The organism is Streptomyces sp. NPDC006294 (assembly GCF_042870895.1).
In the GTDB taxonomy this organism is placed as follows: Bacteria; Actinomycetota; Actinomycetes; order Streptomycetales; family Streptomycetaceae; genus Streptomyces.
This window is the reverse complement of record NZ_JBIAHV010000001.1, coordinates 1-57,671: the sequence shown is the minus strand read 5'-3', so window position 1 is coordinate 57,671 and position 57,671 is coordinate 1. Positions and strand designations below refer to the sequence as shown.

Here is a 57,671-nt window from a genome sequence, read left to right as displayed (position 1 = left end):
TTGCCGCCGCTGCTGCTGCCGCCCGAGTTGCCGTTGCCGCCCGTGGAGTCGTCACCCCCGGTGCCGCCCGAGTTGCTGTTACCCCCGGACTGCTCGCCGGAGGAACCGGTGCTCGTCTCGCCAGAGGTACCGGCGCTGGTCTCACCCGACGTACCGGCGCTGGTCTCACCCGACGTACCGGCGCTCGTCTCACCCGACGTACCGGCGCTCGTCTCACCCGACGTACCGGCGCTCGTCTCACCAGACGTACCGGCGCTCGTCTCACCCGACGTACCGGCGCTCGTCTCACCAGACGTACCGGCGCTCGTCTCACCCGACGTACCGGCGCTGGTGCCACCGGACTCGCAGAGCGTCGGAATGAGCTCACATCCGGGCTCATCGTTGGTGCTGACCTCGCCGCTGACGCCGACGCCGGCGACCTCGACGTCGCCGGTCAGGTCGAAGGCCTGCGCCGCGCCTGCGGCGGTCAGCGACGCACCCGCGGCGATCACTGCGCCGGCGGCTATACGCGCGACACGGATCCGCGTGTTCTTCGTCATGTAACTGCTACCCCCAGTAGCTCTCGTCATTGGAGCTGCGTCAGGGGCAGCGAGTCCGGGGGCCTTTGTGCCGCGCCCCCGGTTCACACGCGCCCCAGAAGTACGCATGCCGCGCGCCACCCTTCCCAGTTTTCGAAAGGGCGTCAAGTTCGTTAGCAGACGCGATGTCCGGAATAATCTCACTTGCCTGGCCTGGGGGCATGCAACTGTGACATAAAAGGGAACTGCCGCCCCCTGGAGGGCAGTTCCCTTGTCGATAAAGCGCCGAAAACATCCGCATGGCGCTTGCGGGCGCGAATCGCCCAGGGGTGCTACCCGCCCGACACCACCGCTGCCACCGCCACCCCGAGGGCGGTCACCAGGCAGACGTCACCGACCCAGGACACCGTCACCGTGCGCCGGGCGCTCTCCGCCTCGCCGTCGCGACGGCCCCTGCGCTGCCGGGCGACCTCGCGGAGACGCTCCGCCGCCCGGTCCGCCGAGCCGACGAAGTGGTCCAACAGCGAGCCGCCGAACCCCGTGGCGTAGATCTCGCCGCCCTCGGTCGTGCGCACCTTCAGGGTGCCGTCCTTGCCGGTGCCGACCTCGCTGACCAGGCGGTACGGGACTACATAGGTGAACAGCGGGTTCACCACCCGCAGCACGCCCGGGTCGAGCACGACCCGCGCGCACAGGACGCGCCGAACCAGCGCGATCGTGGCGAAACACAGGGCGACGCCCGTCAGGGGGCCTTGCGGGTCGTCGCTCCACACGGCCATGTCGGTGGCCCCCACGGCGCCGAGGCCCATAGCCAGGACGATCGTCCAGGACAGCACCGAGAAGGACTTCCGGCGCAGGACCTCGCGACGCGGGTCCTCTCGCTCGGTTCTCGACTTGGTCATCTGGCGCCCTCTTGCTCGTGTCGTGCTCGGTACGGCGCCCGGGGCGAGGGAGGAACCTGTGCGGTCCCTCCCTCCCGGCCCAGGGCCGGACGCGCGTGAGGCCCTTGCGGGGATTCCCCCCAACAGACGCCGGGGTAGGAGCCGACGCTGCAGGCGCCGAGGCTGACGCTGCCCGCGCCGCAGAACCCGACGTTGAATCCGGCGTTGAATCCGGCGTTGACGCTCATGTTGCCGTATGTCGCTCCGGCGTCGACACGGGTCTGCGGACGCATCACCGCGTGCTTCATCCCGGTCGCGGGCGCGACCTTGGTCATCACCTCGGTCTTGGAGATCGCGTTCGTCCTGTACGCCTCACGCCAGGTCTTGGCCCCGCCGAAGGCCCGGCCGAACGCCGAGGGTGACCGGGTTGTTGGTGCCGTACTGGTAGCCGTTGTGCTGCCGTTCGTCGCCCTGGAGCATGAGCGGGTCGACCGACAGGAACCGGCCGAGAGCGGGATCGTACTCGCGGGCGCCCAGGTGGGTGGTGCCGGTCGGGTCGGTGGTGCCGCCGACGAAGCCCCGGTTGCCCGGCCAGTTCGTGCCCGAGCTGGAGCGGGGGCCACCGAGGGGCAGCTGCTTGCGACCGGCCCGACGTGGGCGGCCCGTATGTCTTCCACCGCGGTACGAACGAGAACGACGGCGGGTACGACATCAGCCTGGACGCGCGTACGGGTATCGGCTCGAACTGGTCCACGTCGACGGTGCCGATGTTCGTGGCGGCGCCGGACGGCAACAACAACGGTGTGATGGACCTGTGGGCCACCACTCCCGACACCGGCAGGATCCGGTTCTTCGCCGACAACACGGCGAGCGGGCACACGGCGGTGACCATCGCCACCGAGGCCCTGTCCGGCTACCGGAGAATCGCCTGACCGGACCGGGGAACGCCGGACGGGGAACGCCGAAGCGCCGGGTCCCGGAGGGGCCCGGCGCTTCGGCGCGGCTTGTCGCGCGCTACTTCTCCTGCTGCTTGCGCCAGCGGATGCCCGCCTCGAGGAAACCGTCGATCTCGCCGTCGAGCACCGACTGCGGGTTGCCGACCTCGAACTCGGTACGCAGGTCCTTGACCATCTGGTACGGGTGCAGGACGTACGAACGCATCTGGTTGCCCCACGAGCTTCCGCCGTCGCCCTTGAGGGCGTCCATCTTGGCGCGCTCCTCCTGCCGCTGACGCTCCAGCAGGCGGGCCTGGAGAACGCGCATCGCGGACGCCTTGTTCTGGATCTGCGACTTCTCGTTCTGGCACGAGACCACGACGCCGGTCGGGATGTGCGTGATACGGACGGCGGAGTCGGTGGTGTTGACGGACTGGCCGCCGGGGCCGGAGGACCGGTACACGTCGATACGGAGATCGTTCTCCGGGATGTCGATGTGGTCGGTCTGCTCGACGACGGGCAGCACCTCGACGCCCGAGAAGGACGTCTGGCGGCGACCCTGGTTGTCGAACGGCGAGATGCGGACCAGGCGGTGCGTGCCCTGCTCGACGGAGAGGGTGCCGTACGCGTACGGGGCGTGGATGACGAAAGTGGTCGACTTGATGCCGGCCTCTTCGGCGTACGACGTCTCATAGATCTCGGTCTTGTAGTCGTGCCGCTCGGCCCAGCGCAGGTACATGCGCTGGAGTCGCTCCGCGAAGTCGGAGGCGTCGACACCGCCGGCCTCGGCACGGATGGTCACGAGGGCCTCGCGCTCGTCGTACTCGCCGGAGAGGAGGGTGCGGACCTCCATCTCGTCGAGGGCCCTGCGGACCGCCGCCAGTTCGGCCTCCGCCTCGGCGAGGGCGTCCGGGTCGTCCTCGTCCTCGGCGAGCTCGAAGAGCACCTCGAGATCGTCGATACGGGAACGGAGCGCCTCGGTCTTGCGGACCTCGGCCTGCAGATGCGAAAGCTTGCTGGTGATCTTCTGCGCCGCGTCGGGGTCGTCCCACAGGGACGGTGCCGCCGCCTGCTCCTCGAGCACGGCGATGTCTGCCCTCATCCGGTCGAGGTCCAGGACGGCCTCGATCGACCCCATGGTCGAGGAAAGGGACTTCAGCTCTTCGGATACATCGACGACTGCCACGGGTCCAGCGTAACGGCTGAGCCGGCGGACCAGTGCTGCCCCCGGTGGCCCGGGCTTCCGGGGGCCGCAGGGCCCCGCGGGCCCTACGGTTCCGCGGGCGCCGACTGCCGGTTGTCCTGCGGCGGCGCCTGGCCGTCGTCGCCGCTGGTGGCCAGCCAGCCGCCGACGCCGACCGCCGCGGCCACGGCGAGAGCGGCGACACTGAGAGTGATACGGCGCCTGCGCAGCGCGGCGGCCCGGTTCCGGGCGGAGCCGGGCCTGCGCTGGCCGGGCGTGCGGGGCGCCCGCGCCGTCCCGTGGGCGCCGCCCGCGAGCTCGTCGGGGGCGGGGACGCGCATCGAGGTGTGGGTGTCGCGGTTGGAGTCGGCGGGTGCGCCGCCCGGGACCAGCGGCACCGCGCCGCGGCGGCGCTGCTCGCCGGGGGCGGGCCGCGCGACGTCCTCGTACGGCTCCGGGGGCTGCTCCGCGTCGGGCTCGTCGACGTCCAGGGGCGGGATGCCCGCGAGCGTGGGCAGCAGGTCGTGCAGCCGGGAGGCCACCTCTGAGGCGCGCAGCCGGGAGGCGGGGGCCTTCGCCAGGCACTGGACGACGAGCTGCCAGAGCTCGTCGGGGATGCCGGGCAGCGGCACCACGGTCTCGGTGACATGGCGGCGCAGTACGGCGCCGGGGTGGCCGCCTCCGAAGGGCGTGAAGCCGGCCAGCAGCTCGTAGAGGACCGTGGCGAGCGCGTAGATGTCGACGGCCGCGCGGGGCGGCAGGCCCTCGACGATCTCGGGCGCGATGTAGTCGGGGGTGCCGATGATGCCGGACGGGTTCGGCGCGGCGCCGCCGGCGGGGCGGGGCGCCTTGGTACGGCGCGGGGTGTCGATCAGTTTGGCGACGCCGAAGTCGGTGAGGAGCGCGGGGTGCGAGCCGGCGGGCCCGAGCGGACCCTCCATGTCGAGCAGGATGTTCTCCGGCTTGACGTCCCGGTGCACGACGCCCGACGCGTGGGCGGCCGCGAGGCCGTCGGCGACGTCCGCGACGATCGCGACCGCGGCCTCGGGCGCGAGGCGGCGCTCGCGGTCGAGCCGGGTGCGCAGATCGGTGCCGCGTACGAGCTGCATGACCAGCGCGAGGTCGTTGCCGTCCACGACGAGGTCGCGGACGCCGACGACTCTGGGGTGGTCGAGTCCGAGCAGGACGGTGCGCTCCTGGACGAAGCGTCCGACCAGCTCCTGGTCGGAGGCGAGGTCCTCGCGAAGAATCTTGATGGCGACGGGCCCTTCGGGTCCTTCGCCGAGCCACACCGTGCCGGCGCTGCCCCGCCCCAGGATCTGGTGGGCCGTGTACCGGCTGCCGATATTCCGTGCCAAGACTGCTCCCTCAGCGGCTGGCGTTGTCCCACAACGTACGCGGGCATTGGGGTGCTGCGTGCCCCGGATGGCGCCAACCTCCACTTCTGCGGGATAAGTCGGCCCGCAGAAGTCGACAAAACGACAGGGTTACTGCTGGTTACCGATCTGGTCGGCGGTGTCCTTGGCCTCGCCGAGCTGCCCGATCCAGTCGGTGACCGTCGAAACGGCGTCGCCGATCGCCTCCCAGTAGCTCTTGCCCTCCGAGATCCACCCCTGGAGCGGAGTGAGTTCCCAGATCAGCCAGCCGGCCACGACCAACAGCAGCACCGTGAACAGGCAGCCCTTGAGGCAGCCGAGCCCCGGGATGCGCATCGGGTTCGCACGCTGCCTCGGCTGGCGGGGCGGGCGCTGCGCCGGCGGCTGCTGGGGCGGCGGCGCCTGCGGGGGCGCGTACTGCTGCTGGGGGGCGTACTGCTGACGCTGCGGCTGGGGGGCCGGCGCGTACGGCTGGGGGCGCTGCGGCTGCCGCTGCGGCTGCCGGTTCTGCGGCGGCTGCTGCGGGGCCTGTCGCTGGGGACGGCGGCGCATGGGGTCCTGGCTCGGATCGAGGTACTGGACCTGCGTCTGCTCGTTGCGGTCCCGCGCGGCCTGCAGCTGACTCTGCCAGGGGTGCGGCTCCTCGGGGCCCTGCCCCGGGGGTACGGGCGGCATGACGGCGGTCGGGTCGGCGTTGCCGCCCGGCTGCCCGGTCTGCGGCATGACGCTGGTCGCGGCGGCCGGATCGTACGCCGAGCTGCCGCCGCCGGTGTTCGGCAGGACCTGCGTCGCGTCGGAGGACCCCGGTGCGCCGGGGACCGGTGCCGGGGCCGGGTCGGGCGCCAGCAGCGCGCCGACGCCGAGCGCGGCGTCGACCTGGGCGGCGTTCGAGTGCACGCCGATCCCGGCGGCGACCGTACGCAGACCGCGGGCGAGGTTCTCGGCGCTGGGCCGCTCCGACGGCTCCTTGCGCAGACAGCGCTCTATGACCGTCCACAGCGGCTCGGGGACCGTGGTGGGGCGGCGGGGCTCCTCGCTGAGGTGGCGGTGCAGCACCTCGAGCGCCGTGCCGCCCGCGAACGGGGGCCGTCCGGTGACCAGTTCGTAGAGCAGGATGCCCGCGCCGTAGATGTCGACCGCCGACGTCTGCGGACGGCCCTCGGCGGACTCCGGCGCGACGTACGCGGGGGTGCCGACGAACTCGTGGGTGCGGGTCAGACCGGGGGAGTCGGCGAGACGCGCGATGCCGAAGTCGGTCAGCATCGGGTGCATCTGGCCGTCGGCGTCCGTCTTGAGCAGCACGTTCGCCGGCTTCAGGTCGCGGTGGACGACTCCGTCGGCGTGGCTGGAGGCGAGCGCGTCCGCGATCTGGGCGGTCATCAGCGACGCCGCGACCGGGCTGAGCGGGCCGCTCTCGCGCAGGTAGCGATGCAGATCCGGGCCATCGACCAGGTCCATGACCAGAGCGAGGAGATCCCCCTCGACGACGAGGTCGCGGGTGCGGACGATGTTCGGGTGGGTGAGGCGGAGGAGGACGGAGCGCTCCCGCAGGAAACGCATCACCACGTCCGCGTCGTTCGCGAGCTCCTCCTTGAGGACCTTGATCGCGACGGTCTCACCGGGCTGTCCCGCGACGGCCGCCTCGGCGCCCGCGGTCTCCCTCTGACGGGCTCGCCAGACGGTGCCCGTGGCACCGCGCCCGAGGGGCTCCTCGAGCAGGTACTTGCTGCCTACCGGCCGCACGTCATGCGCTCCCTGCTGATCGTGGTCCTCACATGGCCCGGTCCGCCGGACGAAGGTCGGTCCGCCGGGTTGTCCGCCCCACTTTAAGGGGTGTCTTTCCTGTCGCCCCTGTTCGAGAGACAGACGCGGGCATCGTACGGATGGTTGCCGGGTCCGCGTGCAGTGAACATCGCGATCCCTTCCGTCCGTAGTCCACTGGATGACCTTTACGGGATGCCACCAGGCACTTTTCCGTCCGTATTTGTCCCCCGGGCCGACCGGTCAAGATCACTTACGGGTGGGCGGGAGGCATGTTGTCGGTGGCGGATGCGAGGATGCCTCCAGCACGGAGCCGTGGGCGGGAAGAACCGGGGCGCCGTGCCGACCTGCCGGGTGGGGGCTGTCTGGGCGGCTCCCCTGCCGGGCGCCCGCGCAGAAGGGATGGCTGACGGCGATGCAGATCCGGCTGACTGTTCTCGCGCCGCGCGGCGGACAGTCCGCGCCCGCCGGGCGTCCCTGCGACGTGATCGTGACCGCGCCCGCGGGCACGGCGCTCGCCGCCGTGGCCTCCGGCCTCGCCGCAGCCGTCTCCGGCCCCGACGTCTCGGGGACCGTCGTCCTCTACGCGGGCCAGGAGCGTCTCGACCTCCAGCGCCGCACCCTGGGCGAACCGCCGCTGGTGGACGGCGCCGTGCTGGCCCTCCAGACACCGGCCGACGACGAGCCCCACGGGAGCGACGTCCCGGCCCAGCTCCATGTCGTCGCCGGACCCGACGCGGGCGGTGTCCATCTGCTGCACGGCGGCCGGGTCAGCATCGGCCGCTCCGCCGACGCCGATGTGCCGCTGGACGACCCCGACGTCTCCCGGCTGCACTGCGCCGTGACGGTCGCGGACGACGGCCGGGTCACGGTGACCGACCTCGGCTCCACGAACGGCACGACGGTCGACGGCACCTCCGTGGGCAGCCGCCCGGTCCGCCTGCCGACGGGCGCGCTGCTCCGCCTCGGCGAGTCGACCCTCCGGCTCGCCCCCGGGGCCGGGCCGCCGGCGCTCCCCACCACTCCTGACGGAGAGGGCCACCTCCGCGTCCCCGGCGCCGTGCCCGCGGACGCGGGTGACGCCCCCGTCGCGGACGGCCGCGGACCGGCGGACTCCGGCAGGTACCGGCCGGTGCCCGGCGCGAGCGGCGGCAGCGGGCCGGGACCTTCGTGGGCGGACCCCGGTCCCGACCGGCCGGCCCGGACCACGGACGCACCGGCCCCCGACGCGGCTCACCGGCCGCGCGCCGGCGGCGCGACCGGGCCGGGCGGCACCGTCCGCGTGACCACCGCCGGAGGGCCTGCGCCCGGTGCCGGGCCACAGGGCCACGGCAGCGGAGCGTACGACGCCCCGAGCCGGCCCGGCACCGGGCACGAGCCGAACCGGTCCGAGCAGACGCACCACTTCGACGCCGCGGCGGCGCGGGTGCCCGCGCAGTACGTCCCCGACGGCGGGACGCCCGTCACCGGCCCGGACGCGGACGCGCCGGGCCGGCGCAGGCGCGGCATAGGGACCTGGGCACGGCGGCTCGCGGGAGGCCGGGGCGGACCGGTGGTTGAGGAGACCGGCCCGGCCGGTCCCGTGGCCGCCGCGGCCCCGCCGACCGTGGCGAGCTGGCCCGACCCCGCGGCCGTTCTGCTGACCGCGCTCGGCCCCGGCCACCGGCTGTGGGAGCGGGGCCCGGACCACCCGGAGTCACTGGTCCTCAGGCTCGGTACGGCCGACCGCGCCGACCTGCCGTCCGTCGCCGTGACCGTGGCGCTCAAAGAGGCCGGTTCACTGGGTCTCGCCGGCCCCCGCGCGCGGCTCGCCGGCCTGGCCAGGTCCGCGGTGGCCCAGCTCGCCGCGCTGCACTCCCCCGGCGACCTGGAGATCGTGCTGATCAGCGCGGACCGCTCCCGGGGTCTCGAGGAGCGCACGGCGGAGTGGGCCTGGCTGGGCTGGCTGCCGCATCTGCGCCCGGCGCACGGCCAGGACTGCCGGCTGCTGCTCGCGTACGACCACGACCAGGCGACCGCCCGTGCCGCGGAGCTGGCGCGCCGGCTGGACGAGGGCCCGCTCGGCCCCGGCTGGCCGAGCGCCGACGGCCGGGCCGTCATGGAGGCGGCCGACCGGCACGGCGGCCCGCGCACCGTGGTGATCGTCGACGGCGACCCCGGCTCCGCCGCGCTGCGGGAGACGACGGCCCGGCTCGCCGGAGCCGGCCGCGCCGCCGGCATCCATCTGATCTGTCTGGCGGAGACGGCCGCGGCCTCCCCGCTCTCCCCCGTCGCCGTGACCTACGAGTCGGCGTGCGCGGTGTCGCTGCCGTTCCGTGAGTGCGGGGCCGCGGCCCTGCTGACCGGGGACGTGGCGACCGCGCTGCGCCTGATGCGGGTGGCCGGCGGCCGGCCCGCGGGCCACGGCACCGTCGGTGTGGTGGACGCCGTGTCCGCCGCCTGGGCCGAGCGCTTCGGACGGGCGCTGGCCCCGTTGCGCGTGGAGGGTTCGAGCGTCCACCCCGGCAGGGTGGCCGTGCTGCCGCAGTCCGCGCGTCTGCTGGACGAGCTGGAGCTCGCGCGGGCCACCCCCGCGTCGCTGATGGCGCGCTGGGCGTCGGCCTGTGACGGGACCGTGGTCCTCGGCGCCGGCCCCCGGGGGCCGCTGACCGTCGACCTGGCGGAGGAGGGCCCGCATCTGCTGATCGAGGGCCCGGCGGGCAGCGGCCGTACGGAGCTGCTCCGCTCGGTCGCCGCGTCGCTGGCGGCCGCTGGCCGCCCGGACCGGCTCGGGCTGCTGCTCGTCGACGGCGCGGGCGGGGAGCGCGGCGACGGGCTGACGGCCTGCACCGAACTGCCCCATGTGACCGAGCACCTGGTGGCGAGCGACCCGGTGCGGATGCGGTCCTTCGCCCAGGCGCTCGGCGCGGAGCTGAAGCGCCGTGCGGCCGCGCTGGACGAGGCGGGCGTCGCCGACTTCACGGAGTGGCGCACCCGGCGCGAGGTCGCGGAGCGGATGGTGGGCCAGCGCCCGCCGAGCGCCGCCGAGCAGCGCGGCGATCTCGACTCGCCCTCCTCGGGGACGCTCAGGCTGCGCCCCGGCGGGCGTACGAGGAGCCGGGAGCCCGATCCGCTGCCGCGCCTGGTGGTGCTGGTGGACGACTTCGACGCGCTGGTGGCCCCTGCGCTGGGCAGCCCGGGCCGGCCGGCGGCCGGTTCCGTCGTACGGGCGCTGGAAGCGGTGGCCAGGGACGGCGGGCGGCTCGGCATCCATCTGGTGGCCACCTCGTCGCGGCCCGACCGCACCGCGGACACGCAGCTCGCCGAGGGTGCGCGGCTGCGGGTCGTCCTGGAGGCGCCGCCGGTCGCGCCCGGTCCCGACGACCCGGCGCCCGGCCGGGGCAGGCTGGGGCATCCGGACGGGCGGGTGACCGCGTTCCAGAGCGGCCGGGTCACCGGACGCATACCGCGTACGGCGACGTCACGGCCGACCGTGGTCCCGCTGGAGTGGGAACGTATGGGCGATCCGCCCACCCGCCGGCCACTGCGCGAGCTGGGCAACGGTCCGACCGACCTGGCCCTGCTGGCCAGCGCGCTGGAGCGGGCGGCACGGTCGGTGGACGCGTCCCCCGTCCCTCCGCTGGCCCCGGCACATCCCTGACCGGCCGGGGGCACCCTGGCCGGCCCCCGCCGCCATTTGACCTGACATCGCGTCACGAGGGCATCACGAAAGAGTGATACTCCCCCGGGGCGCTATTGCGGCACCCGTAGCGCGGGCGTAGACCTGTCGGAAGGCGCGACAGGTCAGGTAAAGCAGCGCACAGGAGAGACGGGGCAGTAATGCGCAGAACTCTTCGTACGGGCAGGGCCGCAGTGGTGTTCGCCGCGATCGGCGCCCTCGCCCTCACCGGATGCGGCGGCGACGGCGGCGAGCCGGGTGACGCGGGTCCGACGAACGGCAGCGAGTCGCCGTCCACGGTGCGGTTGCCCAAGCTGAACGGCGAGAAGGTCGAGGTCGCCGCGGTGTGGAGCGGCCCCGAGCAGGAGAACTTCACCAAGGTCCTGGACGAGTTCGAGAAGCGTACCGGCGCGACGGTCACCTTCGTCCCGGCACAGGACCCGATCGTCAACTTCCTCGGCACGAAGATCGCCGGCGGCAGCCCACCGGACGTGGCGATGCTGCCCCAGGTCGGCGCGATCCAGCAGGCGGTGGCCCGCAAGTGGGCCAAGCCGGTCGGGCCGGAGGCCAAGGAGCAGTTGGAGAAGAACTACTCGAAGGGCTGGCGGGACCTCGGTGCCGTCGACGGCGAGCAGTACGGCGTGTACTACAAGGCCGCCAACAAGTCCCTGGTCTGGTACAACAACGCCGTCTTCGAGAACGCGGGGGCGACGGAGCCGAAGACCTGGGACGAGTTCATGTCGACGGCGGAGACGATCTCCGCGTCGGGCGTCACCCCGGTCTCCGTCGCGGGCGCCGACGGCTGGGTCCTCACCGACTGGTTCGAGAACGTCTACCTCTCCCAGGCGGGCCCCGAGAAGTACGACCAGCTCGCCAAGCACGAGATCAAGTGGACCGACGCGTCCGTGAAGGACGCCCTCACCACGCTCGGCGAGCTGTTCGGCAAGCCGAACCTGATCGCGGGCGGTACGGACGGCGCGCTCCAGACCGAGTTCCCCGCGTCCGTCACCCAGACGTTCACCGGCGGTGACGCCCCCAAGAGCGCGATGGTCTTCGAGGGCGACTTCGTGACCGTCAACATCGCGCAGACCGACGCCGAGATCGGTACGGACGCGAAGGTCTTCCCGTTCCCGGCCGTCGGCGCAGAGCCGCCGGTGGTGACCGGCGGGGACGCGGCGGTGGCGCTCACGGACAGCAAGGGCGCCCAGGCGCTGCTGACCTTCCTGGCGTCCCCCGACGCCGCGGCCATCCAGGCGGGCGCCGGCGGCTTCCTCTCGCCGAACAAGTCGCTGGACCTGGCGGCGTACCCGAACGACGTGCAGCGGGACATCGCCAAGGCGCTGATCGAGGCGGGCGACGACTTCCGCTTCGACATGTCGGACCAGATGCCGCAGTCGTTCGGCGGGACGCCCGGCAAGGGCGAGTGGAAGATCCTCCAGGACTTCCTGAAGAACCCGAAGGATGTCGCGGGCACCCAGCAGAAGCTGGAGGCCGAGGCGGCCAAGGCGTTCAAGAGCTGACGCCGTGACGCCCGTCACCGCGGGGGGCCCGGCCCGGCCGGTGCCCCCCGCCGACAAGCGCAAGAGCGTGACAGGCACACGTAAAATAGTCGCGGTCGGCTTTCTGCTGCCCGCGCTGGTGCTGCTGGGCGCGCTCGTGGTCTACCCGATCGGGTTCTCCCTCTACCGGTCCTTCTTCGATCAGTCGGGCAACGGCTTCGCCGGGCTCGGCAACTATGTGGAGATCTTCACCGACGACACGATCTTCACCGCGGTCAAGAACAACGCGGTCTGGGTGGTCGTCGCGCCGACCGTGTCCACTGCGCTCGGTCTGATCTTCGCGGTGCTCACCGAACGGGTCCGCTGGGGCACCGCGTTCAAACTGATCGTGTTCATGCCGATGGCGATCTCGATGCTCGCGGCGGGCATCATCTTCCGGCTCGTGTACGAGCAGGACCCGGAGCGCGGGGTGGCCAACGCGGTCTGGGTGGGCGTACACGACACGTTCGCCGAGTCGGCCGGCTTCCCCAAGGCCCGCCCGCTGCCCGTCCATCCCCTCGAGGCCGCGGGGGGCGGTGCGTTCGTCACCAAGGAGCCGGTCTCCGCCGGCACTCCCGTACAACTGCCCCTGGTCGGGGTGGCGCCCGCGAAGATGCCGTCCGACGCGGAGCCGGCGAAGGCGCCGGAGACCGGCGACGGGGAGATCCACGGCACCGCGTGGCTGGACTTCACCCGCGGCGGCAGCGGCAAGCCGAACACCATCGACGCCGAGGAGGTCGGCCTCAAGGGCATCAAGGTCGAGGCGGTCAAGGACGGCAAGGTGGTCGCCGAGACACGCGCCGGCGCCGACGGCACGTTCACCCTGCCGGCCGCGGCGGACGGCGCGCTGCTGCGGCTCCCGGCCGACAACTTCCGCGAGCCGTACAACGGCGTCAACTGGCTCGGGCCGAACCTCGTCACGCCCGCGATCATCGGCAGTTACGTGTGGATGTGGGCGGGCTTCGCGATGGTGCTGATCGCGGCCGGACTGGCGAGCGTGCCCCGCGAACTCCTGGAGGCCGCGCGCGTCGACGGCGCGAACGAGTGGCAGGTCTTCCGGCGGATCACGGTGCCGCTGCTGGCGCCGGTGCTCGCGGTGGTGCTGGTCACGCTGATGATCAATGTGCTGAAGATCTTCGACCTGGTCTTCATCATCGCGCCGGGCTCCTCCCAGGACGACGCGAACGTCCTCGCGCTCCAGCTGTACCGCTCGTCGTTCGGCACGGACGCGGACCTCGGTCTCGGCAGCGCGATCGCGGTGCTGCTGCTTCTGCTGGTGCTGCCGGTGATGTTCTTCAACATCCGGCGGATGCGAAGGGAGACCCGGCGATGAGCTCCCGGCACCGCACAGCCGCCCCCGCCCGGGGGTCCGGGGGTCGCCCCCCGGGCAGGCACAGCAACATCCGGCGGATGCGAAGGGAGACCCGGCGATGAGCGACACCACGAAGGGGGCCGGCGTCAGGGCGAAGCACTCCCTCGCCACCCGGATCGCGGCCCGCACCGGCGGAGGCGTGCTGCGGGTCTTCCTCGTCCTCGCCGCCCTGTTCTGGCTGATGCCCACCATCGGCCTGCTGCTCTCGTCGCTGCGCGACAGCGGTGACATCGCGGCGAGCGGCTGGTGGACGGTGTTCACGGCCCCGGCCCAGATCACCACGGAGAACTACTCGCGGCTGCTGGAGAACGACGCGATCACCGACTCCCTCTTCTCCACGGTGATGATCACCGTCCCGGCGACCGTGCTGGTCGTGGTCATCGGCGCGCTGGCCGGATACGCCTTCGCCTGGATGGAGTTCCCCGGCCGCGACTGGTGGTTCATGGTCGTCGTCGGCCTGCTGGTGGTCCCCGTGCAGGTCGCGCTGGTGCCCGTCTCCGAACTCTTCGGCGTCGTCGGCATCTTCGAGACGACGCTCGGCGTGGTCCTCTTCCACGTCGCCTTCGGTCTGCCCTTCGCGATCTTCCTGCTGCGGAACTTCTTCGCGGAGATCCCCCGCGAACTGCTGGAGGCGGCACGGCTCGACGGCGCGGGCGAGATCCGGCTCTTCACCAGGGTCGTCATGCCGCTGGGCGCCCCGGCGATCGCCTCACTGGGCATCTTCCAGTTCCTGTGGGTGTGGAACGACATGCTGGTCGCGCTGATCTTCGCCGACTCCGACAGCGCGCCGATCACCGTCGCGCTCCAGCGGCAGGTACGGCAGTTCGGCAACAACATCGACGTGCTCGCGCCGGGCGCGTTCGTGTCGATGATCATTCCGCTGGCGGTGTTCTTCGCCTTCCAGCGGCAGTTCGTCTCCGGTGTGATGGCGGGCGCGGTCAAGTGACCGGCTGACGGGCGCACGCACGCGCGGGCGCCCGGAAGAGCGTACGGAACGGCGGCTCTGGTTACCCCCGTGACCGGGCCGCCATTCGCCGTTGGTCCCCCGTATGCCACGTGCGGCGTAACCAAGTCACCCCTTTGGCCGTTCTCGGGCCATCCTGCCCGCGCGACCCATGGATGTGCCGTGCCCCGGTTCAGCGTCATCGTGCCCGCGTTCAAGGTCCAGGCCTACCTCCATGAATGCCTGGAGTCGGTGCTGACACAGACCTTCACGGACCTCGAGCTCATCGCGGTCGACGACTGCTCGCCCGACGCCTGCGGTGCGATCATCGACGAGTTCGCCGCACGCGATCCACGCGTACAGGCCGTCCACCTCCCGATGAACGTGGGCCTCGGCCAGGCGCGCAACGCCGGGCTGGCGCGGGCGAGCGGCGACTACATCCTCTTCCTGGACAGCGACGACAGTTTCGTCCCCGGCGCGCTCCGGGCCATCGCCGAACGGCTCGCGACGACCGGAGACCCGGACGTCCTCGTCTACGACTACGCCCGCACGTACTGGACCGGGGAGAGCGCCCGCAACAAGTTCGCCGCGCTGCTGACCGAGCAGGGCCCGGCGCCGTTCACCCTGAAGGACCGGCCGGAGCTGCTGAAACTGCTCATGGTGGTCTGGAACAAGGCATACAGGCGGGAGTTCGTCGAGCGGGAGGGTTTCACCTTCCCTCCCGGCTACTACGAGGACACCCCCTGGACCTATCCGGCGCTGCTGGCGGCGAACCGCCTCGCCACGCTCGACCGGGTGTGCGTGCACTACCGCCAGCGCCGTCAGGGCGGCAACATCCTCGCCACCACCAGCCGCAAGCACTTCGACATCTTCGAGCAGTACGACCGGGTGTTCGCCTTCCTCGACGCCCGGCCGGCCCTCGCGCACTGGCGGCCGGTCCTGTACCGGCGGATGGCTGACCACTTCTCGACGCTGGCCACGGCACGGGGCCGGCTGCCGCGCGGCAGCCGCGCCGAGTTCTTCCGCCGGGCCCGTGCGCACTGCCGCCGCTACCGCGCCCCCGGCGCGACGCCCGCCCTGCGCGGCCGGCTGCGCCACGCGCTGATCCGCACCGGCGGCCACCGGGTCTACCGCGTGCTGTGGGCGGGCGACCGGCTGCGCTCGCGCACCCGCGGCATCGCGGGGAGCGCCCGGCGTGCGCTGCGCGCCGCGGCCGTGCGCCTGCACTACCGCATCCAGCTGCGGCTGCCGGTCCGCTCCGACCTGGCGGTCTTCTCCGCGTACTGGAACCGCGGCTACTCCTGCAATCCGGCGGCCATCGAGGAGAAGGTGCGCGAGCTCGCGCCGCACATCCGCACGGCGTGGATCGCGGACGAGGAGTACCACCACACGGTCCCGGCCGGCACCCGGCGGCTGCGGCCCGGCTCGTTCGGCCACTGGTCGGCCCTCGCCCGCGCCAAGTACCTGGTCAACAACGTCAACTTCGACCGGCGGTGGGTCAAGCGGCCCGGCCAGGTCATGGTCCAGACACACCACGGCACGCCGCTGAAGACGATGGGCATCGACCTGCAGGAACACCCGGCCGCCGCCCGTTCCATGGACTTCGGGCAGCTCCTCGCCAATGCCGACAAGTGGGACTACGCGCTCTCCGCCAACCGCCACTCCACCCTGGTGTGGGAGCGGGCGTACCCGTCGGCGTGCACGGTGCTCGAGTACGGCCACCCCCGCAACGACGTCTATCAGCACGCGGACGCCGAGGACGTGGCCCGGCTGCGGGCCTCGCTCGGCATCCCGGAGGGCCGGGTCGCGGTCCTCTACGCGCCGACCCACCGCGACTACCGCCGCAGCCAACCGCCGCCGGTCGACATCGAACGGTTCGCCGCCGCCCTCGGCCCCCGGTTCGTCCTGCTCACCCGCGCCCACTACTTCAGCGGCACTCCGCTGAGCGGCCCCGCGGCGCACCGGGTCATCGATGTCTCCGGCCACCCGTCGGTCGAGTCCCTGTGCCTCGCCTCCGACGCGCTCGTCACCGACTACTCGTCCCTGATGTTCGACTACGCGGTCCTGGACCGGCCGATCGTCCTGCACACCGGTGACTGGGAGGCGTACCGGGCGGCCCGCGGCACGTACTTCGACGTACGCGAGTTCCCGCCGGGAGCGGTCGCCCGCACCGAGGAAGAGCTGATCGACATCTTCGCGACGGACCACTGGTGCGGCTCGCGCGCCGCTCGGCTGCGGGCCGCGTTCCGCGAGCGCTTCTGCCCGTACGACGACGGGTTCGCCGCCGAGCGCGTCGTGCGCCGTGTCTTCCTGGGCGAGGGAGCGGGCCTGCCGGTCGTCGTCCCGCTGGATCAGCGCGCTCCGGCGCCCGCGCCCGCCGCCCTGTCCCCCGCGCCGGTGCTGCAGCCTGCGGGCCGGCTGCCCGCGCAGCAGAGCCCCGGCAGCCTCGCCGGCCGCCGGCGTACCTGAGCCACACCCGAAACCCTCCCGCCGAGTCACCGAAGAACGCGAGAAAGAGTGTCCATGCCCCGTCTGAGCGTCGTCGTCCCCGTCCGTCGTGTGCGCGGAAGCCTGCGCGAGTGCCTGGAGTCGGTGCTCTGCCAGTCGTTCACCGACTTCGAGATCATCGGGGTCGCCGACGGCTGCCCCGACGGCTCCGGCCGACTGCTCGACGAGATCGCGGACGCCGATCCGAGGGTGCGTGCCGTCCACCTCGCGGAGCCGGCGGGCCCGGACGGACGGCGCACGGCGGGGGCGGAGCACGCGAAGGGCGACTATCTGCTGTTCCTCGAAGCCACGCATGTGCTGCTGCCCGGCGCCCTGCGGCGCATCGCCGACCGGCTCACGGAGGCGGCCGACCCCGACCTGCTGCTGTTCGGCCATGTCCGTACGCCGTTCCGCGGCATCCCGCAGGCCAGCCGCTCCCTGTCGCTGCTGAAGGGCATGGGCGGCACGGCGGTCTGTACGCTCGCGGACCGCCCGGAACTGCTCGGGGTGGCCGCGGTGTCCTGGAACCGCGCGGTGCGCCGCGAGTTCCACGCGTCGGGGCAGGCGTCGTTCGCGCCGGGCCCGCACGGGGACCTGCCGTACGCGCTGGGCACGCTCGCCGCCGCCGACACGGTCGCCGCCCTGCCGGTGCCGTGCGTCGAGCACCGCCGGCAGCGTCATGTGCCGGGGCTCGCCGAGTCGGACGCCGACGCGCCCGGCGAGCGGGCCGGGCAGCTGGAGCTCGTCGAGCAGTTCAGCGACCTGTTCTGCGCGCTGCGGGGCACGCCCCGGTTCGAGGCCGTGCGCGGACCGCTGTTCGACCTGGCCTCGCGGGAGCTGCTGGAGACGTACGGGTCGCTCCGGCGGCGCCGCCGGGCCTACGTCCGGGCGGTCGCGGCGTTCCACCGGGACCATCTGCCGCCCGGGCACCGCGTGGACGGCGGTCTCAGGGCGCTGCGCCTGCGGCTGCTGACCGGCGGCCGGGCCGGGCGGCTCCGGGCCCTCGACACGGCGCTCGCCGTCCGCCGCGGGCTGCTCGCCGTCGCCTCCACGGCCCGCGGACGGCTGGCGCGACGGCTCACGCCGCTGTACTACCGGCTTCAGCGGCTGCTGCCACTGGACCGCGACCTCGCCGTCTACAGCGCGTACTGGAACCGCGGGGTGAGCTGCAACCCGGCGGCGGTGCACCGCAAGGCGGCGGAGCTGGCCCCCCGGGTGCGCGGGGTGTGGGTGGTGTCGCAGAAGGCCGCCGCCGAGCTGCCGCCCGGCATCGACCACGTCGTGCCGGGATCGCGGCGCTACTGGGCGGTGATGGCCCGTGCCACGTACTTCTTCAGCAACGTCAACTTCCCCAACCACATGGTCAAACGGCGCGGCCAGGTGCATGTGATGACCCACCACGGCACACCGCTGAAGGTGATGGGCGTGGGCCAGGCCCGCTACCCGGCGGCGGCGCAGGGCATGAACTTCAACGACCTGCTGCGCCGGGTGGACCGCTGGGACTTCAGCCTGTCGTCCAATCCGCACTCGACGGAGAGCTGGGCGGCCGCCTACCCGAGCGCCGTGGAGCACCTGGAGACCGGCTACCCCCGCAACGACGTCCTCGTCGACGCGGGCCCGGACCGCATCCGCGCCGTCCGGGAGTCGCTCGGCGTCCGCCCGGGGCAGCGGGCCGTGCTGTACGCGCCGACGTTCCGCGACTACGAGCGGACCTTCACCTGCCGGCTGGATCTGGAGCGGGTGGCCCGGGCCCTGGGCGAGGACACCGTGCTGCTGGTCCGTGCCCACTACTTCCACGACGAGAGCGGTCTCGCCGAGCACCCCGGCATCATCGACGTCTCCGGTCACCCGAGCGCCGAGGAGCTGTACCTGGCGGCGGACGCGCTCGTCACCGACTACTCGTCCGCGATGTTCGACTACGCCAACCTCGACCGGCCGATCGTGATCCACGCACCGGACTGGGAGACGTACCGGGCGGTGCGCGGCGTCTGCTTCGACCTGCTCTCCGGTGCGCCCGGTGACACTCCGGGGGCGGTGACCCGTACGACGGAGGAGCTGATCCGGGTCTTCTCCGACGGCACCTGGGACGGCGAGGCGGCGCGCGAGCTGCGCGCCGCCTTCCGGACGCGGTTCTGCGCCTTCGACGACGGGCGGGCCGCGGAGCGCGTCGTCCGCCGGGTGCTGCTGGGCGAGCCCGGTCTGCTGCCGGTGACACCGCCCGCGGAGCGCCGCCCGGTGGCGGTGCCGCGCCAGGCGCACGCCCCCGAGGGGGAGGCGCTCAGCGCTGCTGGCCGGCCATCACGGTGATCAGGCCGGCGATCACCATCAGCGAGCCGGCCCAGGTCCACATCGAGGTCCGCTCGTGCAGCACCGTGGAACTGGCCAGCACGATCAGCAGATAGCCCAGCGCGTTGAACGGGTAGGCGATGTTCAGCGGCACCTGGGCCAGGGTCGACATCCAGGCCACCGCGGAGACGCCGAAGACGACGAGGCCGACGACGACCCACGGGCTCGTCGCGGCCCGCATCATCAGGGAGCCTCCGCCGTGCTCGGCGACGGCGGCCGCCGAGCGCATCCCGTGTTTGAGCATGATCTGCCCGGCCGCCGACGAGAAGACCGCGAAGAGCAGCAGCAACAGGCTGGGCAGGGCCAAGGTGGGCCTCCTGGTGGGCGGTCGGTGCCGTGGGTCAGGTGCCGGCGCCCACTCGGCCGGCGAGCTCGGCCGGGACGTACTGACGGCTGATGATGTCCTGTACATCGACGTGCTCCCCCGCGATGATCGTCTGCGCCGCGTGCGGAGTGAGCACGGCGACGTACTGGTAGCCGAAGAGTGTCGGCCGCACACGGGTGAGGAACCGGGAGACGCCGGTCAGCGCCCCGGCGGTGACGCCGCTGCCCAGGACGGACCAGAAGGGCGCGCCGGTCGAGGTGAGGCGCAGCTGGTCGAAGCCGGCGGCCCGCACGGTGCGGCGCAGGCTGCCGCGGGTGAAGAAACGCAGATGGGTCTCGTCGAGGATGCCGCGCCGGTCGTAGCCGAAGATGCCGAGGGCGACGCGCAGACGCGAGTACCAGTGGCCGAAGTTGGGCACGGACAGCAGCATCCGGCCGCCGGGGCGCAGCACGTCCCGCAGTTCCCGCAGCACGTGCTCGGGGCGGGACAGGTGCTCGATGACGTCTCCGGCGACCACATAGTCGTAGTCGGCTCCGGTCTCCGGCGGAAGGCCCTCTTCCAGGTCGGCCAGCAGGAACCGTGAGCAGCGTTCCTGTACGCCGGGGACCTCGACGAAGTCGAGGCCGGTCACGGTGAAGCCGAGCGCTTCGAGGCGCTCGGCGAACCGGCCGCCGGAGCAGCCGACGTCGAGCACCCGGCCCGGGGGCAGGGTGCGCATGATGCCGAGGATCGCGGAGTGCGAGGATCCGTCGCCCTCCTTGAAGGCGTACTCGACGGGCTTGGGGATCCAGGGGCAGGTGCCGAAGCCCTTGAGCGCGAGCCGGTACTCGAGGACGTCCTTGACGACGTCCCTGGCGTAGCGCAGGCCGTTGACGTAGCAGATCTCGTCGCCGTAGTAGGTCGGGACGGGGATCTCCTTGATCCGCATCCCGGCGTCGAGCAGCTGGACGATGATCTGGGTGTCGAAGTCGAAGGCGTCGGTGTTCCGGTCGATGGGCAGCCTGCGCAGCGCGGCGACGCTGTAGGCGCGGTAGCCGGAGTGGAACTCGGTGAGGTGCGAGCCGAGCAGCGCGTTCTCGAAGCGGGTGAGGACGCGGTTGCCCAGCCATTTGTAGAACGGCATGCCGCCCCCGAGCGCGCTGCCGGGGCGCATCATCCGGGAGCCGAACACCGCTTCGCACTCGCCCCGTTCGATGGGCGCGACCATCTCGGGCAGCAGCTCGGGCGCGTACTGGCCGTCGCCGTGCAGCAGCACCACGATGTCCAGGCCCCGCTCCGCGGCGAGCGCGTAGCCCGCCTTCTGGTTGCCGCCGTAGCCGAGGTTCTTGGTGTGCCGCATGACGACGGTCGGCGGCATGCCCTCGAGCTGCGACCAGCGGCAGCCCGCGCTGAACGTCTCGTCGCTGCTCGCGTCGTCGAGGATGAGGATCTCGGCGACGCGGGACCGGAAGTCCTCGGGGATGCGGTGGAGGGTCTTCTCCAGTGTGGCCTCGGCGTTGTAGGCCACGACGAGGATGCCGATCCGCGGGCTGGGGCTTTCCTTCACTGGGTCTTCTCTACTCTCCGTCGGTGGGGTCATCGGTGCGGTCGGTTGACGGTTCGTGCGGCAGCGGCCGGCTTGCCGGTGCGCTGGGCCACGACGGGGAGGGGCACGCCCGGGACGGGGACCGGCGGGTCAGCGAGCGATCTGCGTACGCCGGTCACGGTCGCGGCGGCGAGCAGCAGCCAGCCCGCCTCCGCGAGGTGCAGCGCCCAGTCGTTCCAGCGGACGGCGCTGGGGCCCGAGTAGACGATGACGGTGACGGCGCCGACGACGACTCCGTAACCGACGGCCCCCCGGACGCCCAGGAGGCAGAGGGCGACGACCGGCCAGGCCAGGTACTGGACGGCGGAGCCGGTGCTGAGCAGCAGCAGCAGCGTCAGGGAGAGCGCGACGGCGCCGGCCGGGGCGGTGGGCCGCAGCCAGGCGAGCCAGGCGCCCGCGGCCATGCACAGCAGCACGAACACGAAGTGGAAGTCGCCCTGGAGGCCCGCGACGAACGCGTCGGACGCGCCGGCCAGGTCGGCGAACCGCACAAGCCCCCACAACCGCCACCGCCCGCCCTCGTACTCGAGGACGTTCTCCCGCAGCGGCCCCGGCGCGGCCGCCAGCACCGGACCCCACAGCGTCAGCAGTACGAGGCCGAGGCCGGCGCAGAACCTGACGGCGGCCGGCCGGCCGGCCCGTACCGCGACCACCAGCAGGGCGGGGACGGCGACGACGGGGACGAGCTTGACGCTCACCGCGAGCGCCGCCGCGACGCCGGCGGCGAGCGGCGCACGGCGATCGGCCAGCAGATACGCGGCCAGGACGACGAGCACGATCGCCGCCGAGTCCGTGTTCCCGTGATACGCCGAGGTGCTGAAGAGGACCGGGTTGAATGCGCAGACGAGCGCGCACACCGTGGCGGTGCGGAGGGAACGGCGGCGGCGGACGATTCCGAAGACCAGCAGGGCGGCGACGAAATCGGCGACGCAGGCCGGCATCCGGATGAGGACCTCGAACGGAATTCCCAGCTCGGCCAGTTCATGGAATCCGGAGAGCAGCCGGCTCGCGAGCGGCGGATGGTTGTAGACGGGCAGTCCGGGCATCGGATGCCCGTAGACGCGGACCGGTCCGACCTGGGCGACGGCGGCGGCGAAGGCCTCGAAGAAGCGCACGTCCGCCGGTCCGCGCGTCAGGGCGGCGAATACCGTCTTGGCGACGAGAGCGAGCGCGGCGGCCCCGATGACGAGAGTCCTGGCTCGTCGCACATCGGGCGTCGCCGCCGCGGTTCGCATTCGCAGGTCCATGGCGGGCGAACGTAGCAATCCGAAACGTCAATATCCCGCACCCGATAAACACACTTAGGCCGGTCTGCCGCACTGTGCTGCGGTCTTCGCCGCCTTTCGGGCGCGGGAATCACCCGTACGGCCGGATCAGCCGATGGCCTCCAGCATCCGGTCGGCGACCGCGGCCGCCGCGCCCGCGTCGTCGAGATCGCAGAACGCCTCGCGGAAGGCCTCGTACGCGCCGGCGTACGGGGCCGTGGCGCCGGCCGGGTCGCGCAGCGCCTCGACGAGGCGCGCGCCGTCCGGGATCAGGGGCCCGGGGGCACGGGTCTCGAAGTCGAAGTAGAAGCCGCGCAGCACGTCGCGGTAGTGCTCCAGGTCGTACGTGTGGAACAGCATCGGGCGGCCGGTCTGGGCGAAGTCGAACATCAGCGAGGAGTAGTCGGTGACGAGCGCGTCGGCGACGAGCAGCAGATCGGCCACGTCCGGGTAGCGCGACACGTCGAGCGCGAAGCCGCCGGTGTCCGGGAGCCGGTCGCTGACCAGGTAGTGCCTGCGGACCAGCAGCACGTGGCTGTCCGCGAGCCGGGCTCGGGCGGCCTCGAGGTCGAGCCGCAGATCCAGGGCGTAGCGCCCGCCGCCGGCGGGGCGGTCCTCGCGCCAGGTCGGCGCGTACAGCACCACTCGACGGCCGTCGGGGATGCCGAGGCGTTCACGGACGGAGACGGCGACCTTGGCCCGGTCCGGCGCGTGCAGCAGGGCGTTGCGCGGATAGCCCGACTCGATCACCTCGCCCTCGTAGCCGAAGGCGCGGCGCAGGATCGGCGTGGAGAACCGGTTGGGCGAGACCAGCAGGCTCCACTGGGCGGCGCGCATCGGCAGCGACTCGATGTACGGGCGGTTGGCCCGGTCGGTGCCGAGCAGATCGCGGCCGATGCGCTTGAGGGGCGTGCCGTGCCAGGTCTGCACCACGAACTGGTCCGTACCGCGCCGGAACCAGTCGGGCAGCTGGGTGTTGGTCACCACGGCCCGGCTGGTCGCCAGCGCCTCGTGCCATTCCGCGCCGCCGTACGGGACGGGCCGCACCCCGGCGGGCAGCCGCGCCTGCTGGTCGCGGACCACCCACAGCGTCTCGAACGGGGCGTCGCGGCGGAGAAGTTCCTCGTGGACGGCGCGCGGCGAGTCGGAGAACTGCCGGCCGTCGAAGCTGCTGAACAGCACGGTGTCCCGGCGTGGTCCGGTGCGCAGGGCCGCGGCCCGCTCGCGCATCAGCCGTTCGTTGAAGCCGCCGCGTTCGCCGGGCGGCAGCACGGGGCCGGACTCGAGGACGAGCTGGTCGTGGTAGCGCCGGTCGAGTGTGAAGTCCCTGCCGCCGACGCGCCGCACGGCGGGTACGGCGGCGTGCTCGGCGAACGCCAGACGGACGGGCGCGTACCGCTCGGGGTCGCTGTCGCCGAGTTCGCGGAAGAACGGGTACCACCGGCCCTCGGCGAGCGGCAGCTCGCCACCGGGCCCTTCGACGGCGGCGGGCGTGAGGACGGCCCGGAAACGGCCGTCGCCGCGGATCTCGTGGGCGACGACGGTCTCCTCCCGCGTGGCGCTGTGCCGCAGCACCAGCTCGGCCCGGCGGAACGCGGCCTCCTGGAGCCGCCCCTCGACCGCGAGCTCGCCGGAGTCCGCCCAGGCGAACGCGTCGGCCAGGGGCTGCACGGGCTGGTCGACGAGCACGAGAGCGCCGGACGCGTCGGCGGTCACGGCGATCTCACGTGCTTCACCGCCGTCGAGGGGACGCGGTCGCGGATGCCGTCCGGTGGGCGTCGCACCGCGTACGGCGAGGGCCGCACGACTGCCGTCGGCGCGCAGCAGCCGCACCCGCCACGAGCCGCCGCCGAGCAGGGCCGGGTCCAGGTCGGCGGTGAAGGCGCTGCCCTGTGCCGTGACCGGGAGCAGGTGTTCCTCCTTGGTACGCCGGTTCTCCAGCGCGAGGGCCTCGGGCGCGGGCCCGTCGGGGCCGCCCAGCACGGCTCCCTCGATGCTCAGCAGCCCGTCGGCCGTGGCCGTGTGTCCGGTGAACAGCGCGGCGACGCGGTCCATCCGGATGCGCAGCCTGTTGCCCGAGAGCACCGGCACGGCGCGCAGGTCCTCGCGGACGTCGTACACGGTGGGGGCGGCGCGGTTGCCGAGCATGCGCAGCGGACCGCGGCGCAGCGCCCCGCCGCCGACGACGCCGACCTCCACGTTCCAGGTGGCGCCCGGCCCGCCGAGCCGCGCCGGGTCGATCACGGTCTCGAACCCGGCCCGGTCGTAACTGTGCAGTCCCTGCCGCGAGTCGGCAGTCGCCTCCGGCACGTCCGCGGCCCGCAGCCGCAGCGGCACCACCCGCCGCCGGCCGGCCCGCAGCCAGCCGAGGGTGACCGGCCGCCGCTCGCCCGCAGGACGGTTGCGGATGTACGCGTACCCCCGCAGATGCAGTCTGCCGTCGCGCCACACCGCCTCGGTGACGTCGGACATCACCGGCAGTTCGGCGGGCGCGGGACGGTCGACACGGCGCGGCAGCGGTGCGGTGAGCACGGGGTACTCGGCGCGGCGTCCCCGCAGGCCGCGCAGCCGGAACGCGTCACGGCCGTGCTTCTTCTCGAAGGCGAGCAGATCGAGGAGCTCGGTCAGCCGGCGCTCCCTGACCAGCTGCCACTTGACACGGAAGTGCAGCGGTAGCTTCTCGAGGACGTCCGGCCCGACGGAGTCCGCGAACGCGCCGGCGTGCTCCAGGAAGGCCGCCTGATAGGCGTCGTCACCGTCCGGCAGCGCCTCCATGAACAGCCACAGATCACTGCTGAGCACGCTCCGCTCGTAACGCCGCCTGCCCTCGGCCCACTTGTCCTCCCCGGCGAGGAAGTCCCGGGCCCCGGCCACGGAACCGGTACGGTCGCGCACCGCCTTCGGCCGCGCCCTGCGCGTGGTGATCGACCCGTCGCGGTCGCGCCACAGATAGACCGTGTCGTGCAGGACGTCCACGGAACCGGCGAGGAAGTGCGCGGGCAGGATCACCGGAATGTCCTCGAACAGGACCCCTTCGGGAAACGCGAGGGCGTGCCGGTCCCAGAACGTCCTGCGGAACACCTTGTTGCACGCGATCCGGTCGTACAGCAACGGCCAGTGCCGGGTGACGTGCGTGGCCGTACGGGACTTCGCCATCGGCTCACGGAACATCGGCGACTGCTCGACCTTGCCGCTCGCCCGCAGCCTGCTCACGTTCCCGCTGACGAAGTCCGACCCGGACGCGTCGAGCGACGCCACCATCTTCTCGTACGCCTCGGGCGGCACGACGTCGTCACTGTCGACGAACGCGAGGAACTCACCGCGCGCTTCCCGCGTCCCGGCGTTACGGGCGGCGCCGAGCCCGGCGTTGACCTGCGTGACAAGCCTGAACCGCGCGTCCTCCTCGACGAACCGCCGTGCGATGGCGGCGCTTTCGTCCGTCGACCCGTCGTCCACCATGACGACCTCGATGTCCGCGAGACTCTGCCCGGCGAGCGAGCGCAGACACTCGTCGAGGAAGTCCTCCACGTTGTACACGGGAACGACGATGCTGAGCCGCAGCGGCATGGTGGGCACGTCCATTCTTGAAGCAGGTTCGCTGCGCAGAACAACCGACCCACCCTCCCGGGGTCACCCCCTTTCCCCCATCCGGGTGACACGAGCAACCCCAGCCCCGCCGGCGCTTGCGGCGCGGGGCTCGGGGCGGGGCAACCTCAGCCCCGCCGGCGTTTGAGGCGCGGGGCTTGGGGCGGAGCCCCAACGGGACCGGCAAGTCACATCCCGGCCGGCGCTTGAGGCCACCGCGCGCAGCGCGGTACGGGGCTGCGGGGCCGCGAGGGCAGAGCACGCGTCACGGGCCCGGGGCGGAGCCCCGGTTTCGGGAAGGGGCGGGGTGGGGGAACGTCACGCCCGCAACGCCGCCACCGCCCCCCTCGCCACCTCGTCCAAGTACCCCCCGTCCACCCCGCCCCGCACCACCACCAGCCGCCAGTACAGCGGCCCCACGATCACATCCAGCGCCCGGTCCGGATCCGTCCCCTCCGCAAGCTCGCCCCGCCCCACCGCGTCCCGGACGATCACCGCCGCCACCCCCCGCTGCTCGTCCAGCAGCGCCGCCTTGATCGCGTCCGAGATCTCGGGGTTGCGCGCCGACTCGACCAGCAGGTCGGGGATGACCCGCGAGGCCACCGGGTGCCGCAGCGCATGCGCGGCGACCTCCAGCAGCGCCCGCACGTCCCCGTACAGCGACCCCGTCGCCGGCGCCGGCAGCCCCTGCGCCGCGAAGGCGGAGACCAGATCCAGCACGAGCGACAGCTTGGACTTCCAGCGCCGGTAGACCGCCGTCTTCCCGACGCCCGCCCGCCGCGCGATGCCCTCGATGGACATCCGGGCGAAGCCGACGGCCGCGAGTTCCTCGAAGACGGCGCTCCGGATGGCGTCGGTCACGTCCTCCCGGAGCACGGCGGCTCCTGCGGGGGCGCGGCGTGGGCTGCTGGGGTCCGTCGTCATGCACACGAGCATACGCGGCGACGACGGAACGGTTGCGTCCCGACGTAACTCCGTCCTACCCTCCCCGTAGCGACGAAACGGTACCGTCCCAGCGTGCGCGGAAGGCGAGCCCCATGACCACAGCCACCCCCACCGCCCCAGCGGCCCCGCCACCCCTGCCACCACCGCCCACCGACCTCGCCGCGCTCGCCGCCCGGCACGGCCTGACCGTCAGCGGCGCGCGGCCCACCCTCCCCGCGTACGTCCGCAGCCTCTGGTCCCGCCGAGACTTCATCACCGCGTTCGCGACCGCCAAGCTCACCGCCCAGTACAGCCAGGCCCGCCTCGGCCAGCTGTGGCAACTGATGACCCCGCTGCTCAACGCCGCGGTCTACTTCCTGGTCTTCGGCGTGCTGCTCGGCACCGCCGACCACGTCCCCGACTTCGTGCCGTTCCTCGTCACGGGCGTGTTCATCTGGACCTTCACGGCCAACTCGATCATGTCGGGCACCCGTGCGATCTCCGGCAACCTCGGCCTGATCAGGGCCCTGCACTTCCCGCGCGCCGCGCTGCCCGTCGCGCTCGCCCTGCAACAGGTCCAGCAACTGCTGTTCTCGCTCGGCGCGCTGATCGTGATCCTGGCGGCTTTCGGCCAGCTCCCCACCGCGTCGTGGCTGGTCGCGGTGCCCGCGCTCGCGCTGCAGGCCGTCTTCAACACCGGCCTGTCGATGGCGATGGCCCGTGTCGCCGCCCGTACGCCCGACGTCTCGCAACTGATGCCGTTCCTGCTGCGCACCTGGATGTACGGGTCCGGGGTGATGTGGTCCGTCGACAAGGTGATCGGCGACCGGGACCTTCCCCGACTGGCGGCGCTCGCCCTGCAGTACAACCCGGCCGCGATCTACATCGACCTGGTGCGCTTCGCGTTCATCGACTCGTTCACCGCGGACCGGCTGCCGCCGCACGCCTGGGCCGCGGCCCTGGTGTGGGCCGTGCTCTGCGGAGCCGGCGGATTCCTGTACTTCTGGCAGGCGGAGGAGCGGTACGGCCGTGGCTGAGAACCGACCCCATGAGCAGACCGAGCGGGCCGAGCGGACTCCCACCGTCGTCGCCGACGGCGTCCACATCACCTACCGGGTCAACGGCGCGCGCACCGGCCGGGGCGGCGCCACCTCCGCCCTCAGCCGGATCCTCTCCCGCCGGGCCTCCCCCGGCGTACGCGAGGTGCACGCCGTCAAGGGCGTCAGCTTCGCCGCGTACCGGGGTGAGGCGATCGGCCTGATCGGCTCCAACGGCTCCGGTAAGTCGACCCTGCTCAAGGCCGTCGCCGGCCTGCTCCCGACCGCGCGAGGCCGGATCTACACCCAGGGGCAGCCCTCCCTCCTCGGCGTCAACGCGGCCCTGATGTCCGAACTGACCGGCGAGCGCAACGTCGTCCTCGGCGGCCTCGCGATGGGCATGACCCGCGCGGAGATCCACGACCGCTACGACGGCATCGTCGACTTCTCCGGCATCAACGAGAAGGGCGACTTCATCTCCCTGCCGATGCGCACGTACTCCTCCGGCATGGGGGCGCGGCTGCGCTTCTCCATCGCCGCCGCCAAGAACCACGAGGTGCTGCTCATCGACGAGGCGCTGTCCACCGGCGACGCCCGTTTCCGCCGTCGCAGCCGCGAACGCATCGACGAACTGCGGCGGGAGGCCGGCACCGTCTTCCTGGTCAGTCACAGCAACTCCACCATCACGGAGACCTGTGATCGCGCACTCTGGCTGGAGGCGGGCACACTACGGATGGACGGGCCGGCGAAGGACGTCGTCGCGGCGTACGAGGACTTCACCAAGGGCGGAGCCGGGTCCGGCGGGCGGACCGCGCGGTAGGCTCCGGCTGCCGGGCGGCCAAGGGGGTGGTGGTCGGGATGAACGGTCGGAGACCGGAACCGCTGCGGGACGACGATCCACGCGAGATCGCCGGATACGCGCTGCGGGCGCGCATCGGCGAGGGCGGCATGGGAACCGTCTTCCTGACCCGCAGCCACGACGGCGCGCTGCCCGTCGCGCTGAAACTGATCCGTCGCGAGCACGCGCGGAGCGAGGACTTCCGCCGGCGGTTCGCCCGCGAGGTCGAGGCCGCGCGGCGGGTCCGCGGCGCCCACCTGGTGCAGGTCGTCGACCACGACGCGGACGCCGAACTGCCGTGGCTCGCCACCCGTTACGTACCGGGGCTGCCGCTCGGCGACGTGCTGAGCGGCCACGGGCCGCTGCCCCTGTCGTGCGTCCTGCGGCTGACGGCCGGCGCGGCCCGCGCGCTGGACGCCGTGCACACCGCCGGCCTCATCCACCGGGACGTGAAGCCGGGAAACCTGCTGCTGACCGCCGAGGGACCGTGGCTGCTCGACTTCGGCATCGCCCGCGCGGCGGACGGCACCTCCGTGCTGACCACCGTCGGGCGCATGGTCGGCACCCCGAAGTACATGTCGCCCGAGCACGCGCTGGGCCGCGAACTGACGCCCGCCTCCGACGTGTTCACGCTGGGCCTGGTGGCGGCGGAGGCTGCCGCCGGACGCCATCCGTACGGTGAGGGCGGCGGCCTCGTCGTCGCGACCCGCATCGCCGGCACCGACCGCGACCCCCCGGACCTGTCGGCCCATCCGCCGGTCCTCCGCCGGCTCCTGACCGCCACCCTGGCGGCCCGCCCGCAGGACCGCCCGTCCGCGGCGCAGCTCGCGGAACTGTGCGGCCCGCCCGACTTCACCTCCTGGCTCCCGAAACGCGTCGCATCGGCCGTCACGGAAACCGCCCGCGCGTCCACCAGACTCTCCACCCCCCAGGATCCCCGGTCCACCTCATGGCTCCCGCACTTCCGCCGCTCCCCCTGACCCCACGGGTGCCAGCACACCCGGGCCCTTACTGCCGGGTAGGGGGCGCAGCCCAAGGCCGCGCCCGCCCCGCCGAGGCAGGACCGAGGGGTCCGGGGGCGGAGCCCCCGGTTTCGGGGAAGGGCGGGGTGGGGGAAAGCCACGGGCCCGGCCGCGCACATGCGCAACCGGGCCCGACGACTACCGCCGCCCTCCGGGCGGCCCCGTCAGCTGTGCGTACGCAGCAGCTGCCGCATCGTCCGCATCGCGACCGACAGGTTCGCCAGATCGAACGTGTCCGAGCTCTGGATCTCGTCCAGCGTCGTCCGCGCCCGCCCCAGGATCGCCGCGTTCTTCCGCTCCCACTCCTGGAACCGCTCCTCCGGCGTCGAGGTCCCGTTGCCCACGGACAGCACGTCCGCCGTGAGCATGGCGTGCGCCGCGTACAGGTCCTCGCGGATGGAGGCGCGGGCCATGGACTGCCAGCGGTCGGCCCGCGGCAGTTCGATGATCCGGTCCATCAGCTGCGTGATGGAGAGCCGGTCCGCCAGGTCGTAGTACACGTCCGCGACGGCCAGCGCGTCCTGCCCGTTGCGGTCCGAGATCGCGACGATGTCGAGCGTCGGGAACGCGGACGAGAAGCCGGCCACCCGCAGCGCGAGCGCCTCCGGGACGCCCGCCCCGGTGAGCTCGTCCAGGATGCCCTGGTACCACTCCAGGTCCGCGCCGCGCAGCATCTTCGGCAGCGCCGCCCACACCTGCTCGACCCGCTCGGAGAAGAACTCGATGGTCTCCGCGAGCTCCAGCGGCTGCGGCCGGTTGCCCAGCAGCCAGCGCGTGCCGCGCTCGACGAGCCGGCGCGAGTGCAGCCGGACCCGGGTCTGGACGTCCGCGGGGACCTCGTTGTCGAGCGCCTCGACCGCGTCCCACACCGCGCTGAGACCGAAGATCTCGCGCGCCGCGGTCTGCGCCCGGACGATCTCCTCCATGGTCGCGCCGGTCTCCTCGCGCAGCCGGTGCAGGAAGGTCGAACCACCGGTGTTGACCGTGTCGTTGACGAGAACCGTCGTCACGATCTCGCGGCGCAGCGGGTGCGCGTCGATCGCGTCGCCGAACTTCTCGCGCAGCGGCTTGGGGAAGTAGGCGTGCAGCAGCCTGCGCAGGTACGGGTCGTCCGGCAGGCCCGTCTTGATCAGGTCCTCCGCCACCGTGATCTTCGTGTAGGCGAGGAGCACGGCCAGCTCGGGCTGGCTCAGGCCCTTGCCTGTGTTGAGCAGTTCACGGATCTGGCGGTCGGTGGGCAGGAACTCGAGCGCCCGGTCCAGGTGCCCGTCCCGTCCGAGGCGCCGCATGAAGCGCTGGTGGGCGTGGAGCAGGGAGGGCGACTGGGCGACGGCGTTGGCGAGGGCCGTGTTCTGCGCGTAGTTGTTGCGCAGCACCAGCACGCCGACCTCCTCCGTCATCTTCGCGAGGAGCTGGTTGCGCTGCTTGACGGTCATGTCGCCTTCCACGACGAGACCGTTGAGCAGGATCTTGATGTTGACCTCGTGGTCGGAGGTGTCGACGCCGGCGCTGTTGTCGATCGCGTCGGTGTTGATCTTCCCGCCGTTGCGGTCGAACTCGATCCGGCCGAGCTGCGTGCAGCCCAGGTTGCCGCCCTCGCCGACGACGCGGACCCGCAGATCGGCGCCGTTGACGCGGATGGCGTCGTTGGCCTTGTCGCCGACATCGGCGTTCGACTCGGTGGCCGCCTTGACGTAGGTGCCGATGCCGCCGTTCCACAGCAGGTCGACGGGCGCCTTGAGGATGGCCTGCATCAGCTCGGCGGGGGTCATCTTGGTGACGCCGGCCTCGATGCCGAGGGCCTCGCGCATCGCCGCGTTGACCGGGATCGACTTGGCGCTGCGCGGGTGGATGCCGCCGCCCTGGGACAGCAGCGTCTTGTTGTAGTCGGCCCAGGAGGAGCGGGGCAGCTCGAAGAGCCTGCGGCGCTCGGCGTACGAGAGGGCCGCAGCCGGGTCCGGGTCGATGAAGATGTGGCGGTGGTCGAAGGCGGCGACGAGCCGGATGTGCTCGCTGAGCAGCATGCCGTTGCCGAACACGTCACCGGACATGTCGCCGACGCCGACGACGGTGAAGTCCTCGGTCTGGGTGTCGTGTCCGAGCTCGCGGAAGTGCCGCTTGACCGACTCCCAGGCACCGCGGGCGGTGATGCCCATGCCCTTGTGGTCGTATCCGGCGGACCCGCCGGACGCGAAGGCGTCGCCGAGCCAGAAGTCGTAGGCGACCGCGACCTCGTTGGCGATGTCGGAGAACGACGCGGTGCCCTTGTCGGCGGCGACGACGAGGTACGTGTCGTCCTCGTCGTGGCGGACCACCTGGGCCGGCGGGACGACCTCTCCCGCGACCAGGTTGTCCGTGATGTCGAGCAGCGCCGAGATGAAGGTCTTGTAGCAGGCGATGCCCTCGGCCAGCCAGGCGTCGCGGTCCACGGACGGGTCCGGGAGCTGCTTGGCGACGAACCCGCCCTTCGCGCCGACGGGCACGATCACGGTGTTCTTGACCATCTGGGCCTTGACCAGGCCGAGGATCTCCGTACGGAAGTCCTCACGCCGGTCGGACCAGCGCAGACCGCCTCGGGCGACCTTGCCGAAGCGCAGGTGGACGCCCTCGACGCGCGGCGAGTACACCCAGATCTCGAACGCGGGGCGCGGTGCCGGCAGGTCCGGGATGGCCTGCGGGTCGAACTTCATCGACACATAGCCGTGCCGCTCGCCGCCCGTCGCCTCCTGGCCCCTCTTTTCGCTTCCCTCGCCGGCGTTCTGGAAGAAGTTCGTGCGCAGCGTGGCCTTGATGACGGTGAGGAAGGCGCGCAGGATGCGGTCCTCGTCGAGGCTGGCGACCTGGTCGAGGGCGCCGTCGAGCTCTTCGAGGAGCCCGTCGATCAGCTCGGTGCCCGCGCGCTGGCGGTCCGGCGACATCCGGGCCTCGAAGAGGGAGACCAGCAGCCGGGTGGTGTGGACGTTGTTGCGGAGGGTGTCCTCCATGTAGTCCTGGCTGAAGGTCGAACCGGCCTGGCGCAGGTACTTCGCGTACGCGCGCAGCACCATTGCCTCCCGCCAGTTGAGCCCGGCGCCCAGCACCAGCGCGTTGAAGCCGTCGTTCTCGGCCTCGCCGGTCCACACGGCGGCGAACGCGTCCTGGAAGCGTTCGCGGGCGTCGTCGGCGAGGTAGTCGCCGCCGTTGCCGGCCTTCGGCATCCGCAGGCCGAAGTCGTAGATCCAGGCGGGCGTACGGTCCGCGCAGCGCAGTTCGTACGGCCGCTCGTCGACGACCTCGCAGCCGAGGCGCTGCAGCACGGGCAGCACGGCGGACAGGGAGACCTGCTCGCCGGTCCGGTAGATCTTGAAGCGCCGCTCGCCCGGGCCGGCGCCGACCGGCTCGTACAGCGAGAGGGCGAAGTCCTTCTCGGTGTGGGTGAGCTCTTCGAGGCGCACCAGGTCGGCCACGGCGGACCGCGGCGAGTGGTCGGCCTTGTAGCCCTCGGGGAAGGCGCCCGCGTAGCTGCGGAGCAGTTCGGCGGCGCGCTCCTCGCCGAACTCGGCGTTCAGCGCCTCGCCGAAGCCGTCGGCCCAGGAGCGGGCGGCCTCCACCAGCCGGGCCTCGATCCGCTCGGTGTCGGCGTCGGTGAGGTGCGGCAGCTCCGTGCCGGGCGGGACGCGCACCACGAAGTGGATGCGGGAGAGGATCGACTCGGTGTTCCAGGCGGTGAAGTCGACGCTGGTGCCGCCGAGCTCCTCCTTGAGGATGTCGATCAGCCGCAGCCGCACCCCGGTGGTGTAGCGGTCACGCGGCAGGTAGACGAGCGCGGAGTAGTAGCGCCCGTACTCGTCCTGGCGCAGGTACAGCCGCAGCCGGCGGCGTTCCTGCAGGTACAGGACGCTGGTGACGATCGCCCGCAGCTGGTCGGTGGGCGTCTGGAACAGCTCGTCACGCGGGTACGTCTCGAGGATCTGCAGCAGGTCGCGGCCGTCGTGGCTGTTGGGCGAGAAGCCCGCGCCCTGGAGGACCTCGGCGACCTTGCGGCGCACGACGGGCACGCGGCGCACCGACTCGGTGTACGCGGCGGACGAGAACAGGCCGAGGAAGCGGCGCTCGCCGATGACGTTGCCCTCGACGTCGAACTTCTTGACGCCGACGTAGTCCAGGTAGCTGGGGCGGTGCACGGTCGCGCGGCTGTTGGCCTTCGTCAGGACGAGCAGCTTGTGCTCGCGGGCCTTGGCGCGGGCATCGGCGGGCAGCCGGCTGAACGACGGGCTGACCGGGTGCGCCTCGTCCTCGTCGTGCTGCGGGTCGGCGCGCAGGATGCCGAGGCCGGTGCCGGGCACGGCGGCCAGGGCGTCGGACCCGGTCAGCTCGTACTCGCGGTAGCCGAGGAAGGTGAAGTGGTCGGCGGCGAGCCAGCGCAGCAGCTCGCGGGCCTCTTCGACCTCCTGCTCGGGCAGGTCGTCGGTGGGCTCGCGCGGAAGGCCGTCCGCGATGCGCAGCGCGGCGTCGCGCATCTTCTCCCAGTCCTCGACGGTCTCGCGGACGTCGGACAGGACGCGCAGCAGATCGGCGGTGATCTGCTTGAGGTCGGCGCGGTCGGTCTCGCGGTCGATCTCGACGTGGATCCAGGACTCGACGAGGGCGTCGTGCGGCAGGTCCTTGGCGTTGGCCCGGGACGGCAGCACCTCGATGAGCCTGCCGGTCACGTCGCGGCGGGCGACGACCTGCGGGTGGATCACGACATGGATGCCGCGGCCCTGGCGGGAGAGCTCGTTGGTGACCGAGTCGACGAGGAAGGGCATGTCGTCGGTGACGACTTCCACGACGGAGTGGCTGCAGGTCCAGCCGTTCTCCTCGACGGTCGGCGTGTGGACCCGGACGTTCGCCGTGCCCTGCGGACGGTTCTCCGCGAGCCGGTAGTGGGAGAGTGCCGCGCCGAAGACGTCGACCGGGTCGCGGTCGGCGAGGTCCTCCGGAGCTGTGTGCAGGTAGTAGCGCTGGAGGTACGTGAGCAGGGTGCCCTGGTCGGGGCGCTTTCCCTGCTCGGTCCCAGTCGGAAGGTGCCCCCCGGCCGGGCTGTTCTCAGCAACCCGGGCCGCTCGTGCGAGCAGCTCGGCCTTGGCTTCGTCCAGCTTGGTCTGCATGTCCTCTGGCTCCTGTCGCGCGCCGTTGCGTGACGTAGGTGAAGGGTGCGACGGATCGCCGCGGCCCGGGGTGTCCGGTCGCAGTCGACGTTATGCCGCGATGAGAGTCGTCCGAGCCGTAATCGGCCAATTCTGTCTGGCGGAGACAGTCCGGACGGGAGGGGTCAGCGATCGCCCGGACGCTGTGGCACTCCGGGCGCAGGCCGGGGGCTTCGCTGCCCCCACGGCGTATCGCGCTGATCACGCCCCCAGGCTATCCCGCCGCACCCCCGAACCGTCATGAGCCGTATGTGTACAAAAGCGGGGCCCGAAGTTTGACACTCTGGACAGCGACACAGGGCCCTTCTGCAACCAAGCAACCGGGAGCAGCCATGACCACGAAGATTCTCATCGTCACCGGGGACGCCGCGGAGTCCCTGGAGGTCCTCTACCCCTACCAGCGGCTGCTGGAGGAAGGGTACGAGGTGCACATCGCGGCCCCTGTACGCAAGAAGCTGCAGTTCGTCGTCCACGACTTCGAGCCGGGCTTCGACACGTACACGGAGAAGCCGGGCTACACCTGGCAGGCGGACCTGGCCTTCTCCGAGGTGGATCCCGGGGCGTACGCCGCCATCGTGATCCCCGGCGGGCGGGCGCCCGAGTATCTGCGCAACGATCTGGAGCTCCGCAAGATCCTCAAGGCGTTCTTCGACTCCGACAAGCCCGTGGCCCAGATCTGCCACGGCCCGCTGCTGACGGCGGCGATCGGCGGCCTCGCGGGACGCCGTGTCACGTCCTACCCGGCGCTGGAACTGGACATGCAGGCGGCCGGTGCGTCGTTCCAGGACCTGGAGGCGGTCGTCGACGGGCTGCTGGTCTCCTCACGCGCCTGGCCGGACCATCCGGCGTGGATGCGGGAGTTCCTCAAGGTGCTGCGGGCGACGGCGCCGGCCACCTAGGCGGAGCGGTGTCGGGCCGGACGGCTCCGCGGGCCGGCACCGCTGCTCAGGAGGCGAGGCGCAACGCCTCCTCCACCGCCTCTGCGAGGGTGTCGACCACGGGCACGCCCACGGACTCCAGGCTGGACCTGCTGTGCGAGCCGCCCGTGAACAGCACCGCCCGGGCGCCGACGTGCGCGGCCGCCAGCGCGTCGTCCACCGCGTCGCCGATGACCACCGTGCGCTCGGGCACGACCGTCGTGGCCAGCGCCCCGAGGTGGCGCTCCATGTGCAGCGCCTTGGTGCCCCCGGACGGCCCGGTCCGCCCGTCGACGCGTATGAAACGGCTCTCGATGCCGTAGTCACGGACCACGGGGACCAGCTGGTCGTGTCCGTACATGCTCAGCAGGGACTGGCTCCGGCCGGCGAGCTGCCACTCGTGGAGCAGCTCCTCCACGCCTTCGGTGAGCCCGCAGCCGATCCGGTGCTCGACGTAGTGCCGGTGGAACGTCTCGTCCATGACGGTCCACTCGGCGTCCGACGGGAGGCGGCCCATCAGCCGCTCGTAGAAACGCGGGATCGGGACGCAGTACAGCTCCCGGTAGCGCTCGAGCGTGATCGGCTCCAGGCCTATCTCCGCGAAGGCCGCGTTCGTCGCCTCGATGACCGCGCTGATGTCGTCGAGCAGTGTGCCGTTCCAGTCCCAGACAAGGTGTGCCTGCGTCCCCTTCATCCCCATGCCGAGAACCGTACAGGCCGGGTACGACACCGAGGCCTGGAGCCGGGGGCGCCGGTCAGCCGACGATGCCGGGGATCTCCTGCACGCCGAACCAGAGCAGTTCGTGGTCCTCCGCGCCGTCGACGGTGAACTGCGCGTCGTCGTCGCCGTGGTCGGCCGCGCCGAGCGCCGCCACCGCGGCGGAGACGTCGGCCTCCGCGTCGTCGGAGTCGACGTGGACGGCCGCCGCCTTGGCGATCGGAACGGCGGCGGCGATCCGCACCTCACCGAGCGCACCCGCGTCCAGCGCCCGGTCGGGATCGGCGACGGCGTCCTGGTCCGGTACGTCGAGGGCGACCACGACGCGGCGCCGGGCCGCGTCCGGCATACCGGCCAGCAGACGCAGGGACGCGGCGGCGGCTCGGCTCAGCGCGGCGTACTCCAGCTCCTCGATGTCGTCGGAGACGTACCACTCGCGCAGACCGGGCGTGACGGCGTAGGCGGTGAGCGGGCCGGGACCGAGTTCGCCGGCCTTGTGCGCCGCTGCGAGACCAGGAAGGGTCAGAGGGACGTAGACACGCATGCCAGGCCGCTTTCGTAGTCGGAGAACGCCATCAGGATACGTGCGGCGTCCCCCTTCGGAGTGCCCTCCCGAGCCTGCTCGGCGTCCACCCCGTACACCCTCGACGCCGTCCCCGCCCGGTGCGGGCGGGCCCTCGTCACCCTGATAGGTGACTTTCGCGGGACGGTCCGCCGGGGCTCCGGTCCCTTTGCGGCGCGGGTCCGCACGCCATAGAAGTTCCCCGTCGAAGCTACTTCCCGGTACCGAGCCCGGGACCAGCACATCGGGGGCTCTCCGTATGGACAGGACCAGGCCCGCAGGCCGCCACGACCAGCGCAGGCCCGCCGCACACGCGGCGGCGGCGCTGACCCGCGCCCGCGGCAGGCAGCACAAACCGCACTACTGGTTCGCCGACCGCCTGCTCGCGGTACTGAGCGGCCGGCGACCCGTGCACTGGATGCTCGGGCACACGATCGGCGAGGCGTACGAACAACTCGTCCGCCTCGCCCCGGACACCCCACTGCTCCCCGCGGACCGGGTGACCCCGGTCGTCCGCCACTGCGGCGAGTTCCACCCGGGACCGGGCGTCATCGAGGCCTTCGCCCGCATCGGCTCCGGCGAACGCGTCACCGCCATGGCATTCCGCCTGGAACAGGGCCCGGACCTCCGCTGGCGCTGCGCAGCAGTAGAACTGGGCGGCGAACGCACGGGCCCGGACGCACGATGAGCCGCCTTTGCTCGGCCGGACCTGCCGTTGCAGTCGGGGCCCGGCAGGACCGCGGGAGCCGGTCCCGCACACCGCAGGCGGCCACGACAGCCGCACACCGCCGGGCCGTGCCTCCCCTGGGCCGCGGGCTGCCCAGGTCCCCCACCCCTGTGGGCAAGCCCTCACCGCCGCGCCCCGCCCTTGGCGCCCGGCTGTGCGGCCCGCAGGGAGGCCAGGGCGGGCCGATGCGGCCGGGGAACGTGTGCGAGGCCGCCCGAGGGGCGCAATGCCCCCGCATGGGGCCGAGCGGGCACCAGCGAAGCGGGCGCCGGCAGTGCCAACTCGCCGGCTGCCCCTGTGGCGTCCCCCTGGCCCGTCTGCGGGCAAACGGGGCCCCCAAGACCCCGGGCGGCCCCGAGCCGGACGCCCAGGGCCCACGTTTCGGGTTCGGAGCGGTACGGGAGTGGAGCCCCGTGGACGGGCCCGGGAAGGGGCGGGCTGCGGAATCACCCGCCCCGCAGCACCCGCACCCGCACCCGCACCCGCACCCGCACCCGCACCCGCACCCAAACGCCGCCGGGCCGGACACCTCACGGTGTCCGGCCCGGCGGCCCCGGATACGACGCCCGTACCCGCGTTACTTCTTGCGACGGCGCCCCGCCGTCTTCTGCGCCTTACGGCGCTCCGCCCGCGTCATCCCGTCGGACTGCGACCGCGCCGCCCCGTCGCCGTTCTCGAAGTCGCCTTCGACGACACCGCCTTCACCGTCCACCGTGGGAGCGGAGAAGTGCAGCCGGTCGGGCCGCTGCGGCGCCTCGAGCCCCTTCGCGCGGATCTCGGGACGGGCCGCGCCCGTGGCCACGGCCTCCTCCTTGGTCAGCGACGTCTTGTCCGCCGCCTCGACCGGGACCTCCTCGACCTGCTGCTCGACCTGGACCTCCAGGTTGAACAGGTAGCCGACGGACTCCTCCTTGATGCCCTCCATCATGGCGGTGAACATGTCGAAGCCCTCGCGCTGGTACTCGACGAGCGGGTCCTTCTGGGCCATCGCCCGCAGGCCGATGCCCTCCTGGAGGTAGTCCATCTCGTAGAGGTGCTCGCGCCACTTGCGGTCAAGGACGGACAGCACCACACGCCGCTCGAGCTCGCGCATGATGTCCGAGCCGAGCTGCTTCTCGCGCGCGTCGTACTGCTCGTGGATGTCGTCCTTGATCGAGTCGGCGATGAACTCGGCGGTGATCCCGGCACGGTCGCCGGCCGCCTCCTCCAGCTCGTCGACCGTGATCTTCACCGGGTAGAGCTGCTTGAACGCGCCCCACAGGCGGTCCAGGTCCCACTCCTCGGCGAAGCCCTCGACGGTCTCCGCCTGGATGTAGGCGTCGATCGTGTCGTCCATGAAGTGGCGCACCTGCTCGTGCAGGTCCTCGCCCTCGAGGACGCGGCGGCGCTCGGCGTAGATGACCTCGCGCTGCCGGTTGAGCACCTCGTCGTACTTGAGGACGTTCTTACGGGTCTCGAAGTTCTGCTGCTCGACCTGGGACTGCGCCGAGGCGATCGCGCGCGTCACCATCTTGTTCTCGATCGGGACGTCGTCGGGCACGTTGGCCATCGACATCACGCGCTCGACCATCTGCGCCTTGAACAGACGCATCAGGTCGTCACCGAGCGACAGGTAGAACCGGGACTCCCCCGGGTCGCCCTGTCGGCCGGAACGGCCGCGCAGCTGGTTGTCGATACGGCGGGACTCGTGCCGCTCGGTGCCCAGCACGTACAGACCACCGAGCTGCTTGACCTCGTCGTGCTCGGCCTCCACCGCCGCCTCCGCGCGCTCGAGCGCGGCGGGCAGGGCCGCGGCCCACTCCTCGACGTGCTCGACGGGGTCGAGACCGCGCTGGCGCAGCTCCGCCTCCGCGAGGTCGTCCGGGTTGCCGCCGAGCTTGATGTCCGTACCGCGGCCGGCCATGTTCGTCGCGACGGTGACAGCGCCCTTGCGGCCGGCCTGGGCGACGATCGTCGCCTCACGGTCGTGCTGCTTGGCGTTGAGGACCTCGTGCTGGATGCCGCGCTTGTTCAGCTGCTGCGAGAGGTACTCGGACTTCTCGACCGAGGTGGTGCCGACGAGGATCGGCTGGCCCTTCTCGTGCTTCTCCGCGATGTCGTCGACGACGGCGGCGAACTTGGCGACCTCGGTCCGGTAGATCAGGTCCGACTGGTCGAGCCGGACCATGGGCCGGTTCGTCGGGATGGGCACGACGCCGAGCTTGTAGATCTGCTGGAACTCGGCGGCCTCGGTCATCGCCGTACCGGTCATGCCGGAGAGCTTGTCGTAGAGACGGAAGAAGTTCTGCAGGGTGATCGTGGCGAGCGTCTGGTTCTCGTCCTTGATGTCCACCCCTTCCTTCGCCTCGATCGCCTGGTGCATGCCCTCGTTGTAGCGGCGGCCGGCGAGGATACGGCCGGTGTGCTCGTCGACGATCATGACTTCGCCGTCGATGACGACGTAGTCCTTGTCCTTCTTGAAGAGTTCCTTGGCCTTGATGGCGTTGTTCAGATAACCGACGAGCGGGGTGTTCACCGACTCGTAGAGGTTGTCGATGCCCAGCCAGTCCTCGACCTTGGCGACGCCGGCCTCGTGGATCGCGACGGTGCGCTTCTTCTCGTCGACCTCGTAGTCGCCGGTCTCCTCGATGCCCTTGAGCTGGTTTCCCGCCTCGCCCCTGGTCAGACGGGTGACCAGCTTGGCGAAGTCGCCGTACCACTTGGTGGCCTGGTCGGCCGGGCCGGAGATGATCAGCGGCGTACGCGCCTCGTCGACGAGGATCGAGTCGACCTCGTCGACACAGGCGTAGTTGTGGCCGCGCTGGACGAGCTCGTCCTGGGACCACGCCATGTTGTCGCGCAGGTAGTCGAAGCCGAACTCGTTGTTCGTGCCGTACGTGATGTCGCAGTTGTACATCTCGCGGCGCTGGGAGGGCGACATGTTGGCCAGGATGCAGCCGACCTCGAGGCCCAGGAACTTGTGGACCCGGCCCATCATCTCGGAGTCGCGCTCGGCCAGGTAGTCGTTGACCGTGATGATGTGGACGCCCTTGCCGGACAGGGCGTTCAGATAGGCGGGCAGCGTGCCGACGAGGGTCTTGCCCTCACCGGTCTTCATCTCGGCGACGTAGCCGAGGTGCAGCGCGGCGCCGCCCATCAGCTGGACGTCGTAGTGGCGCTGGCCGAGCACGCGCTTGGCCGCCTCGCGGACGGTCGCGAACGCCTCGGGCATCAGGTCGTCCAGGCTCTCACCGTCTTGGTACCGCTGCTTGTACTCGTCGGTGAGCGCCCGCAACTCGGCGTCGGAGAGGTTGACGAAGTCCTCTTCGATGGAGTTGACCTGGTCCGCAATGCGGTGCAGTTTGCGCAGGATCTTGCCTTCGCCTGCACGCATGAGCTTGTTGAAGACGGACACTGAGGTTGGTCTCCTTGCCGGTCGGGCCTGGCACTGGGTCTGTGGTGGACACTGGCGCGGGCACGGCAGGTGGGCCCCACCGCATCGGCCATCGTAAGCGAGGACCCCGCCGCGTCGGGAGGTCCATGGCCACTGAGACCGGCTGTCCGCCATCAGATGAACGCGCGGGGGGCGCGGAAGGTGCCGGGATCACGGCAAAAGTGCTCGCATCGGGCTGCCGGGCTGACCAGAATCCTTGTATGGAGCCGACCACACTCACCACCGAACGCCTGCTGCTGCGGACCTTCACTCCCGAGGACACGGAGGCGGTCCACCAGGCCTGCCAGGATCCGGACATCCAGCGGTGGACCACGGTTCCCTCCCCTTACGAGTGGCAGCACGCGGCCGAGTTCACGGAGCGCATCGTCCCGGACGGCTGGCGCAACGGCACCATCTGCACCTTCGCCGTGCTGCCGCGCGCGGGCGGCCCGCTGATGGCGTCGGTCGCTGTGACCATGCGCACCTTCTCGGGCACCTGGGAGATCGGCTTCTGGACGGGCAAGGAGCACCGGGGCCGGGGCGTGATGGCGGAGAGCGTCACGGCCGTGTCCCACTGGGCCTTCACCAGGCTGGGCGCCACCCGCGTCGAGTGGCGGGCCGAGGTCGGCAACACCGCTTCCCGGGCGGTCGCGGAGAAGGCCGGTTTCCGGATGGAGGGGGAGCTGCGGGCGGCGCTGCTCAACAAGGACACGCTGCGGGACGTGTGGATCGGCGGGCTGCTCCCGTCCGATCTGGGCCTGCCCTGCGACGTCGCCCATCTCCCGGCCCGCTCCTGATCGTCCGCCGGCGGGGTTGTCAGTGACGCCCTCTATCGTGCGGGGCATGACGACGCCGCCGCCCACGCTCGAACTCTCCGCCGACGAGGCCCGCCGCATCGCCCTGCGCGCCCAGGGATTCCTGGGCGCGCCCGACCGGCGCGGCGGAGTGCGGGGCGTGCTGCGCCATCTCGGCGCCGTACAGCTCGACACGATCTCGGTGCTGGCGCGTTCGCACGAGCTGATTCCGTACGCGCGGCTCGGCGCCGTCGGCCGCCGGGCGGTCGAGGACGCGTACTGGACGGAGGGGCACAGCTTCGAGTACTGGTCGCACGCGGCGTGCATCCTGCCCGTCGAGGAATGGCCGCACTTCGCCTTCCGGCGCCGCGCCTACCGCGCCCGCCCGCACTGGTACCACGACCTGCCGGACGGCGCGTACGACGCGGTGATCAAGCAGCTGCGTGCGGAGGGCCCGCTGACCGCGACCGGTCTGGGCGGCGCGAACAACGGCGGCGAGTGGTGGGACTGGTCCGCCTCCAAGGTCGCCGTCGAGCGCGCGCTGATGTACGGCGAGGTGGTGTGCACCGAGCGGCGCAGCTGGAAGCGGGTGTACGACCTGGCGGAGCGGGCGATCCCGGACGCGCTCCTGCACGACGACCTGGACGACACCGAGTGCCTTCGCCGTCTCGTCCGGCTGGCGGGTGAGTCGCTGGGCGTGGGGACCCGCGCCGACCTCGCGGACTACCACCGGCTCAAGGGCGAGCAGTTCGACGCGGTGGTCGCGGATTCGGGGCTGGTGCCGGTGTCGGTCCAGGGCTGGGCCAAGCCCGCCTGGGCCGATCCGGCGGCGCTGGCCTCGCCGCCCCGCGGCCGCCACCGGACGACTCTGCTCTCGCCGTTCGACTCGCTCATCTGGGAGCGTGCGCGCACCGAGCGGATCTTCGGCTTCACCCACCGGCTGGAGGCCTACGTGCCCAAGCCGAAGCGGGTGTACGGCTATTTCGCGATGCCGCTGCTCGCGGGCGGGAAGCTGCTGGGCCGCGTCGATCCGGCGCGCGAGGGGACGACCCTGGTGGCCCGGCAGGTGTCGCTGGACACGCCCAAGGCCGTGGCGCCGATGGCTCAGGCGCTGCGCGAGGCGGCCGAGTGGGTGGGCTGCGACGCGGTCCGCGTCGAACGGGTCGACCGGCCCGAGCTCACCGCGGACCTGGTCAGGGCGCTGGGCTGAGCACGGCGCCGGGCCGAGCGCCCGGCTACCGGATCTCGAGGATCTTCTCCCGCATCGCGTAGACCACGGCCTCCATCCTGGAGTGCAGCTGCAGTTTCTCCAGGATGTTGCGCACATGGTTCTTGACCGTGTTCTCCGAGATGAACAATTCCTTGGCAATGTCGCGGTTGTTCATGCCGGTGGCCACGAGCTTGAGCACCTCCAGCTCCCGTTCGGTGAGCCGGGGCGCCGGCACGAGCCTGCGCTCGTCGGTGCGCTGGATCATCGACTTGAACTCGGTGAGCAGCTTGGACGCCATGGACGGGCTGATCTGCGACTGCCCGTCCGCCACCGCGCGAATGGCCGTCGCGACCTCGTCCGTGGAGATCTCCTTGAGGAGATAGCCGGTGGCCCCGGCCTTGATCGCGTCGTAGAGATCGGCCTCCTCGTCGCTGATCGTCAGCATGATGATCTTCGCGCTGGGGGCCACCTCCTTGATGCTGGTGCACGCCTCGATGCCGCCTCGCTTCGGCATCCGGACATCCATCAGCACGATGTCCGGCAGCAGATCGGCAGCCTTGTCCACGGCCTCCGCGCCGTCCCCGGCCTCGCCGACGACCTCGATGCCCTCCTCGTGCGCGAGGACGATCTCGAGTCCTCGCCGGAACAGCGCGTGGTCGTCCACGACGAGAACCCGGATCGGCTCCTTTCCGGAGCCTCCGGTCACCTCGTCGCAGGGCGCTTCGGTTTCTGCGTGCGTGTCACCGGGGTGGTTCGCGCCGCCATGCACCGGACCGAATCCGTCCGCCATCGTTCCTCCCCCTGAAGGCCGTGGCCCGAAGATCATGTGCGGTTCGCCAACGTCTTTACGGGGCGCACCGGTTGCTTGCGACGTCATGCTTTCATGCCCGGGCGTCGGGGTGCTGTTCCCGCGGTCGCACGAGGGTGCCCCTGGGGGCGCTCAACGCGCTCCAGGGGCACCGGATTCGTCACCGACGGACCGTGCGGAATGCGGCGTCAGCCGCCGAGCGCACCTCCGGCGCCGCCGGCCTCCGACCCGGCCAGGGGGTCGGTCTCCAGGTGGATGACGCCGTAGTCATAGGCGTGCCGCCGGTAGACGACACTGGGCTGCTTCGTCTCGGAGTCGACGAAGAGATAGAAGTCGTGCCCGACCAGCTCCATCTCGTAGAGCGCCTGGTCGAGCGTCATCGGTGCCGCGATGTGCAGCTTCTCCCGCACCACCAGTGGCCCTTCGCCCTGCACCTCGATCGACCCGATCCTGGTGGTGGGGACGGTCTCTGCCACTTCTTCGGTGAGCGGCTTGCCGTTGGTGGCGCTCAACTCGGCCACGCCAGGGACGGAATCGGCCACATCGGCTGCGGACAGACGGCCGCTGCCACGTCGGTTGTGGCGCTTGTCGTGCTGCTTGCGAAGCCGTGCCTCCAGCTTGTCCGTCGCGAGGTCCAGCGCCGCGTACGGATCGGAGGCCGCAGCCTCTGCCCGGATCACCGGGCCGCGCGAGCGGAGAGTGATCTCCACACGGTCGGAACGGTCGGCCTGCCGCGGGTTGGGCTCCTTGGACACCTCGACGTCCAGGCTGATCACCTTGCCGTCGAGCTTCTGGATCTTCTCCAGCTTCAGCTTCTCGGCCACGTGCTTGCGGAACCGCTCGGGCACCTCGGTCTTGCGGCCCTTGACGACGATGTCCACGCAGAACTCCGTTCCCGGATTCGCCCCGCCCGCTCAGCGGCTGCGGAGCATCTCCCTCTTGCACCAGGCTCCGGCGTTCTCCGGAGCCTCGGACTTGGCGACTTTCACCTCCTCCTCCCCAGTCGACAAGATCTCCACCCACCCAATTTCGGAGGGACCGCCGCCACTCGTTTCCCTGCCGGGAAAAACGGCAGCCCATTCGGTGAGTCAGGCTCTCGCCTTTCCTCACACCCGAACATAGCTCTCTCGGACGGGTGTCGGCACCCGCTACCCGGAGGTACCTCCGATCAGGCGTTTTTGCCCTCTTATCACCTGCAACGATGCAGGTTCCCAGTCAGTTCCGGTTTAATTCGAGGGACAGGGGTGGAACGGCGACGACTGCGGCGCTCTGCCGCACCGCCGGAACGGAATCCCGCCCTGTCCCGGGCCTTGTGACGGCACTCAGTGCCCGAGCCGCCTCGACCAGCGTCGCCCCCGTCGTCATGAGGTCGTCCACCAGGACCGTCCTGCCGCCCGCGAGAAGGCGCGCGCCACCGGCTCGCACCTCCAGCGCCCCTGCCACGTTGGCGAGCCTCTGGCGTGCCGTGAGCCCCGCCTGGTCGGCCATCCGGCGCCGCTGCCGCAGCACCGGCAGCACTTTCACGGCCCTGCCCGTGCGCCTCAGTTCACCGGCCGCCGCGAGCGCGATCCGCCGTGCGGCGTCCTGGCCCCGCGCCCTGACCGCGCCGGGCGCCGACGGCACGGGCACCAGGAGCAGCGGGCCGCCGGACACCGCCGTGTCCGCCACCGCCGCACGTACCGCTCCGGCCAGCGCCAGGCCCAGCGGGCCGGCCAGCCCCAGCGCGCCCCGCTCCTTGTGCGCGAGGAGCACGGCGCGGACCGAGTCCGTGTAGGGCGCGGCCGCGTGCACCATGGGCAGCCCGGCCGGCTCGGGCACCGGCCTGGCCCGGCGCGCGGTGCGTCCGTGCAGGAGGCGCGCGCACTCCGCGCACAGCTGCGTACGAGGCGCACCGCAGCCGCCGCAGGCGGCCGGGAGCACCAGGCCGGAGATCTCACGCCACCACGCCCTCATGGAGACCACTGTGGCCGCGGCGGCGAGCCGCCCGCCACCCCTGTGGACAACCGCGGCAGGACGCCCGGCAGGAGGGCGGGAGCTACCCCGGGTAGACCGGCGAGGTCCCCTTCTTGACCAGCGTCTGCCAGTTGGCTCCGGCGGGCAGCCGCACGATGCCGTCCTCCAGCGAGTACGCCACCAGCGGCTGGCTCTCGTCGTCCGACGCGGCGACCGCCTTCACCTGGTTGAGGCCGGGCAGGATCCCCTTGGGGACGGTCGAGCCGTCCGTCTGGATGTAGCGCACCTGCTGTACGCCGCCGGCCTCCCTGCCGACGACCACGAGCCGGCTCGGACCCGCCCAGGAGGCGGCCGTCACGGTCTCCATCTGCGGCGCGGCACGACGGAGTTCGGTGACGGTCACCACGGTGTCGTCGCCGCCTCCGTGCCGTTCCACCCGCCCGATCCTCAGCGTCGTACTGCCGTCCTTCGTCAGCAGCAGCGCGATGCGCACTCCGTCCGCCGACACCCGCACGGCCTCGATCCGCGCCCCGTCCAGGCCCGGAACGATCTTGACCGGCACCGGGGTGTCCGCGCCTCGCGCGAGCCGCTTCAGCTCCGGCTGGGCCGGATTCCGGTCGGCCACCCACAGATCACCGCGGCCGTCCCAGCTGGGTGCGGACAGCCGGTTGTCGATCCCCTTGCCCGAACTGGTGAGCACGGGCGCGTCCAGCTCGCTGTTGGAGACGATCGAGGCCACGTACAGACTGCTGGCGTCCGCGGAGACGGCTGCGGCCCTGTGCTCGTCCCTGGCCACACCGACCGTGCCCAGCTTGAGGCGGCCGTCGCCGAACGGCCCCACCACGTTCTGCGGTTCCTCCACCTCCGAGGCGCCGGCCGCGATCAGCGCCAGCCGCTGCTTGCTGTCCACGAAGTACTGGTGGTCGGGCCGGCCCGAGGTGCGGTCCGGCGCGTACCCCTCGGCCTGCCCCGCGTTCATCACGCACAGCTGCGAGCCGTTCGAACGCAGCAGCTCCACGTGCTCGAGCCTGGCCGACGAGAGGTCCTTGATCGTGAACAGGATCTGCGCGGCCATCTTCAGGCACTGGGTGCGTCCCACATTGGACGCTTTGTCGTCGAGGGGGACCTTCAGGCCGTTGCGGTCGTCGAAGGACAGTGACGTGGTGCCGTCCTTGAGCGTCATCGCCGTGCCGCTGGGGAACCGCGACTCGACGACCGGCTTCAGCCAGTCCGTCGGCCCCTCCAGCAGCGCCTTGACCGCCTGCGTCACCGGGTCCATCCGGGTCACCGGATCCTGCCGCTGCCGGATGTAGACCGGGTCGGCGACCATGACGTCCCGCCCGGAGGCGAAGTAGTACTTGTTGACCGTCCGGTAGTTGCGCTCGAAGTCGGACGCGCCCAGCAGCAGCCCCGCGGGCAGGCTGTCGATACGCCACTGCTTTCCGTCGGGTCCGGCCTTCTGCGACAGATGGATCGTCCTGCGGTACTCGCTCGGCGTGACCGGCTGATAGGCGTGCTGAGCGTCGACCGTGGCGATGTGCCGGCCGAGCAGCGGATAGCTCATGCCGGGAGTGTCCCGCCCTCCGGGTATGGGCGCGCCCGGGTCGGGGGCCGCCGCCAGCACCGTCGTGCTCTCCTCCGGCCGCCACTTCTTCGACGCCTCGGCCGTCAGATATGAGCGTGCCGTGTCGAAGTTGGTGTCGTCACTGGTCATGGCCTCCAGGAAGCCCGTGACGATCTCGTCGGGGGAGGCGTCCTTCCGCGGCGGCACCGCGTAGACCCGCACCTGCGAGTCGGCCCGCTGGGACGCCTTCACCGGGTGGACGTCACCGGAATCCGGCATCGAGGCGCACCCGGCCAGCAGCACACCGCTGCAGCCGAGCAGTGCCGTTGCCCGCCGCAGTCCCGGCCCGTTACGACGGCGGTCAACGCCCACGAGTCGTGTCCTCCCGCTCCGATGAACTCCTTGCGGCGGGGGTGGTGCCCCGCTCTCCTGACGGTCGTGCGACCACGCGGGACCCGTTGCCCGGCAGCGCCGTCGGGTCCACCTCGGGGGGCGCCGTGCGCGGCGGCAGCGGGGAGCGGTCCGACGCCGTCTGAACGGGCACGGACGTCAGCCGGTGCCCGTTCACCTCGGGACCCGCCGGCGCACCGGCACGTTCCCGGTTCTGCCGCGAGTCCTGCGGCTCCAGCGGTATCGGGGAGCCGCGCAGCGGCTCGTCCGCGGTGCGCGGCAGGGTCAGACGGAACTGCGAGCCGCCGCCCGGCTCGCCCCACGCCTGCAGCCAGCCGCCGTGGAGCCGCGCGTCCTCGACGGCGATGGACAGTCCGAGGCCGGTGCCGCCCGTGGTCCGCGCCCGCGCCGGGTCGGCCCGCCAGAAGCGGTTGAAGACGCGGGTCGCCTCGCCCGGCTTGAGTCCCACGCCGTAGTCCCGCACGGCCACGGCGACCGCGCCGCCGGCCACCGCCATGCGGACCACGACGTCCTTGCCGTCGCCGTGCTCGACGGCGTTGACCACCAGATTGCGCAGCACCCGCTCGACGCGGCGGGCGTCGGCCTCTGCCACGACCGGCTGCTCGTCGCCGACCACCCGTATCCGGCTGCCCTTGCGCTCCGCCAGCGGCTCGGCACCGCCGATGACCCGCCGTACGACCTCACGCAGGTCTATCGGCTCGGCCTCGAGGGCCGCCGCTCCGGCGTCGAAACGGCTGATCTCCAGCAGGTCGGCGAGAAGGGACTCGAAGCGGTCGAGCTGGTCGCCGAGCAGCTCCGCGGAGCGCGCCGTCACCGGGTCGAAGTCGCTGCGGGCCTCGTGGATCACGTCGGCGGCCATCCGCACGGTCGTCAGGGGCGTACGCAGCTCGTGCGAGACGTCCGAGACGAAACGGCGCTGCATCCGGGAGAGCTCCTCCAGCTGCTGGATCTTCAGCTGAAGGTTCTGGGCCATCTTGTTGAAGGCTTCACCGAGCCGGGCGATGTCGTCCTCGCCGGTGACCTTCATGCGCTCCTGGAGCCGCCCCGCCGCGAGGCGCTCGGCGATACCGGCCGCCATCCGCACCGGGGTGACGATCTGCCGCACCACCAGCCAGGCGATCGCCCCGAGCAGCACGACGACGAAGAGCCCTGCGGTCGCCAGAGTGCCCCTGACCAGGTTGAGCGACTGCTCCTCCTGCGCCAGCGGGAAGACGTAGTACAGCTCGTACGGGTTGCCCTCGATGTCGTTCAGCTGTGTGCCCACGACGAGCCCGGGCTCCGGTTCGAGCACGTTGTCCGTGTACTGGATGCTGAGGTACGTCTCGAACGTCCCCGCTTCCTCCCTGACCTCGTCCCTCAGCTCCTGCGGAATGCTCGCCGGGTCCACGGCCCCGGACGTACGCGGCGCGCGGCTGGTGCCGGCGCCCTGCGCGTCGGCGCTGAGCGCGACCACGTTGAAAGCGCCCTGGCCGCCGCTGGACAGCTGCACCACGAGATCGGAACGCCACGTGCGCGCGTTCGCGCCTTCGCCGCTGTCGTCGCCTCCGCCACCGGGACCGATCGGGGCGTTCGCCTTCTCCCTGGCCACGGCGAAACCGCCGGCCGCCTGGCTCTGCGCCGCCTTGCTCTTGGCGTCGAGCAGACCGTTGCGGACCTGGCCGATGACGACGAATCCGAGCAGCACCACCACGCCCAGTGACATGAGCAGGGTGCTGACGACCACCCGTAGCTGGATGTTCCGCCGCCACAGCCGCACCGCGGGCAGCAGCGGACGCCTCACCCAGCGCATGACGAGCCGCGGCACCGGCCCGTTGGGGGCGCCTTCCTGGAGCAGCCGTCCGCCGTGCAGCAGTCGGCCGAGACGCCTGGCCCCATGCCCGGCTCCGGCAGCCCGCCCCTTGTGGGCCGCCGGCTCGCCGGGCCCGGAAGCAACGCTGCCGCCGGGCATGTCAGCTCGGCCCTGCCTTGTAACCGACACCACGGACGGTCACCACGATCTCCGGGCGCTCCGGGTCCTTCTCGACCTTCGAGCGCAGCCGCTGCACATGCACATTGACCAGCCGGGTGTCGGCGGCGTGGCGGTAACCCCACACCTGCTCCAGCAGCACCTCGCGGGTGAACACCTGCCAGGGCTTGCGTGCGAGCGCGACCAGCAGATCGAACTCCAGCGGAGTCAGAGCTATGGACTGCCCGTCCCGCTTCACGGAGTGGCCCGCGACATCGATGACCAGGTCACCGATGGTCAGCTGCTCCGGCGCCGGCTCCTCCGACCGCCGCAGCCGCGCCCGGATCCGGGCGACCAGCTCCTTCGGCTTGAACGGCTTGACGATGTAGTCGTCGGCCCCCGACTCGAGCCCGACAACGACGTCGACCGTGTCGCTCTTGGCGGTCAGCATCACGATCGGAACGCCGGACTCGGCGCGGATGAGCCGGCACACCTCGATGCCGTCCCGTCCGGGCAGCATGAGGTCCAGCAGCACAAGGTCGGGTTTGGCCTCCCGGAAAGCGGCAAGCGCCTTGTCACCGTCCGCTACGAACGACGGCTCGAAACCTTCACCACGCAGCACAATGCCGAGCATCTCGGCCAGTGCGGTGTCGTCGTCGACGACAAGGACTCGTCCCTTCATAAACGCAATCATCCCATTAGCTAATCGTTACTTGGCGTGACCTGGCACACAGCTCCGCAATTCCGACACCCGTGACCGGCGACAACGCCCCTTCCTCGGTGACGATCGCGGTCACCAGATCGGGCGGAGTGACATCGAACGCGGGGTTGTACGCCTGGGTTCCCACAGGGGCCACGGACAGCCCGCCGCTTCCGGCGCCGGCCACTGCGGACTGCGGGGATGTTACCTCCGTCACCTCGCGCCCCGGCCGCTGCTCCACCTCGATCGCGGCGCCGTCCGGTGTCGCCAGGTCCACCGTCGTCGTCGGCGCGACCACGACGAACGGCACATGGTGGTACTTGGCCAGGACCGCCAGCGGATAGCTGCCGACCTTGTTGGCCACCGATCCGTCCGCGGCGATCCGGTCCGCGCCGACCAGTACGGCGTCCACCTCTCCGGCCGCGAAGAGCGAACCCGCGGCGTTGTCCGTCAGCAGGGTGTAGGGCAGTCCGTTGCGCGCCGCCTCGTAGGCGGTCAGCCGCGAGCCCTGCAGCAGCGGGCGTGTCTCGTCCACCCAGAGCCGTTGCAGTCGCCCCGCCCGGTGCGCGGCGAGCGCCACGGCGAACGCCGTCCCCTCGCCGCCGGACACCAGCGCCCCGGTGTTGCAGTGCGTCAGGATCCGGTGACCGCCGCCGGGCAGCAGCTCCTCCAGCAGCGCCAGTCCGTGCGCGGCCATCCTCGCGCTGGCCTCGGCGTCGCGGCGGTGCAGTTCCCGGGCCGCAGTGAGCGCCGCCCTGGCGGCCCCCTCGGCGCCCGCGCCCTGCTGGAGCGCCGCCCGGTGCGCGGACTCGGCCAGCCGCACCCCGTACCCGAGGTTCACGGCGGTGGGCCGCGCACTCGCCAGCAGCTCGGCGGACTCCTCCACGTCGAAGCCCCGCAGGGCGGCGAGCGCCACGCCGTAGGCGCCGGCGATGCCGAGGAGGGGTGCCCCGCGCACGGCGAGCGTCCGGATCGCCCGTACCAGCGCGGGAACGTCGGTGCAGACCAGCTCGGCCTCCTCGGCGGGCAGTCTGGTCTGGTCGAGAAGTACCAGTACGGGCCCTTCGGGTGGCTCGTCCCAGCGCAGCACCGGAAGCTTCGCCGGCTCGGCGACCACCTGGTTTTGTACGTGCTGATCAGCCATCCGCCCAGTCTGCCCGGTGGGACTCCGACAATGAAGGTGCGAAGGTGACCCGGCCGCCGGTCCGCCGACCGGCCACGCGTGGCACGATGGCAGCCAACCAGCTGCCCGCAGAGGCGGCGGGGCACCGTGAACGTGCCGGCTCGACGAACCGGCCCCGACACCAATCCATGAGGTGGACGACCGTGAACGACACCCCGGGCTGGGCATCGCCCGGATCGGCTCCCTCCGAAGGTCAGAACACCGGCGTGCCGCATCCGGCTCCGCCTGCCGACGGAAACGGTCCCGCCTCGAAGTGGTCCAAGGAGCAGCCCGCTCCCGGCCAGTGGTCCGCGCCCACTGGCCCCGGCCAGGCCCCGGGGCCGCCGCCGGGATGGGGCGGCGGCGGGTACGGCGGCGGCTGGGGCCGGCCCCCGGCCGTGGCCAAGCCGGGAGTCATCCCGCTGCGCCCCCTGGGCGTCGGTGAGATCCTCGACGGCGCGGTGTCGACGCTGCGCGCGCACTGGCGCACGGTCCTCGGTGTGACCGTCACTGTCGCGGTCATCTCCCAGATCTCCAACATCCTCGTGGACCGCTACCTGCTCCCGGAGGTGCCGGCCGTCGATCCCGACGCGACTCCCGAGGAGGCCCTGGAGCAGTCGCTCGACTCCATGCAGGCGAGTCTGGTGGCCTTCGGCCCGGCCCTGCTGATCATGCTGATCGGCACGCTGCTCAGCACCGCACTGCTCACCGTGGTGATCAGCCGCTCCGTCCTGGGCCGGCCGGTGACCCTCGCCGAGGCGTGGCGCGAGGCCCGGCCGCGGCTGCCGCATCTGCTGGGGCTCACCCTGCTGCTGCCCCTGGGCAGCATCGCGATCATGACAGTGGGTGTGCTGCCCGGTGCACTCATCGGCGGCGCGGGGATCCTGCTCTCCGTGCTGGGCGGGCTCGCCGCGGTCGTCGTCATCATCTGGCTCGTGATCCGCTTCTCCCTCGCGTCCCCCGCACTCGTGCTGGAACGCCAGGGCGTCATCGCCTCCCTGCGCCGCTCCGCCAAGCTGGTCCAGGGCACCTGGTGGCGCATCTTCGGCATCACGCTGCTGACCCTGCTGCTCGCCTTCCTCGTGAACCTGGTCATCATCCTCCCGTTCACGGTCATCGCCTTCGCGGTGGACGGGCCCGGGCTGAGCGAGCTCTTCACCGGCGCCGCCCCGGACTTCGGCTGGACGTTCCTGATCATCACGAGCATCGGCTCCGTGATCGCTTCGTCGATCACCTACCCGATCACCGCGGGCGTGACGGTCCTCCTCTACGTGGACCAGCGCATCCGCCGCGAAGCGCTCGACCTCGAACTCGCCCGCGCTGCGGGTCTCCCCGGTTACGGTTCGGCACCGCCCGACGCCGGACCCACCGGAGGCTGATGCGGTGTTGGGCACGGGGGGCGCGACGGCAGCACTGCTGATCCGGGCGAGCGACGACGTACCGGTGGACATCCCACGCGTTCCCGCCCGCGAGGCGGCGGAGCGGGAGCTGTCCCGGCCGATGTACCACGAGAACGACCCGAACCTGCTCGAACGCGCCCTCAACCGCTTCTGGGAGTGGGTCGACGACCTTTTCGGCGCCGCGTCGGGCGGGGCCCCGGGAGGCACGCTCGGGCTGATCGTCATCGTCCTCGTCGTCGTCGCCCTGGCGGCGGCCCTGTGGTGGCGGCTCGGTAAGCCCCAGCGGGCGGCGACCGGTTCGGACTCGCTGTTCGACGACCGCCCGCGTGATGCCTCCGCACACCGCGCGGCAGCGGACAAGCACGCCGCCGCCGGCCGCTGGAACCAGGCCGTCCAGGAACGGATGCGCGCCATCGTCCGGTCCCTGGAGGAACGGACGCTCCTCGACCCGCGGCCCGGCCGCACCGCGGACGAAGCCGCCGCGGAAGCGGGCCGCCCGCTGCCCGACCACGCCGACGAACTGCGCACGGCCGCCCGGACCTTCGACGACGTCACGTACGGCGGCCGCACCGCCGACCGGCGGGCGTACGAACAGCTCCGGGACCTGGACCTCGCGCTGGAGCGCGCCAAGCCCCTGACCGCCGGCGCTGCACAGGGAGCGGGCGAATGACCGGGCCGACCAGCACCTCCATGTCGCCCTCCACCCGCCAGGTGTGGAACCGGGTGCGCGGCCTGCTCCTCGTCGTCGCGCTCCTCGTCGTGGCCGGCATCGCCATGGCCGCCCTGCAGTCCGGCGACCATCACGGGCGGCTCGACCCGCGCTCGGCGGACCCGTACGGCAGCCGTGCCGTCGCCGAACTCCTCAAGGACCGCGGCGTCTCGACCCGCGTCGTCACCACCCTCGACGACGCCACCGCCGCGGCCGGCCCGGACGCCACGATCCTCGTCGCACAACCCGACACGCTCACAGACACCCAGCAGCGGGACTTCCGGTCCGCGACGGCCACGGCCGGCGGCCGTACGGTACTGGTCGCACCGGGTTGGGCGTCCGTCGAAACCCTGGCCCCCGGCGTCGCTGTCGACACCCCGGCCGATGTCTCCGTCCGCGGCCCGCAGTGCGACCTCGCCGCCGCCCGGAGCGCCGGCAGCGCCGAAGTCGGCGGCGAGCGGTACACGGTCGACGCCCCCGGCACCGACAGCTGCTACCCGAGCGACGGACTGCCCTCCCTGGTCAGGATCCCCGCCGAGAACGACGGCGACACCGTCCTCCTGGGCTCCCCCGACATCCTGGTCAACGATCGTCTGGACAAGCACGGCAACGCCTCTCTCTCCCTGCAACTCCTCGGGTCCCGACCCGAGCTGGTCTGGTACATCCCTTCGCCGGCCGATCCCTCCGCGGTGGAGCCTGCGGACGGGGAGGGCGACGACACCGGCGGCCGTGACGCCGAGAGCGAGAGCGAGGACCCGTTCTTCGACCTGATCCCCGGTGGCTGGCTGTGGGGCACTCTGCAACTCGCCCTGGCCGCCGTCCTCGCCGCCGTCTGGCGTGCGCGTCGGCTCGGCCCCTTGGTCAGCGAACGGCTGCCGGTCGCCATCCGCGCCTCGGAAGCCACCGAAGGACGCGCCCGCCTCTACCGCAAGGTGAACGCCCGGGACCGTGCCGCCGCCTCGCTCCGTGCCGCCACCAGAACCCGCCTCGCCCCACTCCTCGGCGTCTCCGCGGCCGAGACCCACTCACCCGACGCCCTGCTTCCCGCGGTCTCGGCGCACCTCCCCGACGGGGAGCACGACACCCGCGAGCTGCTCTTCGGCGCGCCCCCGGCCGACGACGCAGCCCTTGTACGACTCGCAGGCCAACTCGACGCCCTCGAAAGAGAGGTACGCACCTCATGAGCGCCCCGACCCCCGAGACAGCCGAGAGCTCGGACCGCGCACGCTCCTCCCTGGAGGCCCTGCGCACCGAGATCGCCAAGGCCGTCGTCGGCCAGGACCCCGCTGTCACCGGTCTCGTCGTGGCCCTGCTCTGCCGCGGCCATGTCCTCCTCGAGGGAGTCCCCGGCGTCGCCAAGACGTTGCTGGTCCGCGCTCTGGCATCCTCCCTCGAACTCGACACGAAGCGCGTCCAGTTCACCCCCGACCTGATGCCCAGCGATGTCACCGGATCCCTGGTCTACGACACGCACACCTCACAGTTCTCCTTCCAGCCCGGGCCGGTGTTCACCAACCTCCTGCTCGCCGACGAGATCAACCGCACTCCGCCCAAGACGCAGTCGTCGCTCCTCGAAGCGATGGAGGAGCGCCAGGTCACGGTCGACGGCACCCCGCGCCCCCTCCCGGAGCCGTTCCTCGTCGCAGCGACGCAGAACCCTGTCGAGTACGAAGGCACCTACCCCCTTCCCGAAGCTCAGTTGGACCGGTTTCTTCTCAAACTGACCGTGCCTCTCCCCTCCCGCGAGGACGAGATCAATGTCCTGACCCGGCACGCCGACGGTTTCAATCCGCGCGACCTGGAAGCGGCGGGGGTGCGTCCCGTCGCCGGCCCCGCGGAACTGGAAGCGGCGCGTGCCGCCGTAGCCAAGACATCTGTCTCCGCCGACATCGCCGCCTATGTCGTCGATATCTGCCGTGCCACCCGCGAGTCCCCCTCACTCACTCTGGGCGCCTCTCCCCGAGGCGCCACAGCCCTGCTGTCCACCGCCCGTGCCTGGGCCTGGCTCACCGGACGCGACTACGTCATCCCCGATGACGTGAAGGCCCTGGCACTGCCCACCCTTCGGCACCGGCTCCAACTCCGGCCCGAGGCGGAGATGGAGGGAGTCACCGCCGACTCCGTCATCACCGCGATCCTCGCCCACGTCCCCGTCCCCCGCTGAGGCGACCGATGGCCCTCACCGGACGGACTGCGCTCCTGGCCGCTCTCGGCTCTCTCCCCGTGGGCATCCTCGCCCCGAGCTGGACGGGGATGCTCGCTGTCAACGCGCCTCTCTCACTCGCAATCCTGTGCGACTACGCCCTCGCCGCGCCAGTGCGAACGCTCCGATTCACCCGAAGCGGTGACACAACAGTTCGACTCGGTGACGCCGCCAAGGTCGAGCTGACCGTCGCCAATCCCTCCGGACGCACGCTGCGGGCCCACATCCGTGACGCCTGGCCGCCCAGCAGCTGGCTGCCGGGCACGGGGCAGGCCGCCTCGCGCCACAGGCTCACCATTCCGGCAGGTGAGCGCCGCCGTCTCACCACGGTCCTGAGGCCCACACGACGGGGCGACCGCCGGGCCGAACGCATCACCGTCCGCTCCTACGGCCCCCTGGGCCTGGCGGCCCGGCAGGGAAGCCACAAGGCCCCCTGGACGGTCCGCGTGCTGCCGCCGTTCACCAGCCGGAAGCACCTGCCCTCACGACTGGCCCGCCTCCGCGAACTCGACGGCCGCACAAGCGTCCTCGTCCGCGGGCAGGGCACCGAATTCGACAGCCTGCGCGACTACGTGCCCGGGGACGACACACGTTCCATCGACTGGCGGGCCACCGCGCGCCGGTCCACGGTCGCAGTCCGCACCTGGCGGCCGGAGCGTGACCGTCACATCCTCATCGTCCTCGATACCGGTCGGACTTCGGCCGGTCGAGTGGGAGACGTGCCCCGCCTGGACGCCGCGATGGACGCCGCACTGCTTCTCAGTGCCCTCGCCGCCCGCGCCGGCGACCGGGTCGGCCTGCTGGCCTACGATCGCCGCGTCCGCGCGCAGGTCCTCGGCCGCTCCGCCGGCGACATCCTGCCGGCGCTCGTCAACGCCTTCGCCCCGCTGGAGCCCGAGCTCGTCGAGACCGATGCCCGTGGTCTCAGCGCGGCCGCACTGCAGAACGCTCCCCGCCGGTCCCTTGTCGTCCTGCTGACCAGCCTCGAAGCCGCTCCGGTCGAGGAAGGGCTGCTCCCCGTACTTCCCCAGCTGACCCAGCGGCACACGGTCCTCGTGGCGTCTGTGGCCGACCCGCACATCGAGAAGATGACCGGCGGCCGGGGCTCCGCCGAAGGCGTCTATGACGCCGCTGCGGGTACGCAGGCCCAGGCCCAGCGCCGCCGGTCGGCAGAGCAGCTGCAGCGCCACGGCGTGACGGTCGTGGACGCGACACCGGAAAAGCTCGCCCCGGCCCTCGCCGACGCCTACCTCGCGCTCAAGGCCGCCGGGCGTCTCTGAGGCGCGTTGAGATCTCCGTAGACAATCAGGCCATGACACGACGCCTGAACCGTGACCGCTCCCTTGAAGAACTTGAACACGCCTGCTGGCCGGCTCCGGAAGCCGACTCCACCCGCCTTATCGCCACTGCACACGCCTTGCGGCGTCGACCGATCGGCGAGCTGACCGTCGAGGACATGCGCTTGTTGATCGGGCAGAGCATAGGGCTGCCCTACCTTCTGCCACTGGCAGTGGAGGTACTGCGGGAGAACCCGATGGCAGAGGGGCACATGTACGAAGGTGATCTGCTGTCCGCGGTCCTCACCAGGAACGCAGAAAAGCCCCGCACCAGAGGTGCGGGGCCTTCCCACAATAATTGTTCGGCGGCGTCCTACTCTCCCACAGGGTCCCCCCTGCAGTACCATCGGCGCTGAAAGGCTTAGCTTCCGGGTTCGGAATGTAACCGGGCG

Annotated in this window: 40 protein-coding genes, 1 rRNA gene and 2 pseudogenes (1 of these 43 running past the window's edge); 20 read left to right on the top strand and 23 right to left on the bottom strand. The window is 71.8% G+C overall.

Annotation, left to right across the window (positions count from 1 at the left end):
* The 3 genes and pseudogenes from ACFYOP_RS00215 to ACFYOP_RS00205 form a co-directional block, all read right to left on the bottom strand.
* Nucleotides 1-539 carry the 5' portion of a hypothetical protein gene (locus ACFYOP_RS00215; RefSeq protein WP_356898126.1) on the bottom strand. It extends 301 nt beyond the left edge of the window, so the window shows 539 of its 840 coding nt (coding positions 1-539); it begins with the start codon at nucleotides 537-539; its stop codon lies off the left edge, out of view.
* A gap of 311 nt (nucleotides 540-850) precedes the next feature.
* A complete protein-coding gene (locus ACFYOP_RS00210) occupies nucleotides 851-1,420 on the bottom strand; it encodes a hypothetical protein (RefSeq protein ID WP_356898125.1) in 570 nt (189 codons plus the stop codon).
* A 396-nt stretch (nucleotides 1,421-1,816) separates the two neighbouring features.
* Nucleotides 1,817-2,041, bottom strand: a pseudogene (locus tag ACFYOP_RS00205) (RHS repeat-associated core domain-containing protein); the annotation flags it as partial.
* A gap of 11 nt (nucleotides 2,042-2,052) precedes the next feature.
* Here ACFYOP_RS00205 and ACFYOP_RS00200 point away from each other — a divergent pair.
* Nucleotides 2,053-2,331, top strand: coding sequence for a hypothetical protein (locus tag ACFYOP_RS00200; protein WP_356898124.1), 279 nt, complete (start codon nucleotides 2,053-2,055; stop codon nucleotides 2,329-2,331).
* Nucleotides 2,332-2,413: 82 nt separating this feature from the next.
* Here the strand turns inward: ACFYOP_RS00200 and prfB are convergent, their stop codons facing one another.
* The 3 genes from prfB to ACFYOP_RS00185 form a co-directional block, all read right to left on the bottom strand.
* Nucleotides 2,414-3,520, bottom strand: a complete 1,107-nt coding sequence (gene prfB, locus ACFYOP_RS00195) for a peptide chain release factor 2 (protein WP_356898123.1) — start codon at nucleotides 3,518-3,520, stop codon at nucleotides 2,414-2,416.
* 83 nt (nucleotides 3,521-3,603) lie between these two features.
* Nucleotides 3,604-4,875, bottom strand: coding sequence for a serine/threonine-protein kinase (locus tag ACFYOP_RS00190; protein ID WP_356898122.1), 1,272 nt, complete (start codon nucleotides 4,873-4,875; stop codon nucleotides 3,604-3,606).
* A 129-nt stretch (nucleotides 4,876-5,004) separates the two neighbouring features.
* Nucleotides 5,005-6,636: a serine/threonine-protein kinase gene (locus tag ACFYOP_RS00185; RefSeq protein ID WP_356898121.1), complete on the bottom strand. Its 1,632-nt coding sequence runs from the start codon at nucleotides 6,634-6,636 to the stop codon at nucleotides 5,005-5,007.
* Nucleotides 6,637-7,069: 433 nt separating this feature from the next.
* Between ACFYOP_RS00185 and ACFYOP_RS00180 the strand changes: the two genes are divergently transcribed.
* From ACFYOP_RS00180 to ACFYOP_RS00155, 6 genes are all read left to right on the top strand, one after another.
* On the top strand, nucleotides 7,070-10,294 hold the full coding sequence (locus ACFYOP_RS00180) for an FtsK/SpoIIIE domain-containing protein (RefSeq protein ID WP_356898120.1): 3,225 nt from the start codon (nucleotides 7,070-7,072) through the stop codon (nucleotides 10,292-10,294).
* A 179-nt stretch (nucleotides 10,295-10,473) separates the two neighbouring features.
* The gene (locus ACFYOP_RS00175) at nucleotides 10,474-11,832 is read left to right on the top strand and encodes an ABC transporter substrate-binding protein (protein ID WP_356898119.1); all 1,359 of its coding nucleotides are present in this window, start codon (nucleotides 10,474-10,476) and stop codon (nucleotides 11,830-11,832) included.
* Nucleotides 11,833-11,836: 4 nt separating this feature from the next.
* Entirely contained in the window at nucleotides 11,837-13,183 is a 1,347-nt protein-coding gene (locus ACFYOP_RS00170; RefSeq protein WP_356898118.1) for a sugar ABC transporter permease, read from the top strand.
* A 97-nt stretch (nucleotides 13,184-13,280) separates the two neighbouring features.
* Nucleotides 13,281-14,168 (top strand): carbohydrate ABC transporter permease, encoded by an 888-nt coding sequence (locus tag ACFYOP_RS00165; protein WP_356898117.1) that lies wholly within the window; start codon nucleotides 13,281-13,283, stop codon nucleotides 14,166-14,168.
* A gap of 180 nt (nucleotides 14,169-14,348) precedes the next feature.
* Nucleotides 14,349-16,634, top strand: a complete 2,286-nt coding sequence (locus ACFYOP_RS00160; protein ID WP_356898116.1) for a CDP-glycerol glycerophosphotransferase family protein — start codon at nucleotides 14,349-14,351, stop codon at nucleotides 16,632-16,634.
* A 54-nt stretch (nucleotides 16,635-16,688) separates the two neighbouring features.
* Nucleotides 16,689-18,959, top strand: a complete 2,271-nt coding sequence (locus ACFYOP_RS00155) for a bifunctional glycosyltransferase family 2 protein/CDP-glycerol:glycerophosphate glycerophosphotransferase (RefSeq protein WP_356898115.1) — start codon at nucleotides 16,689-16,691, stop codon at nucleotides 18,957-18,959.
* Here ACFYOP_RS00155 and ACFYOP_RS00150 read toward each other — a convergent pair.
* The 5 genes from ACFYOP_RS00150 to ACFYOP_RS00130 all read right to left on the bottom strand — a co-directional run bounded on the left by ACFYOP_RS00150 (nucleotide 18,931) and on the right by ACFYOP_RS00130 (nucleotide 26,694).
* Entirely contained in the window at nucleotides 18,931-19,305 is a 375-nt protein-coding gene (locus ACFYOP_RS00150; RefSeq protein ID WP_356898114.1) for a hypothetical protein, read from the bottom strand. The genes ACFYOP_RS00155 and ACFYOP_RS00150 overlap by 29 nt on opposite strands.
* 34 nt (nucleotides 19,306-19,339) lie before the next feature.
* Nucleotides 19,340-20,869 (bottom strand): bifunctional glycosyltransferase/class I SAM-dependent methyltransferase, encoded by a 1,530-nt coding sequence (locus ACFYOP_RS00145; RefSeq protein WP_356898113.1) that lies wholly within the window; start codon nucleotides 20,867-20,869, stop codon nucleotides 19,340-19,342.
* Nucleotides 20,870-20,898: 29 nt separating this feature from the next.
* On the bottom strand, nucleotides 20,899-22,155 hold the full coding sequence (locus tag ACFYOP_RS00140; RefSeq protein WP_356898112.1) for a glycosyltransferase family 39 protein: 1,257 nt from the start codon (nucleotides 22,153-22,155) through the stop codon (nucleotides 20,899-20,901).
* Between the two features lie 126 nt (nucleotides 22,156-22,281).
* On the bottom strand, nucleotides 22,282-25,740 hold the full coding sequence (locus tag ACFYOP_RS00135; RefSeq protein ID WP_356898158.1) for a CDP-glycerol glycerophosphotransferase family protein: 3,459 nt from the start codon (nucleotides 25,738-25,740) through the stop codon (nucleotides 22,282-22,284).
* A gap of 336 nt (nucleotides 25,741-26,076) precedes the next feature.
* Nucleotides 26,077-26,694: a TetR/AcrR family transcriptional regulator gene (locus tag ACFYOP_RS00130; RefSeq protein ID WP_388450422.1), complete on the bottom strand. Its 618-nt coding sequence runs from the start codon at nucleotides 26,692-26,694 to the stop codon at nucleotides 26,077-26,079.
* 101 nt (nucleotides 26,695-26,795) lie between these two features.
* On the opposite strand from ACFYOP_RS00130, the gene ACFYOP_RS00125 reads away from it, so the two are divergent.
* Genes ACFYOP_RS00125 through ACFYOP_RS00115 form a run of 3 tightly spaced genes read left to right on the top strand, consistent with a single transcriptional unit; the run spans nucleotide 26,796 to nucleotide 29,537 of the window.
* Nucleotides 26,796-27,719: an ABC transporter permease gene (locus tag ACFYOP_RS00125; RefSeq protein ID WP_356898110.1), complete on the top strand. Its 924-nt coding sequence runs from the start codon at nucleotides 26,796-26,798 to the stop codon at nucleotides 27,717-27,719.
* The gene (locus tag ACFYOP_RS00120; protein WP_356898109.1) at nucleotides 27,712-28,539 is read left to right on the top strand and encodes an ABC transporter ATP-binding protein; all 828 of its coding nucleotides are present in this window, start codon (nucleotides 27,712-27,714) and stop codon (nucleotides 28,537-28,539) included. The genes ACFYOP_RS00125 and ACFYOP_RS00120 overlap by 8 nt, the downstream gene beginning before the upstream one ends.
* 38 nt (nucleotides 28,540-28,577) lie before the next feature.
* Entirely contained in the window at nucleotides 28,578-29,537 is a 960-nt protein-coding gene (locus tag ACFYOP_RS00115) for a serine/threonine-protein kinase (RefSeq protein ID WP_356898108.1), read from the top strand.
* Nucleotides 29,538-29,743: 206 nt separating this feature from the next.
* On the opposite strand, the gene ACFYOP_RS00110 is transcribed toward ACFYOP_RS00115, so the two are convergent.
* Nucleotides 29,744-34,708 carry an NAD-glutamate dehydrogenase gene (locus tag ACFYOP_RS00110; RefSeq protein ID WP_356898107.1) on the bottom strand — a complete coding sequence of 1,655 codons (4,965 nt, stop codon included), beginning with the start codon at nucleotides 34,706-34,708 and terminating at the stop codon, nucleotides 29,744-29,746.
* Nucleotides 34,709-35,079: 371 nt separating this feature from the next.
* Between ACFYOP_RS00110 and ACFYOP_RS00105 the strand changes: the two genes are divergently transcribed.
* Nucleotides 35,080-35,646 carry a DJ-1/PfpI family protein gene (locus ACFYOP_RS00105; protein WP_356898106.1) on the top strand — a complete coding sequence of 189 codons (567 nt, stop codon included), beginning with the start codon at nucleotides 35,080-35,082 and terminating at the stop codon, nucleotides 35,644-35,646.
* Nucleotides 35,647-35,692: 46 nt separating this feature from the next.
* On the opposite strand, the gene ACFYOP_RS00100 is transcribed toward ACFYOP_RS00105, so the two are convergent.
* A complete protein-coding gene (locus tag ACFYOP_RS00100; protein WP_356898105.1) occupies nucleotides 35,693-36,364 on the bottom strand; it encodes an HAD family hydrolase in 672 nt (223 codons plus the stop codon).
* A gap of 55 nt (nucleotides 36,365-36,419) precedes the next feature.
* Nucleotides 36,420-36,926, bottom strand: a complete 507-nt coding sequence (locus ACFYOP_RS00095; RefSeq protein WP_356898104.1) for a DUF6912 family protein — start codon at nucleotides 36,924-36,926, stop codon at nucleotides 36,420-36,422.
* 277 nt (nucleotides 36,927-37,203) lie between these two features.
* Between ACFYOP_RS00095 and ACFYOP_RS00090 the strand changes: the two genes are divergently transcribed.
* Nucleotides 37,204-37,632: an Rv3235 family protein gene (locus ACFYOP_RS00090; protein WP_356898103.1), complete on the top strand. Its 429-nt coding sequence runs from the start codon at nucleotides 37,204-37,206 to the stop codon at nucleotides 37,630-37,632.
* A 616-nt stretch (nucleotides 37,633-38,248) separates the two neighbouring features.
* Here the strand turns inward: ACFYOP_RS00090 and secA are convergent.
* Complete coding sequence (gene secA, locus ACFYOP_RS00085) at nucleotides 38,249-41,065, bottom strand: preprotein translocase subunit SecA (RefSeq protein ID WP_356898102.1); 2,817 nt, start codon at nucleotides 41,063-41,065, stop codon at nucleotides 38,249-38,251.
* 239 nt (nucleotides 41,066-41,304) lie between these two features.
* Between secA and ACFYOP_RS00080 the strand changes: the two genes are divergently transcribed.
* Nucleotides 41,305-41,880 (top strand): GNAT family N-acetyltransferase, encoded by a 576-nt coding sequence (locus tag ACFYOP_RS00080; RefSeq protein WP_356898101.1) that lies wholly within the window; start codon nucleotides 41,305-41,307, stop codon nucleotides 41,878-41,880.
* A 46-nt stretch (nucleotides 41,881-41,926) separates the two neighbouring features.
* A complete protein-coding gene (locus ACFYOP_RS00075) occupies nucleotides 41,927-43,087 on the top strand; it encodes a DNA glycosylase AlkZ-like family protein (protein WP_356898100.1) in 1,161 nt (386 codons plus the stop codon).
* 25 nt (nucleotides 43,088-43,112) lie between these two features.
* On the opposite strand, the gene ACFYOP_RS00070 is transcribed toward ACFYOP_RS00075, so the two are convergent.
* From ACFYOP_RS00070 to mtnA, 7 genes are all read right to left on the bottom strand, one after another.
* Nucleotides 43,113-43,877: a response regulator transcription factor gene (locus ACFYOP_RS00070; protein ID WP_356898099.1), complete on the bottom strand. Its 765-nt coding sequence runs from the start codon at nucleotides 43,875-43,877 to the stop codon at nucleotides 43,113-43,115.
* A gap of 206 nt (nucleotides 43,878-44,083) precedes the next feature.
* Nucleotides 44,084-44,776 (bottom strand): ribosome hibernation-promoting factor, HPF/YfiA family, encoded by a 693-nt coding sequence (gene hpf, locus ACFYOP_RS00065; protein WP_356898098.1) that lies wholly within the window; start codon nucleotides 44,774-44,776, stop codon nucleotides 44,084-44,086.
* A gap of 334 nt (nucleotides 44,777-45,110) precedes the next feature.
* Nucleotides 45,111-45,848, bottom strand: coding sequence for a ComF family protein (locus ACFYOP_RS00060; RefSeq protein ID WP_356898097.1), 738 nt, complete (start codon nucleotides 45,846-45,848; stop codon nucleotides 45,111-45,113).
* Between the two features lie 82 nt (nucleotides 45,849-45,930).
* Nucleotides 45,931-47,784: an LpqB family beta-propeller domain-containing protein gene (locus ACFYOP_RS00055; protein WP_356898096.1), complete on the bottom strand. Its 1,854-nt coding sequence runs from the start codon at nucleotides 47,782-47,784 to the stop codon at nucleotides 45,931-45,933.
* A complete protein-coding gene (gene mtrB / locus ACFYOP_RS00050; RefSeq protein WP_356898095.1) occupies nucleotides 47,774-49,771 on the bottom strand; it encodes an MtrAB system histidine kinase MtrB in 1,998 nt (665 codons plus the stop codon). Before mtrB ends, ACFYOP_RS00055 begins: the two co-directional genes overlap by 11 nt.
* Nucleotide 49,772: 1 nt before the next feature.
* Nucleotides 49,773-50,462, bottom strand: coding sequence for a two-component system response regulator MtrA (gene mtrA, locus ACFYOP_RS00045; protein ID WP_319020203.1), 690 nt, complete (start codon nucleotides 50,460-50,462; stop codon nucleotides 49,773-49,775).
* A gap of 4 nt (nucleotides 50,463-50,466) precedes the next feature.
* Nucleotides 50,467-51,612, bottom strand: coding sequence for an S-methyl-5-thioribose-1-phosphate isomerase (gene mtnA, locus ACFYOP_RS00040; RefSeq protein WP_356898094.1), 1,146 nt, complete (start codon nucleotides 51,610-51,612; stop codon nucleotides 50,467-50,469).
* Between the two features lie 182 nt (nucleotides 51,613-51,794).
* Here mtnA and ACFYOP_RS00035 point away from each other — a divergent pair, with 182 nt between their 5' ends.
* From ACFYOP_RS00035 to ACFYOP_RS00010, 6 genes and pseudogenes are all read left to right on the top strand, one after another.
* Entirely contained in the window at nucleotides 51,795-53,009 is a 1,215-nt protein-coding gene (locus ACFYOP_RS00035; RefSeq protein ID WP_356898093.1) for a hypothetical protein, read from the top strand.
* 4 nt (nucleotides 53,010-53,013) lie between these two features.
* Nucleotides 53,014-53,700 (top strand): DUF4129 domain-containing protein, encoded by a 687-nt coding sequence (locus ACFYOP_RS00030; protein ID WP_356898092.1) that lies wholly within the window; start codon nucleotides 53,014-53,016, stop codon nucleotides 53,698-53,700.
* Nucleotides 53,697-54,923: a DUF4350 domain-containing protein gene (locus tag ACFYOP_RS00025; RefSeq protein ID WP_356898091.1), complete on the top strand. Its 1,227-nt coding sequence runs from the start codon at nucleotides 53,697-53,699 to the stop codon at nucleotides 54,921-54,923. Before ACFYOP_RS00030 ends, ACFYOP_RS00025 begins: the two co-directional genes overlap by 4 nt.
* Entirely contained in the window at nucleotides 54,920-55,903 is a 984-nt protein-coding gene (locus ACFYOP_RS00020; protein ID WP_356898090.1) for a MoxR family ATPase, read from the top strand. The genes ACFYOP_RS00025 and ACFYOP_RS00020 overlap by 4 nt, the downstream gene beginning before the upstream one ends.
* Nucleotides 55,904-55,911: 8 nt before the next feature.
* A complete protein-coding gene (locus tag ACFYOP_RS00015; RefSeq protein ID WP_356898089.1) occupies nucleotides 55,912-57,222 on the top strand; it encodes a DUF58 domain-containing protein in 1,311 nt (436 codons plus the stop codon).
* Nucleotides 57,223-57,254: 32 nt separating this feature from the next.
* Nucleotides 57,255-57,530 (top strand): annotated as a pseudogene (locus tag ACFYOP_RS00010) (contact-dependent growth inhibition system immunity protein); the annotation flags it as partial.
* A gap of 49 nt (nucleotides 57,531-57,579) precedes the next feature.
* Here the strand turns inward: ACFYOP_RS00010 and rrf are convergent.
* Nucleotides 57,580-57,671 (bottom strand): 5S ribosomal RNA (gene rrf, locus ACFYOP_RS00005); the annotation flags it as partial.

Bases quoted from the DNA above. Each gene is read 5' to 3' on its own strand.
- ACFYOP_RS00080 (WP_356898101.1), top strand. From the start codon at position 41,305: ATGGAGCCGACCACACTCACCACCGAACGCCTGCTGCTGCGGACCTTC.
- ACFYOP_RS00090 (WP_356898103.1), top strand. From the start codon at position 37,204: ATGGACAGGACCAGGCCCGCAGGCCGCCACGACCAGCGCAGGCCCGCC.
- ACFYOP_RS00125 (WP_356898110.1), top strand. From the start codon at position 26,796: ATGACCACAGCCACCCCCACCGCCCCAGCGGCCCCGCCACCCCTGCCA.
- ACFYOP_RS00155 (WP_356898115.1), top strand. From the start codon at position 16,689: ATGCCCCGTCTGAGCGTCGTCGTCCCCGTCCGTCGTGTGCGCGGAAGC.
- ACFYOP_RS00060 (WP_356898097.1), bottom strand. From the start codon at position 45,848: ATGAGGGCGTGGTGGCGTGAGATCTCCGGCCTGGTGCTCCCGGCCGCC.
- ACFYOP_RS00115 (WP_356898108.1), top strand. From the start codon at position 28,578: ATGAACGGTCGGAGACCGGAACCGCTGCGGGACGACGATCCACGCGAG.
- ACFYOP_RS00135 (WP_356898158.1), bottom strand. From the start codon at position 25,740: ATGCCGCTGCGGCTCAGCATCGTCGTTCCCGTGTACAACGTGGAGGAC.
- ACFYOP_RS00180 (WP_356898120.1), top strand. From the start codon at position 7,070: ATGCAGATCCGGCTGACTGTTCTCGCGCCGCGCGGCGGACAGTCCGCG.
- ACFYOP_RS00100 (WP_356898105.1), bottom strand. From the start codon at position 36,364: ATGGGGATGAAGGGGACGCAGGCACACCTTGTCTGGGACTGGAACGGC.
- ACFYOP_RS00140 (WP_356898112.1), bottom strand. From the start codon at position 22,155: ATGGACCTGCGAATGCGAACCGCGGCGGCGACGCCCGATGTGCGACGA.
- ACFYOP_RS00095 (WP_356898104.1), bottom strand. From the start codon at position 36,926: ATGCGTGTCTACGTCCCTCTGACCCTTCCTGGTCTCGCAGCGGCGCAC.
- ACFYOP_RS00175 (WP_356898119.1), top strand. From the start codon at position 10,474: ATGCGCAGAACTCTTCGTACGGGCAGGGCCGCAGTGGTGTTCGCCGCG.
- ACFYOP_RS00130 (WP_388450422.1), bottom strand. From the start codon at position 26,694: ATGCTCGTGTGCATGACGACGGACCCCAGCAGCCCACGCCGCGCCCCC.
- mtrB (WP_356898095.1), bottom strand. From the start codon at position 49,771: ATGCCCGGCGGCAGCGTTGCTTCCGGGCCCGGCGAGCCGGCGGCCCAC.
- ACFYOP_RS00165 (WP_356898117.1), top strand. From the start codon at position 13,281: ATGAGCGACACCACGAAGGGGGCCGGCGTCAGGGCGAAGCACTCCCTC.
- ACFYOP_RS00075 (WP_356898100.1), top strand. From the start codon at position 41,927: ATGACGACGCCGCCGCCCACGCTCGAACTCTCCGCCGACGAGGCCCGC.
- ACFYOP_RS00015 (WP_356898089.1), top strand. From the start codon at position 55,912: ATGGCCCTCACCGGACGGACTGCGCTCCTGGCCGCTCTCGGCTCTCTC.
- ACFYOP_RS00105 (WP_356898106.1), top strand. From the start codon at position 35,080: ATGACCACGAAGATTCTCATCGTCACCGGGGACGCCGCGGAGTCCCTG.
- mtrA (WP_319020203.1), bottom strand. From the start codon at position 50,462: ATGATTGCGTTTATGAAGGGACGAGTCCTTGTCGTCGACGACGACACC.
- mtnA (WP_356898094.1), bottom strand. From the start codon at position 51,612: ATGGCTGATCAGCACGTACAAAACCAGGTGGTCGCCGAGCCGGCGAAG.
- ACFYOP_RS00110 (WP_356898107.1), bottom strand. From the start codon at position 34,708: ATGCAGACCAAGCTGGACGAAGCCAAGGCCGAGCTGCTCGCACGAGCG.
- ACFYOP_RS00020 (WP_356898090.1), top strand. From the start codon at position 54,920: ATGAGCGCCCCGACCCCCGAGACAGCCGAGAGCTCGGACCGCGCACGC.
- ACFYOP_RS00070 (WP_356898099.1), bottom strand. From the start codon at position 43,877: ATGGCGGACGGATTCGGTCCGGTGCATGGCGGCGCGAACCACCCCGGT.
- ACFYOP_RS00210 (WP_356898125.1), bottom strand. From the start codon at position 1,420: ATGACCAAGTCGAGAACCGAGCGAGAGGACCCGCGTCGCGAGGTCCTG.
- ACFYOP_RS00025 (WP_356898091.1), top strand. From the start codon at position 53,697: ATGACCGGGCCGACCAGCACCTCCATGTCGCCCTCCACCCGCCAGGTG.